Annotated in this window: 62 protein-coding genes and 1 pseudogene (2 of these 63 only partly in view); 45 read left to right on the forward strand and 18 right to left on the reverse strand. The window is 66.4% G+C overall.

Annotated elements, in window-relative coordinates:
- From rpsG to ACZYZ7_RS12580, 7 genes and pseudogenes are all read left to right on the forward strand, one after another.
- Positions 1 to 351, forward strand: the 3' portion of a protein-coding gene (rpsG, locus tag ACZYZ7_RS12550; protein WP_003881868.1) for a 30S ribosomal protein S7. It extends 120 nt beyond the left edge of the window; 351 of the gene's 471 nt are visible here — the last part of the coding sequence; its start codon lies off the left edge, out of view; it ends in the stop codon at positions 349 to 351.
- Positions 352 to 438: 87 nt separating this feature from the next.
- Positions 439 to 2,541 (forward strand): elongation factor G, encoded by a 2,103-nt coding sequence (gene fusA, locus ACZYZ7_RS12555; RefSeq protein ID WP_450071298.1) that lies wholly within the window; start codon positions 439 to 441, stop codon positions 2,539 to 2,541.
- Positions 2,542 to 2,629: 88 nt separating this feature from the next.
- Positions 2,630 to 3,820 (forward strand): elongation factor Tu, encoded by a 1,191-nt coding sequence (gene tuf / locus ACZYZ7_RS12560; RefSeq protein WP_135452838.1) that lies wholly within the window; start codon positions 2,630 to 2,632, stop codon positions 3,818 to 3,820.
- A gap of 149 nt (positions 3,821 to 3,969) precedes the next feature.
- Complete coding sequence (locus tag ACZYZ7_RS12565; RefSeq protein WP_450071297.1) at positions 3,970 to 4,815, forward strand: cutinase family protein; 846 nt, start codon at positions 3,970 to 3,972, stop codon at positions 4,813 to 4,815.
- Positions 4,816 to 4,871: 56 nt separating this feature from the next.
- A complete protein-coding gene (locus tag ACZYZ7_RS12570; protein ID WP_450071296.1) occupies positions 4,872 to 5,717 on the forward strand; it encodes an SHOCT domain-containing protein in 846 nt (281 codons plus the stop codon).
- Positions 5,718 to 5,736: 19 nt separating this feature from the next.
- Positions 5,737 to 5,954 (forward strand): annotated as a pseudogene (locus ACZYZ7_RS12575) (arginine deiminase family protein); the annotation flags it as partial.
- Positions 5,955 to 5,966: 12 nt separating this feature from the next.
- A complete protein-coding gene (locus ACZYZ7_RS12580; RefSeq protein ID WP_273732981.1) occupies positions 5,967 to 6,821 on the forward strand; it encodes a mycofactocin-coupled SDR family oxidoreductase in 855 nt (284 codons plus the stop codon).
- Between the two features lie 14 nt (positions 6,822 to 6,835).
- On the opposite strand, the gene ACZYZ7_RS12585 is transcribed toward ACZYZ7_RS12580, so the two are convergent.
- Genes ACZYZ7_RS12585 through ddaH form a run of 4 tightly spaced genes read right to left on the reverse strand, consistent with a single transcriptional unit; the run spans position 6,836 to position 11,360 of the window.
- Entirely contained in the window at positions 6,836 to 7,717 is an 882-nt protein-coding gene (locus tag ACZYZ7_RS12585; protein ID WP_463741016.1) for a universal stress protein, read from the reverse strand.
- Complete coding sequence (locus ACZYZ7_RS12590; protein WP_450071294.1) at positions 7,714 to 9,222, reverse strand: amino acid permease; 1,509 nt, start codon at positions 9,220 to 9,222, stop codon at positions 7,714 to 7,716. The genes ACZYZ7_RS12585 and ACZYZ7_RS12590 overlap by 4 nt, the downstream gene beginning before the upstream one ends.
- A gap of 27 nt (positions 9,223 to 9,249) precedes the next feature.
- The gene (rocD, locus tag ACZYZ7_RS12595; protein WP_450071293.1) at positions 9,250 to 10,500 is read right to left on the reverse strand and encodes an ornithine--oxo-acid transaminase; all 1,251 of its coding nucleotides are present in this window, start codon (positions 10,498 to 10,500) and stop codon (positions 9,250 to 9,252) included.
- A complete protein-coding gene (ddaH, locus tag ACZYZ7_RS12600) occupies positions 10,497 to 11,360 on the reverse strand; it encodes a dimethylargininase (RefSeq protein WP_463741017.1) in 864 nt (287 codons plus the stop codon). The genes rocD and ddaH overlap by 4 nt, the downstream gene beginning before the upstream one ends.
- A 113-nt stretch (positions 11,361 to 11,473) precedes the next feature.
- On the opposite strand from ddaH, the gene ACZYZ7_RS12605 reads away from it, so the two are divergent.
- Positions 11,474 to 11,920 (forward strand): Lrp/AsnC family transcriptional regulator, encoded by a 447-nt coding sequence (locus tag ACZYZ7_RS12605; RefSeq protein WP_135459869.1) that lies wholly within the window; start codon positions 11,474 to 11,476, stop codon positions 11,918 to 11,920.
- A gap of 98 nt (positions 11,921 to 12,018) precedes the next feature.
- Complete coding sequence (locus ACZYZ7_RS12610; protein ID WP_463741018.1) at positions 12,019 to 13,206, forward strand: NAD(P)/FAD-dependent oxidoreductase; 1,188 nt, start codon at positions 12,019 to 12,021, stop codon at positions 13,204 to 13,206.
- Between the two features lie 60 nt (positions 13,207 to 13,266).
- On the opposite strand, the gene ACZYZ7_RS12615 is transcribed toward ACZYZ7_RS12610, so the two are convergent.
- Together ACZYZ7_RS12615 and ACZYZ7_RS12620 are read right to left on the reverse strand one after the other, a co-directional pair.
- Positions 13,267 to 14,553 carry a VOC family protein gene (locus tag ACZYZ7_RS12615; RefSeq protein ID WP_450071290.1) on the reverse strand — a complete coding sequence of 429 codons (1,287 nt, stop codon included), beginning with the start codon at positions 14,551 to 14,553 and terminating at the stop codon, positions 13,267 to 13,269.
- On the reverse strand, positions 14,550 to 15,065 hold the full coding sequence (locus ACZYZ7_RS12620; protein WP_450071289.1) for an RNA polymerase sigma factor: 516 nt from the start codon (positions 15,063 to 15,065) through the stop codon (positions 14,550 to 14,552). Before ACZYZ7_RS12620 ends, ACZYZ7_RS12615 begins: the two co-directional genes overlap by 4 nt.
- Positions 15,066 to 15,160: 95 nt before the next feature.
- Here ACZYZ7_RS12620 and ACZYZ7_RS12625 point away from each other — a divergent pair, with 95 nt between their 5' ends.
- On the forward strand, positions 15,161 to 15,904 hold the full coding sequence (locus ACZYZ7_RS12625) for a phytanoyl-CoA dioxygenase family protein (RefSeq protein WP_135452867.1): 744 nt from the start codon (positions 15,161 to 15,163) through the stop codon (positions 15,902 to 15,904).
- Here ACZYZ7_RS12625 and mftR read toward each other — a convergent pair.
- Positions 15,890 to 16,495 carry a mycofactocin system transcriptional regulator gene (gene mftR / locus ACZYZ7_RS12630; protein WP_450071288.1) on the reverse strand — a complete coding sequence of 202 codons (606 nt, stop codon included), beginning with the start codon at positions 16,493 to 16,495 and terminating at the stop codon, positions 15,890 to 15,892. The two genes, ACZYZ7_RS12625 and mftR, sit on opposite strands and share 15 nt — an antisense overlap.
- Before the next feature lie 93 nt (positions 16,496 to 16,588).
- On the opposite strand from mftR, the gene mftA reads away from it, so the two are divergent.
- The 8 genes from mftA to ACZYZ7_RS12670 all read left to right on the forward strand — a co-directional run bounded on the left by mftA (position 16,589) and on the right by ACZYZ7_RS12670 (position 23,810).
- Positions 16,589 to 16,684, forward strand: coding sequence for a mycofactocin precursor MftA (mftA, locus tag ACZYZ7_RS12635; RefSeq protein WP_019344466.1), 96 nt, complete (start codon positions 16,589 to 16,591; stop codon positions 16,682 to 16,684).
- 23 nt (positions 16,685 to 16,707) lie between these two features.
- The gene (gene mftB / locus ACZYZ7_RS12640) at positions 16,708 to 17,001 is read left to right on the forward strand and encodes a mycofactocin biosynthesis chaperone MftB (RefSeq protein ID WP_019344465.1); all 294 of its coding nucleotides are present in this window, start codon (positions 16,708 to 16,710) and stop codon (positions 16,999 to 17,001) included.
- A complete protein-coding gene (gene mftC, locus ACZYZ7_RS12645; protein WP_135452869.1) occupies positions 16,998 to 18,188 on the forward strand; it encodes a mycofactocin radical SAM maturase in 1,191 nt (396 codons plus the stop codon). The genes mftB and mftC overlap by 4 nt, the downstream gene beginning before the upstream one ends.
- A 3-nt stretch (positions 18,189 to 18,191) precedes the next feature.
- The gene (mftD, locus tag ACZYZ7_RS12650; protein WP_135452870.1) at positions 18,192 to 19,382 is read left to right on the forward strand and encodes a pre-mycofactocin synthase MftD; all 1,191 of its coding nucleotides are present in this window, start codon (positions 18,192 to 18,194) and stop codon (positions 19,380 to 19,382) included.
- Between the two features lie 133 nt (positions 19,383 to 19,515).
- Positions 19,516 to 20,259, forward strand: a complete 744-nt coding sequence (gene mftE, locus ACZYZ7_RS12655; RefSeq protein WP_450071287.1) for a mycofactocin biosynthesis peptidyl-dipeptidase MftE — start codon at positions 19,516 to 19,518, stop codon at positions 20,257 to 20,259.
- A complete protein-coding gene (gene mftF / locus ACZYZ7_RS12660; RefSeq protein ID WP_450071286.1) occupies positions 20,256 to 21,668 on the forward strand; it encodes a mycofactocin biosynthesis glycosyltransferase MftF in 1,413 nt (470 codons plus the stop codon). Before mftE ends, mftF begins: the two co-directional genes overlap by 4 nt.
- A 33-nt stretch (positions 21,669 to 21,701) precedes the next feature.
- Positions 21,702 to 23,117: a mycofactocin dehydrogenase MftG gene (mftG, locus tag ACZYZ7_RS12665; RefSeq protein ID WP_450071285.1), complete on the forward strand. Its 1,416-nt coding sequence runs from the start codon at positions 21,702 to 21,704 to the stop codon at positions 23,115 to 23,117.
- 60 nt (positions 23,118 to 23,177) lie between these two features.
- Positions 23,178 to 23,810, forward strand: a complete 633-nt coding sequence (locus tag ACZYZ7_RS12670; protein ID WP_135452874.1) for a TetR/AcrR family transcriptional regulator — start codon at positions 23,178 to 23,180, stop codon at positions 23,808 to 23,810.
- Here ACZYZ7_RS12670 and ACZYZ7_RS12675 read toward each other — a convergent pair.
- The gene (locus ACZYZ7_RS12675; protein WP_450071284.1) at positions 23,795 to 25,045 is read right to left on the reverse strand and encodes a cytochrome P450; all 1,251 of its coding nucleotides are present in this window, start codon (positions 25,043 to 25,045) and stop codon (positions 23,795 to 23,797) included. The two genes, ACZYZ7_RS12670 and ACZYZ7_RS12675, sit on opposite strands and share 16 nt — an antisense overlap.
- A 108-nt stretch (positions 25,046 to 25,153) precedes the next feature.
- Between ACZYZ7_RS12675 and ACZYZ7_RS12680 the strand changes: the two genes are divergently transcribed.
- Both ACZYZ7_RS12680 and ACZYZ7_RS12685 read left to right on the forward strand, forming a co-directional pair.
- Complete coding sequence (locus ACZYZ7_RS12680) at positions 25,154 to 26,755, forward strand: carboxylesterase/lipase family protein (protein ID WP_450071283.1); 1,602 nt, start codon at positions 25,154 to 25,156, stop codon at positions 26,753 to 26,755.
- Positions 26,756 to 26,760: 5 nt separating this feature from the next.
- A complete protein-coding gene (locus tag ACZYZ7_RS12685) occupies positions 26,761 to 27,114 on the forward strand; it encodes a nuclear transport factor 2 family protein (RefSeq protein ID WP_135452877.1) in 354 nt (117 codons plus the stop codon).
- On the opposite strand, the gene ACZYZ7_RS12690 is transcribed toward ACZYZ7_RS12685, so the two are convergent.
- A complete protein-coding gene (locus ACZYZ7_RS12690) occupies positions 27,111 to 27,584 on the reverse strand; it encodes a hotdog fold domain-containing protein (protein WP_167857742.1) in 474 nt (157 codons plus the stop codon). The genes ACZYZ7_RS12685 and ACZYZ7_RS12690 overlap by 4 nt on opposite strands.
- Before the next feature lie 520 nt (positions 27,585 to 28,104).
- Here ACZYZ7_RS12690 and rpsJ point away from each other — a divergent pair.
- The 13 genes from rpsJ to ACZYZ7_RS12755 all read left to right on the forward strand — a co-directional run bounded on the left by rpsJ (position 28,105) and on the right by ACZYZ7_RS12755 (position 34,168).
- Positions 28,105 to 28,410 (forward strand): 30S ribosomal protein S10, encoded by a 306-nt coding sequence (rpsJ, locus tag ACZYZ7_RS12695; RefSeq protein ID WP_003925843.1) that lies wholly within the window; start codon positions 28,105 to 28,107, stop codon positions 28,408 to 28,410.
- A gap of 14 nt (positions 28,411 to 28,424) precedes the next feature.
- Positions 28,425 to 29,075: a 50S ribosomal protein L3 gene (gene rplC, locus ACZYZ7_RS12700; protein WP_044516127.1), complete on the forward strand. Its 651-nt coding sequence runs from the start codon at positions 28,425 to 28,427 to the stop codon at positions 29,073 to 29,075.
- On the forward strand, positions 29,075 to 29,722 hold the full coding sequence (gene rplD / locus ACZYZ7_RS12705; protein ID WP_135452878.1) for a 50S ribosomal protein L4: 648 nt from the start codon (positions 29,075 to 29,077) through the stop codon (positions 29,720 to 29,722). Before rplC ends, rplD begins: the two co-directional genes overlap by 1 nt.
- Positions 29,722 to 30,024, forward strand: a complete 303-nt coding sequence (gene rplW, locus ACZYZ7_RS12710; RefSeq protein WP_064885135.1) for a 50S ribosomal protein L23 — start codon at positions 29,722 to 29,724, stop codon at positions 30,022 to 30,024. Before rplD ends, rplW begins: the two co-directional genes overlap by 1 nt.
- Before the next feature lie 28 nt (positions 30,025 to 30,052).
- Positions 30,053 to 30,889, forward strand: coding sequence for a 50S ribosomal protein L2 (gene rplB, locus ACZYZ7_RS12715; protein WP_044516133.1), 837 nt, complete (start codon positions 30,053 to 30,055; stop codon positions 30,887 to 30,889).
- A 21-nt stretch (positions 30,890 to 30,910) separates the two neighbouring features.
- Entirely contained in the window at positions 30,911 to 31,192 is a 282-nt protein-coding gene (gene rpsS / locus ACZYZ7_RS12720; protein WP_003883480.1) for a 30S ribosomal protein S19, read from the forward strand.
- Positions 31,189 to 31,653, forward strand: a complete 465-nt coding sequence (rplV, locus tag ACZYZ7_RS12725) for a 50S ribosomal protein L22 (protein ID WP_135452879.1) — start codon at positions 31,189 to 31,191, stop codon at positions 31,651 to 31,653. Before rpsS ends, rplV begins: the two co-directional genes overlap by 4 nt.
- On the forward strand, positions 31,653 to 32,486 hold the full coding sequence (rpsC, locus tag ACZYZ7_RS12730) for a 30S ribosomal protein S3 (protein WP_135452880.1): 834 nt from the start codon (positions 31,653 to 31,655) through the stop codon (positions 32,484 to 32,486). The genes rplV and rpsC overlap by 1 nt, the downstream gene beginning before the upstream one ends.
- A 2-nt stretch (positions 32,487 to 32,488) precedes the next feature.
- Positions 32,489 to 32,905 carry a 50S ribosomal protein L16 gene (gene rplP / locus ACZYZ7_RS12735; protein WP_036441254.1) on the forward strand — a complete coding sequence of 139 codons (417 nt, stop codon included), beginning with the start codon at positions 32,489 to 32,491 and terminating at the stop codon, positions 32,903 to 32,905.
- Entirely contained in the window at positions 32,905 to 33,138 is a 234-nt protein-coding gene (rpmC, locus tag ACZYZ7_RS12740; protein ID WP_090424620.1) for a 50S ribosomal protein L29, read from the forward strand. Before rplP ends, rpmC begins: the two co-directional genes overlap by 1 nt.
- Positions 33,138 to 33,434 carry a 30S ribosomal protein S17 gene (gene rpsQ / locus ACZYZ7_RS12745; RefSeq protein WP_044516145.1) on the forward strand — a complete coding sequence of 99 codons (297 nt, stop codon included), beginning with the start codon at positions 33,138 to 33,140 and terminating at the stop codon, positions 33,432 to 33,434. Before rpmC ends, rpsQ begins: the two co-directional genes overlap by 1 nt.
- A gap of 101 nt (positions 33,435 to 33,535) precedes the next feature.
- The gene (locus tag ACZYZ7_RS12750; protein WP_463741019.1) at positions 33,536 to 33,637 is read left to right on the forward strand and encodes a LuxR C-terminal-related transcriptional regulator; all 102 of its coding nucleotides are present in this window, start codon (positions 33,536 to 33,538) and stop codon (positions 33,635 to 33,637) included.
- Positions 33,638 to 33,646: 9 nt separating this feature from the next.
- On the forward strand, positions 33,647 to 34,168 hold the full coding sequence (locus ACZYZ7_RS12755; RefSeq protein WP_463741020.1) for an NUDIX domain-containing protein: 522 nt from the start codon (positions 33,647 to 33,649) through the stop codon (positions 34,166 to 34,168).
- Here ACZYZ7_RS12755 and ACZYZ7_RS12760 read toward each other — a convergent pair.
- On the reverse strand, positions 34,165 to 35,670 hold the full coding sequence (locus tag ACZYZ7_RS12760) for an ArnT family glycosyltransferase (RefSeq protein ID WP_463741021.1): 1,506 nt from the start codon (positions 35,668 to 35,670) through the stop codon (positions 34,165 to 34,167). The genes ACZYZ7_RS12755 and ACZYZ7_RS12760 overlap by 4 nt on opposite strands.
- A complete protein-coding gene (locus tag ACZYZ7_RS12765) occupies positions 35,667 to 36,299 on the reverse strand; it encodes a TetR/AcrR family transcriptional regulator (protein WP_450071269.1) in 633 nt (210 codons plus the stop codon). Before ACZYZ7_RS12765 ends, ACZYZ7_RS12760 begins: the two co-directional genes overlap by 4 nt.
- A gap of 129 nt (positions 36,300 to 36,428) precedes the next feature.
- Between ACZYZ7_RS12765 and ACZYZ7_RS12770 the strand changes: the two genes are divergently transcribed.
- Positions 36,429 to 37,853 (forward strand): NAD(P)/FAD-dependent oxidoreductase, encoded by a 1,425-nt coding sequence (locus ACZYZ7_RS12770; RefSeq protein ID WP_450071268.1) that lies wholly within the window; start codon positions 36,429 to 36,431, stop codon positions 37,851 to 37,853.
- Positions 37,850 to 38,200: a cupin domain-containing protein gene (locus ACZYZ7_RS12775; protein ID WP_450071267.1), complete on the forward strand. Its 351-nt coding sequence runs from the start codon at positions 37,850 to 37,852 to the stop codon at positions 38,198 to 38,200. The genes ACZYZ7_RS12770 and ACZYZ7_RS12775 overlap by 4 nt, the downstream gene beginning before the upstream one ends.
- 247 nt (positions 38,201 to 38,447) lie before the next feature.
- On the opposite strand, the gene ACZYZ7_RS12780 is transcribed toward ACZYZ7_RS12775, so the two are convergent.
- From ACZYZ7_RS12780 to ACZYZ7_RS12800, 5 genes are read right to left on the reverse strand one after another with little or no spacing between them, the layout of a single operon-like run.
- Entirely contained in the window at positions 38,448 to 39,350 is a 903-nt protein-coding gene (locus ACZYZ7_RS12780; protein WP_463741022.1) for an ABC transporter permease, read from the reverse strand.
- On the reverse strand, positions 39,347 to 40,255 hold the full coding sequence (locus ACZYZ7_RS12785) for an ABC transporter permease (RefSeq protein WP_135452886.1): 909 nt from the start codon (positions 40,253 to 40,255) through the stop codon (positions 39,347 to 39,349). Before ACZYZ7_RS12785 ends, ACZYZ7_RS12780 begins: the two co-directional genes overlap by 4 nt.
- Entirely contained in the window at positions 40,252 to 41,397 is a 1,146-nt protein-coding gene (locus ACZYZ7_RS12790; protein ID WP_463741023.1) for a polyamine ABC transporter substrate-binding protein, read from the reverse strand. The genes ACZYZ7_RS12785 and ACZYZ7_RS12790 overlap by 4 nt, the downstream gene beginning before the upstream one ends.
- A gap of 5 nt (positions 41,398 to 41,402) precedes the next feature.
- Complete coding sequence (locus ACZYZ7_RS12795; protein ID WP_463741024.1) at positions 41,403 to 42,542, reverse strand: ABC transporter ATP-binding protein; 1,140 nt, start codon at positions 42,540 to 42,542, stop codon at positions 41,403 to 41,405.
- A gap of 30 nt (positions 42,543 to 42,572) precedes the next feature.
- Positions 42,573 to 44,234, reverse strand: coding sequence for an amidohydrolase (locus ACZYZ7_RS12800; RefSeq protein WP_463741025.1), 1,662 nt, complete (start codon positions 44,232 to 44,234; stop codon positions 42,573 to 42,575).
- Positions 44,235 to 44,457: 223 nt separating this feature from the next.
- Between ACZYZ7_RS12800 and ACZYZ7_RS12805 the strand changes: the two genes are divergently transcribed.
- Positions 44,458 to 45,102 (forward strand): TetR/AcrR family transcriptional regulator, encoded by a 645-nt coding sequence (locus tag ACZYZ7_RS12805; RefSeq protein WP_463741026.1) that lies wholly within the window; start codon positions 44,458 to 44,460, stop codon positions 45,100 to 45,102.
- Positions 45,103 to 45,112: 10 nt separating this feature from the next.
- Here ACZYZ7_RS12805 and ACZYZ7_RS12810 read toward each other — a convergent pair whose 3' ends face one another.
- Positions 45,113 to 45,814, reverse strand: coding sequence for a TetR/AcrR family transcriptional regulator (locus ACZYZ7_RS12810; RefSeq protein WP_463741027.1), 702 nt, complete (start codon positions 45,812 to 45,814; stop codon positions 45,113 to 45,115).
- A 54-nt stretch (positions 45,815 to 45,868) separates the two neighbouring features.
- On the opposite strand from ACZYZ7_RS12810, the gene ACZYZ7_RS12815 reads away from it, so the two are divergent.
- On the forward strand, positions 45,869 to 46,540 hold the full coding sequence (locus ACZYZ7_RS12815) for a DUF2306 domain-containing protein (protein ID WP_463741028.1): 672 nt from the start codon (positions 45,869 to 45,871) through the stop codon (positions 46,538 to 46,540).
- Here the strand turns inward: ACZYZ7_RS12815 and ACZYZ7_RS12820 are convergent.
- Entirely contained in the window at positions 46,523 to 47,068 is a 546-nt protein-coding gene (locus tag ACZYZ7_RS12820; protein WP_450071259.1) for a TetR/AcrR family transcriptional regulator, read from the reverse strand. The genes ACZYZ7_RS12815 and ACZYZ7_RS12820 overlap by 18 nt on opposite strands.
- Before the next feature lie 78 nt (positions 47,069 to 47,146).
- Between ACZYZ7_RS12820 and ACZYZ7_RS12825 the strand changes: the two genes are divergently transcribed.
- The 8 genes from ACZYZ7_RS12825 to ACZYZ7_RS12860 all read left to right on the forward strand — a co-directional run.
- A complete protein-coding gene (locus ACZYZ7_RS12825) occupies positions 47,147 to 48,388 on the forward strand; it encodes an MFS transporter (protein ID WP_463741029.1) in 1,242 nt (413 codons plus the stop codon).
- 55 nt (positions 48,389 to 48,443) lie between these two features.
- Positions 48,444 to 50,795, forward strand: a complete 2,352-nt coding sequence (locus ACZYZ7_RS12830) for an arylsulfatase (protein ID WP_463741030.1) — start codon at positions 48,444 to 48,446, stop codon at positions 50,793 to 50,795.
- A gap of 3 nt (positions 50,796 to 50,798) precedes the next feature.
- Positions 50,799 to 51,515, forward strand: a complete 717-nt coding sequence (locus tag ACZYZ7_RS12835; RefSeq protein ID WP_463741031.1) for a hypothetical protein — start codon at positions 50,799 to 50,801, stop codon at positions 51,513 to 51,515.
- A gap of 35 nt (positions 51,516 to 51,550) precedes the next feature.
- The gene (locus ACZYZ7_RS12840; RefSeq protein WP_463741074.1) at positions 51,551 to 52,453 is read left to right on the forward strand and encodes a formylglycine-generating enzyme family protein; all 903 of its coding nucleotides are present in this window, start codon (positions 51,551 to 51,553) and stop codon (positions 52,451 to 52,453) included.
- 196 nt (positions 52,454 to 52,649) lie between these two features.
- Positions 52,650 to 53,018, forward strand: a complete 369-nt coding sequence (gene rplN, locus ACZYZ7_RS12845; RefSeq protein WP_029106885.1) for a 50S ribosomal protein L14 — start codon at positions 52,650 to 52,652, stop codon at positions 53,016 to 53,018.
- Positions 53,019 to 53,336: a 50S ribosomal protein L24 gene (rplX, locus tag ACZYZ7_RS12850; RefSeq protein ID WP_135452895.1), complete on the forward strand. Its 318-nt coding sequence runs from the start codon at positions 53,019 to 53,021 to the stop codon at positions 53,334 to 53,336.
- On the forward strand, positions 53,336 to 53,899 hold the full coding sequence (gene rplE, locus ACZYZ7_RS12855) for a 50S ribosomal protein L5 (protein ID WP_044516174.1): 564 nt from the start codon (positions 53,336 to 53,338) through the stop codon (positions 53,897 to 53,899). The genes rplX and rplE overlap by 1 nt, the downstream gene beginning before the upstream one ends.
- Positions 53,900 to 53,903: 4 nt before the next feature.
- On the forward strand, positions 53,904 to 53,993 hold the 5' portion of the coding sequence (locus tag ACZYZ7_RS12860; RefSeq protein ID WP_135452896.1) for a type Z 30S ribosomal protein S14. It continues 96 nt past the right edge of the window; 90 of the gene's 186 nt are visible here — the first part of the coding sequence; the start codon lies at positions 53,904 to 53,906; the stop codon falls past the right edge of the window.

Genomic DNA, 53,993 nt, shown 5'->3' on the forward strand with positions numbered 1-53,993 from the left:
CGCATTGTCTACGGTGCGCTGGAGCAGGCTCGCGACAAGACCGGTACTGACCCGGTCGTCACCCTCAAGCGTGCGCTCGACAACGTCAAGCCCGCTCTCGAGGTCCGCAGCCGCCGCGTCGGCGGTGCCACCTACCAGGTGCCGGTCGAGGTTCGCCCCGATCGTTCCACCACCCTGGCCCTGCGCTGGCTGGTCAGCTTCTCCAAGGCTCGTCGCGAGAAGACCATGATCGAGCGCCTCGCCAACGAGATCCTGGACGCCAGCAACGGCCTGGGTGCCGCTGTGAAGCGTCGTGAGGACACTCACAAGATGGCCGAAGCGAACCGGGCTTTCGCGCACTACCGCTGGTGACACCCGCGCCCGGCATCCAGAGTCGGGTGCCGGCCGGCGCGCAATCGAACACCTAATCAAGCAAGCGAAAGAGTTGGGAAGACTTCCGTGGCACAGGACGTGCTGACTGACCTGAACAAGGTCCGCAACATCGGCATCATGGCGCACATCGACGCCGGTAAGACGACGACGACCGAGCGCATCCTCTATTACACCGGCGTCAATTACAAGATCGGTGAAACGCACGACGGTGCCTCCACCACCGACTGGATGGAGCAGGAGCAGGAGCGTGGTATCACCATCACCTCCGCAGCCGTCACCTGCTTCTGGAACAACAACCAGATCAACATCATCGACACCCCCGGGCACGTCGACTTCACCGTTGAGGTGGAGCGCAGCCTGCGTGTGCTCGACGGTGCCGTTGCCGTCTTCGACGGCAAGGAGGGTGTTGAGCCGCAGTCTGAGCAGGTGTGGCGTCAGGCCGACAAGTACGACGTGCCGCGGATCTGCTTCGTCAACAAGATGGACAAGCTCGGCGCGGACTTCTACTTCACCGTGCAGACCATCAAGGACCGCCTCGGCGCCAAGCCGTTGGTGATCCAGCTGCCGATCGGTGCCGAGAACGACTTCGAGGGCATCGTCGACCTGGTCGAGATGAACGCCAAGGTGTGGCGCGGCGAGACCAAGCTCGGTGAGAGCTACGAGACCGTCGAGATCCCCGCGGACCTGGCCGACAAGGCCGCCGAGTACCGCAGCGAGCTCATGGATACCGTCGCCGAGACCGACGAGGCGCTTCTGGAGAAGTACCTCGGCGGCGAAGAGCTGACGATCGATGAGATCAAGGGCGCGATCCGCAAGCTGACCGTGAACAGCGAGCTGTACCCGGTGCTGTGTGGCAGCGCGTTCAAGAACAAGGGTGTGCAGCCGATGCTGGACGCCGTGATCGACTACCTCCCCTCGCCGCTGGATGTCGAGTCCGTCAAGGGCCACGTCCCCGGCAAGGAGGACGAAGAGGTTCTGCGCAAGCCGTCGGTCGACGAGCCGTTCGCCGCGCTGGCATTCAAGATCGCCGTGCACCCCTTCTTCGGCAAGCTCACCTACGTCCGCGTGTACTCGGGCAAGGTCGAGTCCGGTGCGCAGGTCATCAACGCCACCAAGGGCAAGAAGGAGCGTCTGGGCAAGCTGTTCCAGATGCACGCCAACAAGGAGAACCCGGTCGAGTCGGCGTCCGCCGGTCACATCTACGCCGTGATCGGTCTGAAGGACACCACCACCGGCGATACCCTGTGCGATCCGAACCAGCAGGTCGTGCTGGAGTCGATGACCTTCCCCGATCCGGTGATCGAGGTGGCCATCGAGCCCAAGACCAAGAGTGACCAGGAGAAGCTGGGCACCGCGATCCAGAAGCTCGCCGAAGAGGATCCGACCTTCAAGGTGCACCTGGACCAGGAGACCGGCCAGACCGTCATCGGCGGTATGGGCGAGCTGCACCTGGACATCCTGGTGGACCGCATGCGTCGCGAGTTCAAGGTTGAGGCCAACGTCGGTAAGCCCCAGGTGGCCTACCGCGAGACCATCCGCCGCAAGGTGGAGAAGGTCGAGTTCACCCACAAGAAGCAGACGGGTGGATCCGGCCAGTTCGCGAAGGTGCTCATCGACCTCGAGCCGTTCAGCGGCGAGGACGGTGCCACCTACGAGTTCGAGAACAAGGTCACCGGTGGCCGCATCCCGCGTGAGTACATCCCTTCGGTGGATGCCGGTGCGCAGGACGCCATGCAGTACGGCGTGTTGGCCGGCTACCCGCTGGTGAACGTCAAGGTGACGCTGCTCGACGGCGCCTACCACGAGGTCGACTCCTCGGAAATGGCGTTCAAGGTGGCGGGTTCGCAGGTGCTGAAGAAGGCCGCGCAGGCGGCTCAGCCGGTCATCCTGGAGCCCATCATGGCTGTCGAGGTCATCACACCCGAGGACTACATGGGTGAAGTGATCGGCGACTTGAACTCCCGCCGTGGTCAGATCCAGGCCATGGAGGAGCGCAGCGGTGCGCGTGTCGTCAAGGCGCAGGTGCCGCTGTCGGAGATGTTCGGCTACGTCGGCGACCTTCGGTCGAAGACCCAGGGCCGGGCGAACTACTCCATGGTGTTCGACTCGTACGCCGAAGTTCCGGCGAACGTGTCGAAGGAGATCATCGCGAAGGCGACGGGTCAGTAAGCTCGTCGCGGCAACTGTCGCGGCTCACAACTGAACACATCAACATTGCTTTAAGTAAAAGCACCAACAAGTCCAGGAGGACACCACAGTGGCGAAGGCGAAGTTCGAGCGGACGAAGCCGCACGTCAACATCGGGACCATCGGTCACGTTGACCACGGCAAGACGACGCTTACTGCAGCAATCACCAAGGTTCTGCACGACAAGTACCCCGAGTTGAACGAGTCGCGCGCATTCGACCAGATCGACAATGCGCCGGAAGAGCGTCAGCGCGGCATCACGATCAACATCTCCCATGTGGAGTACCAGACCGAGAAGCGGCACTACGCCCACGTGGACGCCCCCGGTCACGCGGACTACATCAAGAACATGATCACCGGTGCCGCCCAGATGGACGGCGCGATCCTGGTGGTCGCCGCGACCGATGGCCCGATGCCGCAGACCCGCGAGCACGTGCTGCTGGCCCGCCAGGTGGGTGTGCCCTACATCCTGGTGGCCCTGAACAAGTCGGACGCCGTGGACGACGAGGAGCTCATCGAGCTCGTCGAGATGGAGGTCCGCGAACTGCTGGCCGCCCAGGACTTCGACGAGGACGCCCCGGTCATCCGGGTCTCCGCGCTGAAGGCGCTGGAGGGCGACCCGAAGTGGGTCAAGTCGGTTGAGGACCTGATGGACGCGGTCGACGAGTCGATCCCGGATCCGGTTCGCGAGACCGACAAGCCGTTCCTGATGCCCGTTGAGGACGTCTTCACCATCACCGGTCGTGGCACCGTGGTGACCGGTCGCGTCGAGCGTGGCGTGATTAACGTCAACGAAGAGGTCGAGATCGTCGGCATCCGCCCGACCACGACCAAGACCACCGTCACCGGTGTGGAAATGTTCCGCAAGCTGCTCGACCAGGGCCAGGCCGGCGACAACGTCGGTCTGCTGGTTCGTGGCATCAAGCGCGAGGACGTCGAGCGTGGCCAGGTTGTGGTCAAGCCCGGCACCACCACCCCGCACACCGAGTTCGAGGGCAGCGTCTACATCCTGTCCAAGGACGAGGGCGGCCGCCACACGCCGTTCTTCAACAACTACCGCCCGCAGTTCTACTTCCGTACCACGGACGTGACCGGCGTGGTTACCCTGCCCGAGGGCACCGAGATGGTGATGCCCGGTGACAACACCGACATCTCCGTCGTGCTGATCCAGCCGGTCGCCATGGACGAGGGTCTGCGTTTCGCCATCCGTGAGGGCGGTCGTACCGTCGGCGCGGGTCGCGTTACCAAGATCATCAAGTGATCTGACTTAGCACGCGAGAGCGGCGCTCACCTTCGGGTGAGCGCCGTTTTTGTTTTCCCGGCGTGTTCTTGCTGGGTCTGGTGTAACGCCTGTGGTAGCTGAGACGATCTTTATTGCATAGGCGAGCTACGGGGTTTGGGGGCACGAACATGAGACAACTGCGACGGATATGGGCGCTGGCTTCGGCAGCAGTACTTGCCGCCACGGCGGTCGGATTTGCGGCGGGAGCGGCGCAGGCCAGTCCTGGATGTCCGGACCTGCACTGGATCGGTGTCGCGGGCTCGGGTGAACGTGACGACCCGACGGTCGACGCCGGCATGGGCCGGGTGGTGTACAACTCCCTGCGCGATCTGTCTCAGTGGGTGCAGCAGGACGGCCGGACCATGACCGCCGAGGCGGTGGTCTACCCCGCGGCGCCGGTACCCGCCGACGGGGATCTACTGGGCTGGGGTGGATTCATGAGCAGTGTCGACACCGGGGTGGCGGCGCTGGGCAACCAGTACGCGGCGTTCACCCAGCAGTGCCCGTCCAGCAAGGTCGTTCTCGCCGGCTACTCGCAGGGTGCGATGGTCGTTCACCGCAATCTGGCCGCGTTGTCGGCCAGCCCGAATCTGGCCGGCGCGCTGTTGGTCGCCGACGGTGACCGGTTGCCTGCCGACCCCACCGTCAACCTGGGCACGGCCACGGGATTGTCCGGAGCCGGTAAGGGCGTTGCGCAGGACTGGCCGATCCTGGCTCACGCCCCGGCCGTGCTGCCCGCGTCGGTCGGCAGTCGCACGATCAGCGTGTGCGATCGTGGCGACGCGGTCTGCGACTACGACGAGGATGCCGAACAGGTGACCGCCACGGCGATCGCCGTGCACACCAGTTACGCCCGGTCGGCCGGCGGGGGATACCGGTGGACCTGGCCGCTGTACCGGATGCTGGGCCCGTCGCCGATGCAGCAGCAGGTGGTGCCGACGGGTGGCGCGGCGGGTGGAGTCGTTCACTCCTGATCTGCGCGGTCCCGGGCGTTAATCTGATGGCGCCCAACCGACGACAGGAGCCTGTGATGTCCACATTCTGGCGGTACGTGCGCATTCAGGCCTTCGTGCTGCTGTGTGGCATCGTCGGTCCGATCTTCCTGACCATCTACTTCGTCAGCGGCGGTGATCCGATGATGAAGTGGATGTTCTGGGTGGGTCTGTTGATCACCGCGATCGATGTTCTGATCGCGCTGGGGCTCACCGCAGCCGGGACGAAGTCGGCGGCGCAGAACGAGAAGCTCGAACAGGTCGGGGTGCTGGCGCTGGCCCAGGTCACCGGTATTCAGGAGACCAACACCCGCATCAACGAGCAGCCGCTGGTGAAGCTGGATCTGCAGATCTCGGGACCTGGCCTTGCGCCGTTCGCCAGTCAGGACCGCGTGCTGGCCTCGGTGTCGCGGCTGCCGATGATCACCAACCGCAAGCTGGTCGCCTTGGTTGACCCGACCACCAACGAATACCGGATCGATTGGGAGAGAAGCAGTCTGGTCAGCGGTCTGATGCCGGCGACGTTCACCATCGCCGAGGAGAACAAGACCTACGACCTGACCGGCCAGTCCGGCCCGCTGATGGAGATCTTGCAGATCCTCAAGGCGCACGGCATCGGTATCAACAGCATGGTCGACCTACGGGCGAATCCCGCGGCCCGCGAACAGGTCCAGGCGGTGGTGCGGCGAGCCGCTGCGCAGCAGGCGGCGCCGTCCCCGTCGGTGGTGACTCCGGAACCGGGTACACCGTCCGCGCCCTTCATCGCACCGCCCGCGCCGTCGACGGCCCAACGTCTTCAGGAACTGGAAACGTTGCGTGCGACGGGCGCCATCAGCGAGGACGAGTACACCTCGAAGCGAGGACAGATCATCGCCGATCTTTGATCTGGTTCTGGATCAACCCGAACCGGGGGTGGTGTTCGCCTGCGACCGCATCACCTACACCAGCTTCCTGCTGCGCACGGCTTGCGTAGAGGTGATCACGATCGTCGGTGCTGAACTGGGCCGCGGCCGAGGTGGCGGGCACGGTGTGACCTGTCCGATCATCCGCGATCCCGTTCAGTGGTAGGAGTCCAGGAACACGTTCTACTTCTGCTGTTAGCCTGTGGCCAGACTCACTGAAAGGACCCTGGGATGGCGGCAGGTAACGCAACACTGGAAGGCCGGGTGGCATTCGTCACCGGCGCTGCACGCGGCCAGGGGCGCGCGCACGCGGTGCGGTTGGCGAACGAGGGCGCCGACATCATCGCGATCGATGTGTGCCGGCCCGTCGACGACTCGATCACCTACCCGGCCGCGACATCGGAGGATCTGGCCGAGACGGTCGCGGCCGTCGAGGCCGCGGGCCGCAAGGTGCTCGCGCGCGAGGTCGACATCCGCGATCTGGCCGCCCAGCAGCAGGTGGTGGCCGACGGCGTCGAGCAGTTCGGCCGGCTCGACATCGTGGTGGCCAACGCCGGGGTGCTCAGCTGGGGACGGCTGTTCGAGATGTCGCCCGAGCAGTTCGACACGATCATCGACGTCAACCTGAACGGCACCTGGCGGACCATCCGGGCCGCGGTGCCCGCCATGATCGAGGCCGGCAACGGCGGCTCGATCATCATCGTCAGCTCCTCGGCCGGGCTCAAGGCCACGCCGGGCAACGGCCACTACTCTGCCTCGAAGCACGGGCTGGTCGCGTTGACCAACGCTCTGGCACTTGAGGTGGGGGAGTTCGGAATTCGGGTCAACTCGATCCATCCGTACTCGATCGACACTCCGATGATCGAACCGGAGGCAATGGCCGAGATCTTCTCCAAGTACCCGAGTTACCTGCACAGTTTCGCCCCGATGCCGTATCACAAGGTGACCGACGGCAAGAACGAGGGACTCGCGGCGTTCATGGCGCCCGAGGAGGTCGCGGACGTGGTGGCGTTCCTGGCCGGTGACAACTCGGCCACCCTGTCGGGCAGCCAGATCGCCGTAGACCGGGGTGTGCTCAAGTACTGACGGTTCCGGAGCGGTCAGCCCGGGAGGACGAGAACCGGAACCGGGCTGTGCCGCAGGATCTTTGATCCATGTGAGCCCAGGAAAACCCGGGCGACCGCGCCGCCCGGGGAGGTTCCGATCGCCAGGATCTCGCCCTCGAGCCAGTCGATGGCGTCGAGCGCTTCGCTCCAGTCGTTGCCGGTGACGACCTGCAGGTCCACGTCGTCGTCGATGACCTTTTGGTCCTTCAACTGGGTCAGTGCCTGCTGGGCCTGTTTCGCCCACTCCTGCAGGATCGCGTCCTCGGCGTGCAGCCCGACGGTCGGTGGGTACATGTTGCGTCCCCGGACCGCGAAGGTGACCATGCGCAGGGGCGTTTCCAGCCGTCGGCTCAGGTCGGTCACCTGCTGGACGACGGCCACCGCTTCGGGGGATCCCGGGTAGGCACATGTGATGCGCGCCAGGACAGCGGATTTCGGCCGACGGTAGCCGCGCGGGCTGATCGCCAACGGGACCGGGCAGGAGTGCAGCAGCCGATCCGCGGTCGACCCCACCACCACCTGGCCCAACTGACCCTCAGATGCCGAGCCCAGAACGAGGAGCTCGGCGTCGAGTTCGGCGATGGCCTCCAACAGGCCACCGGAGACCGACCGGTGCGCGAACTTGTGGAAGCTGACGTCGAGGCGATCGTCGAGCGCTGCCACGTGCTGGCGTGCCTGTTCGGCCGAGGATGCCGCCAACTGGGCTGCGTACTCGGCATATTCGGCGTCGACGCGGGCCGGAGACGGGTTCAGCCACGGACGTGGCACGACGGTGGCTACTGCCAGCGAGGTGTTCAGGGTCCGGGCCGCGCCGACCGCGAGGTGCAGTGCCGATGCCCCGCCCTTGCCTGCCAGGTATCCGACGACGACGGTCATCGGGTCTCCTCGGCTCCAGGTGTGGTCATCACATCGTCCTCACCCGCGGCCGCACCCGGGATGTACCCGTCGCCACCGTCGTTGAGTGCACTGTGATGCCGACTCCACAGCAGGTAGAACGTCAGCACGAGCGCAACCCAGATGCTGAACCACAGCCAGGTGATGCGCGGCAGGCCCCACAGCACGAACCCACAGGCCAGCACGGACAGGACCGGGGTCACCGGATAGCCGGGAACCTTGAAGGAACGTGGCAGGTCCGGCTCCCGCACCCGCAGGATGACCACGCCGATCGACACCACGATGAACGCCACCAGCGTGCCGATCGAGACCAGATCCCACAAATAGTCCAGCGGCACGAATCCGGCCAGGGTGCCGGTGACCGCGGCGACGATGATGGTGTTGTTCACCGGAGTCATGGTGCGCGGGTTGACCTTTGCGAACATCGGTGGCAATAGGCCGTCGCGGCCCATGGCGAACAGGATGCGGGTCTGGCCGTACATCACCACCAGGGTCACCGAGAAGATCGAGATCACCGCGCCGAAAGCGAGGATGCTGCTGGCCCAGGTCTGCCCGTGCAGGATATTGGTGAGCATGACCGACAGCCCGGCTTCGGACTGCTCGTCGGAACCGAACTCGTCGGCGGATTGGGTGCCGAGGCCGGCGAATGCGACCAGGATGTAGATGCTGGTGACGACCACCAGGGCCCCGAGAATCGCCCGCGGCATGGTCTTCTGCGGGTCCTTCACCTCGTCGCCTGCGGTCGATACGGCGTCCAGACCGATGAACGTGAAGAATATGGTGCTGGCGGCAGCGGTGATCCCGGCGAAACCCTTGTCCCAGAAGCCGGCGAAATGGTCTGTGGTGAATGCGGTGAACGCGATGGCCACGAACATCCCGAGCACGGCGAGTTTGAGGATCACCATGACGGTGTTGACCGCCGCGGACTCGCTGGCGCCGCGGATCAACAGGAGTGCGCACATGATGATCAGGACCGTTGCCGGCAGGTTGATCAGCCCGGGGTTGTCGCCCCACGGAGCCGCGGACAGTGCGTGCGGCAACCGCCAACCGAACCAGTTGTCCAGCAGTTGATTGAGGTAGCCGCTCCAGCCGATCGCGGTGGCCGACATGGATACGCCGTACTCCAGCAGCAGGCAGGCCGCGACACCCATTGCGATGAATTCACCCATCGTGGTGTACGCGTAGGAGTACGTGGAGCCCGAAACCGGCACGGCTGCCGCCATTTCGGCATAGCAGAGCGCCGACAATCCGGCGGCGATACCGGCGACCATGAACGAGACCAGCACGGCGGGGCCGGCTTTGGGGACGGCCTGCTGCAGCACGATGAAGATACCGGTGCCGACCGTGGCGCCGACGCCGAACAGCGTCAGCTGGAACGTGCCGATACTTCGTCGGAGGTGGTCGGAGGCGCCGTGGGCGACCGGAGCTCCCAGGACCGGCCTTCGTCGCAACATCTGGCCGGTCAAGCCGTTGGCTGGGGCGGACATGGTGCCTCCTTGCTGCCGATCCACCGATTATCGGCGCGCCTCGGTCAGGGTGTCAGCGAATTGGTCAACGGCCCAGTCGAGCTCGTCGGCGGTCACCACCAGGGGCGGGGCGAACCGCAAGGTCGAGCCGTGGGTGTCCTTGACCAGCACACCGCGTTCGGCCAACGCGAGGCCGAACTGCTTGCCGGTGCCCAGATCCGGGTCGATGTCCACCCCTGCCCACAGGCCCAGCCCACGCACCGCGGTCACGCCGTGCCCGATCAACCCGGTGAGCCGGTTGTGCAGGTGTTCTCCGAGTTGGGTTGAACGGCGCTGGAATTCGCCACGGCGCAGCATGCCGACGACGGTGGTGCCGATGGCTGTGGCCAGTGGGTTGCCGCCGAATGTGGAGCCGTGCTCGCCGGGGTGCAGCACGCCGAGTACGTCGCGGTCGGCCACCACCGCGGACAGCGGTACCACGCCACCGCCGAGAGCCTTGCCGAGCAGATACACGTCGGGAACCACATCCCAGTGTTCGCAGGCGAAGGTGCGTCCGGTGCGGGCCAGGCCGGACTGGATCTCGTCGGCGATCATCAGCACGTTGTTGCGGGTGCAGATCTCGCGGACCCGGGGCAGGAAGTCGGCGGGCGGGACGATGATGCCCGCCTCACCCTGGATCGGCTCGATCAACACCGCGGCGGTGTTCGCGTCGATCGCGTCGGCGAGCGCCCGATGGTCCCCGAACGGCACCGAGCGGAACCCGGGTGTGTAGGGGCCGAAGCCGCGGCGCGCGGACTCGTCATCGGAGAAGCTGATGATCGTGGTGGTGCGGCCGTGGAAGTTGTTGTGCGCCACCACGATATTGGATGTTTCTGCAGTCACCCCTTTGACGTCGGTGGCCCACTTGCGGGCCACCTTGATGCCGCTCTCGACAGCCTCGGCGCCGCTGTTCATCGGCAGCACCATGTCCTTGTCGCACAATCCGGCCAGTGCCTGCGCGAACGGACCGAGCCGGTCGGAGTGGAAGGCGCGGCTCACCAGGGTCAGCCGGTCCAGTTGGGCGTGTGCGGCGGCGATGATCTCGGGATTGCGGTGTCCGAAGTTGACCGCCGAATAGGCGGCCAGGCAATCGAGGTAGCGCCGGCCGGTCACATCGGTGATCCAGGCTCCCTCGGCGCTTTCCGCGACCACCGGCAGCGGCGAGTAGTTGTGGGCGACATAGCGATCGTCGAGCGCGATCGCCGAGGCGGTCACAGAATCCGGGGTGACCTGGTTGTCCACACCGTCCAGCATGGTCATGGATGTAGCTCCAGGGTGCAGCATTTGACGGATCCGCCGCCTTTGAGGAGTTCGGACAGGTCGACGCCGACCGGCTCGAATCCGGCCCGGCGCAATTGGCCCGCGAATCCGGAGGCGGCCGCGGGCATCACGACGTGGTGGCCGTCGGACACCACGTTGAGGCCGAGGACATACGCATCGGCCGAGCCCACTTCGATGGCATCGCTGAACAGTTCGGCAAGACGCCTTCGGGCGTCGTCGCTGAAGGCCGGGGGATAGTAGGCGATCGTCGAGTCGTCGAGCACGGCCAACGCGGTGTCGAGGTGATAGAAGCGCGGGTCGACGAGTTCCAGGCTGGTCACGTCCAGGCCGGTGATGGCCGCGATCTCGTCATGGGCGCGCCGGTCGGTGCGAAAACCATATCCGGCCAACAGGTTTGACCCGACGAGCAGCAGGTCGCCCTGGCCTTCGTTGACGTGGTCGGTGCGGACGGGGCGGTAGCCGGCCTCGGCCATCCACTCGGCGTAGGCATCCGCCTCGCCGGCCCGCTGCGGGTAGGCGAAACGAGCCACCACCGCGGTGTCCCCGACCAGGAAGCCACCGTTGGCGGCGTAGACCATGTCGGGCAGGCCGTCGCGCGGTGTCACCAGGTGAACGGTGTGGCCGAGGTCGGCGTACACCCGGCGCAGCGTGTCCCACTGGGCCAGTGCGAGCGTGGTGTCGACGGGCGTGGAGGTGTCCATCCACGGGTTGATGGCGTATTCGACGGTGAAGTACTCGGGGGCGGTCATGGCGTAGTGGCGGGTGGTCGCGGACCGTGTCGGTGCCGCCGCGCCGCTCCCGGGCGCAGCGTCGGGCATGACTTCCTCGGAAATCGTCATGAATCGACGATAAGAAGCGCCGGTGACGCAATCAATCGCTGCTTGTTGCGTTATGTATGGGGATATATTGCACAAGTCGCGTCACGGCGGTGGTTTGTTGCGTGGAGGTCGATGTGGAGCGTCTGGACGACACCGACGAGCGGATTCTGGCCGCACTCACCGAGCACGCCAGGGCGACGTTCGCCGAGATCGGGCAGCGGGTGAATCTGTCGGCGCCCGCTGTCAAGCGGAGAGTGGACCGCATGGTCGCCGACGGGGTGATCCGCGGCTTCACCACCGTGGTCGACCGCAATGTGCTCGGCTGGAGCACCGAGGCCTATGTACAGGTGTTCTGCCAAGGCACCATCTCGCCGGATCAGTTGCGCGCAGCCTGGATCGACATCCCGGAGGTGGTCAGTGCGGCAACGGTGACCGGTACCGCAGACGCCATCCTGCACGTACTGGCACGCGACATGCGCCACCTTGAGGAGGCGCTGGAACGCATCCGATCAACGGCCCGTATCGAGCGCAGCGAGAGCATCGTGGTGCTCACCAATGTCATCGACCGGGGCCGGTCGTGACGCCGCGCACACGAGGAGCAAAATCGGCGGTAGGTCATCGGCCTGCGCAAACGTAGGGTGCCCTACAACGCTTAACCCCGATCGTGTAAAAACCCCACGTGACTACTTCTACGGGTTCAGCGGCGGGCATCGTCATCGTCGGCGGCGGCTTGGCTGCGGCCCGGACGGCCGAACAGCTGCGCCGGTCGGAGTACGCCGGGCCGATCACGATCGTCAGCGACGAGGACCATCTGCCCTACGATCGGCCGCCGCTTTCCAAGGAAGTCCTGCGTGCCGAGACCGACGACGTCACGCTCAAGCCGGCCGAGTTCTACGCCGAGAACGACATCACGCTGCGGCTCGGCTCGGCCGCGCAGTCGGTGGACACCGCCGCCAAGACGTTGAAGCTCGCCGACGGCAGCGACGTGGCCTACGACGAGCTCGTGATCGCCACCGGACTGGTGCCCAGGCGCATCCGGTCCTTCGGCGATCTGGCCGGCATCCACGTGCTGCGGTCCTACGACGAGAGCATGGCCTTGCGCGAGCACGCCCGGAAGGCCCAACGTGCCGTGGTGGTCGGAGCCGGCTTCATCGGCTGCGAGGTGGCCGCGAGCCTGCGCAAGTTGGGTGTCGAGGTGGCTCTGGTGGAGCCGCAGCCGACACCGCTGGCTTCGGTGCTGGGCGAGCAGATCGGTGCGTTGGTGACCCGGCTGCACCAGGCCGAAGGCGTCGACGTGCGCTGCGGCGTCGGGGTGTCCGAGGTGCGCGGCGCGGACAAGGTCGAGCAGGTGGTACTCGGCGATGGCACCGAGCTCGACGCCGATCTGGTGGTGGTCGGCATCGGATCGCACCCGGCGGTCGAGTGGCTGGAGGGCAGCGGGATCGAACTCGACAACGGCGTGGTCTGCGACGAGGTCGGCCGGTCCAGTGCCGCGGGCGTGTGGGCCATCGGCGATGTCGCGTCGTGGCGTGATCACGTGGGTGACCAAGCGCGCGTTGAGCATTGGAGCAACGTCGCCGATCAGGCGCGGGCGATGGTGCCGGCGATCCTGGGCCAGGAGGCCTCGCCCGTCGTGTCGGTGCCCTACTTCTGGAGCGATCAGTACGACGTCAAGATCCAGTGCCTGGGCGAGCCCGAGGCTGACGATGTCGTGCACGTGGTCGAGGACGACGGCCGCAAGTTCCTGGCCTTCTACGAGCGCGACGGTGTCGTGGTCGGTGTGGTCGGCGGCGGCATGCCCGGCAAGGTGATGAAGGCCCGCGGCAAGATCGCCGCAGGCGCCCCCATCTCCGACGTCCTGGGCTGACTTTCTCCGATTTGTGGAGTTTCAGCCGCGCTGGGTGCGGCCAGAACTCCACAAACCGCTCTAGAACTGGCCGAGGTAGAAGCGGCCGCCCTGGTCGTCGGTGCACTCGGCCATCAGTCCGTAGGGCTGTCGTGACGGCTGTTGCAACACCGTGCCGCCGGCCTCGACGACGCGGCTGACCGCGGCATCGATATCGGCGACGGTCCACATCGGCACGGTCACGGCCCGTGCCGCGCCGCCGGCCATGCCGGACATCGGCTGGCTGCCCTGCATCCCCCAGCCGTCGTCGACCCGGCCGGATTCGAAGGTCCAGAAGAACAGCCGGCTGTAGAACGCCTTGAACGCCGTCGAGTCGGCTACTTCGTAGGTGATGTACGAAAGCTCGCCCGGCCCAGCACCATTGAGCTTGGGGCGGGGGATGACGGAGGTCGGCTGGAACACCGCGAAGGCGGTTCCGGCCGGGTCGGTGGCGTCCAGCACGGTGCCGAAGTCGAACTCGTGGGTCTCCCCGGGTTGGCCGCCGCCTGCCAGGATGGCCTGGCGGGCCCCGTCCAGATCGGTCACGGCGTATGCGCAGAACAGGGTGGACGGGCCGTCGGCGTTGAAGATGCCGATGTGCTGTTCGGTGTTGGTGACCTGCCGGGTGGCCGGGTCAAAGGTCCAGCCCAGCACGTGGCCGTAGAACCGGGCGGCACGCGCGATGTCGGGTGCCCAGACCGAGACGTAGCCGACGTCGCCGTGCTGGATGGGGGTGACGGCTCCGGTCGCCGCCCCGGTCAGCATCCAGCGGTGGCCGGACGGGTCGATGATCGCCGCATTGCGGGTGCCGTAGCTCTCGTAGGGCTCACGCTGTACGAGTGCCCCCAGGTTCCTGGCCCGCTCCAGGGTGGCATCGGTGTCGCGCACCTGGAGCATCAGGCTGACCGAATTGGCCTGTGGTGCAGGTGCCTTCAGGCCCAACTCTGGGTACTCGTCGGCCAGGTACAGCACCCCGCCGCCCAGCTCGAGTTCGGCGTGGCCGATGCGTCCGTCGTCCATGACCACCGGTTCGCCGATCTGTACGGCCCCGAGGGCTTCGATGTACCAGGCGATGGCAGCGCGGGCGTCGGGTACGGCCAGATAGGGGATCGCCGCCGCGGCGGGCCGCGGGGGAGCCGGGGTGACCGGGGGCTCATTCAGTTCGGCGATGGCAGTGTCGGTTCCGCTCATGTCAACTCCTTCGGCGTGGGTGGGCAGGGTGAGGGCCGATTCCAGCCGCGCGCGCAGCCGGGCGGCGAACGCCGGATCGGGGGAGACCGGGTGGTCATTGCCGTTCAGCACCGTCAGCGGATCGTGGTTGTTGATCACGACGTCCCTCCCTCCGGTGTCGGGTACTGCGACCTGAAGGCGCGGCGGGCCCGCACCAGCAGGGCCTCGGTGGCGTGCACCGTGCGGCCGATCAGCTCGGCGCATTCACCCACCGTGCAGTCGTCGAGGTAGCGCAGGACGAGGACGGTGCGGTGATGTTCGGGTAACCGGGCCAAAACCGATTCGGCGACAATGCGATCCAACTCGGCATCCCAGTCGTCCACCGGGTCCACCGGTTCGGGCAGCTCCGCCACCGGCACGGTGAACCGATCGTGCCGCCGACGGTAGTGATCGGCGAGTTTATGCCTGGCCACCCCGATCAACCAGGGCACCGAGATGGGCGGCGGCGACGGTCTGCGGGCCGCGTCCATGGCGGCCAGGAACGTCTCCGACGTCAGGTCTTCGGCGGTTCCGCGGTCACCGCAGCGTCGTACGAAGTAGCCGTACACCACTGGCAGGGCCTCGTCGTAGCACCTCAGCAGTACCCGCGGAGCGTCAGTTTCGGCGCTCACACCCTTATCGTCGCCGCCGGGGACCGAACTCCGACGGGGTTGTGCGAAGAAACTTTCGGCGGAAAATCATTGGCCGCGGCCGGGCGGAGTGCGTCATGGTGGTCGGCGTGGTGAACATCGACGTATTCCAGCGGGACGGGTTCGTCAAGATCGCGCAGGCCGTCCCGGCCGAAATCGCCGATGCGGCCAGGGATCTGCTCTGGCGGCAGATCGGGCTGTCCCCAGATGAACCGGCGTCGTGGAAGAACCCCGTGGTGTGGGCGGCCGATCTCACCGGCGCGGGCCCGTTCCGGCAGGTGGTGAGTAGCGCCCCGCTCGCCGATGCCCTGGACCGGATCTGCGGAACCGGGGGTTGGCTACCGCGCGGTGCCCTGGGCAACATCCCGGTCCGGTTTCCGGTCGATCCGCCCGCGGAGGACCGGGGGTGGCACGTCGACGCCAACACCCCGCTGCCGGGAGGCGAATGGGCGGTCAGTGGTCGCCCGAGCACGCTGTTGGTGCTGACGCTGCTGTCCGAGGTGGGGCCCGACGATGCGCCGACGCGCATCCGGGTCGGTTCACATCGCGACGTCGCCCGGGCGCTGGGGCCGGAGCCGATCGACTTCATCGAAGCCGGCGCGCTGGTGGACGAGGTGAGCCGGACCCGTCCGGTTGCCCATGCCACGGGCCGGCCCGGTGACATGTATGTCGTCCATCCGTTCACGGCACATGCCGCCGACATACATCGCGGCAGCACACCACGTTTCATGTCGCAGGCGCCCGTCATGCTCACCGGGAAACTCGGTCCGGCCGGTCCGGCGGCACTGGCCTGCGTGTGGGACGAGCTACCGCGGGGCTAGGGCCTCCAGTCCTGGCCGCGTCACCTCGAAGGCGTCGGCGATGGCATCTGCCAGGGCGACCGACTCATCGGCGAGCCAGTGCTCGTACGCCGACAGTGCGACGCCCAACATGAGCCAGCCCACGGTCTGCGGCATCAGATCGCGGGGTGCCGCGCCGATCCGCTGTGCCACGTAGGCCGCGATGACCTCACGCCAGCCGGCGTACATGGTCATCGAATATGCCTGCAGTCCAGCGGTTTCCAGGATCACTCGCATGCGCCGTCGGTGTTGGGCCATCTCCTGGTCGTCGTAGGTATTGAACGACAGCAGGGCTTCCCGCAGCGCCTCGGCCAGCGAGATCTCGGTGCTCAGGGAGTCGAGCAGCTCACGCAGATGTTGCAGGTGGGCGTCGAAGTCTCCCCAGGGGATGGCGTTCTTGGAGGCGTAGTAGCGGAACAGTGTGCGCCGCGCGATCCCGGCGGCCTTGGCCACGTCGTCGACACTCACCTCGTCGAAGCCTCGGCTGGCGAACAGGGCCAGCGCGACGTCGGTGATGTGATCCTGCGTGGTGGACGGGCGCCGACCGACGCGGGGCCCGGATGCCTGCCGCATGAAACCCGCCCTTCCATTTGTGCACTCGATGCCATATTCTTGCGACTCAGGTCACAATTGTCGAGACCCACAGTTGCAGGAAAGGTGCGATTCATGGATCAGAACCCGCAGGTTGAAACCGAAACCCAGCTCGTCACCGAGACGCTCGTCGAAGAGGTCTCGATCGACGGTATGTGCGGGGTCTACTGACGGTGTCCGCAGAGGTTGCCGATATGGCTGGGCGCACTGGCGTCGTATTCGACCCTGATGTCAGCTGGCGGTTGCACCACCAGGTGGCGGTGCGGCCGGAGCCGTTCGGTGCCCTGCTGTATCACTTCGGAACCCGCAAGCTGTCGTTTCTGAAGAACCGGACGGTCGTCGAGGTGGTCAACTCTCTGGCTGATCACCCCGACGCCCGGTCCGCGTGCCGCGCGGCCGGTATCGCAGACTCCGACCAAGGCCCCTACCTGCACGCGTTGAGTGTGCTGGTGTCCTCGAAGATGCTCATCCCCGGGAATTCACAATGACTTCTGTTGCACCTGTGCCAAGGCTCGTCGAGCAGTTCGAGCACGGACTCGACGCCCCGATCTGCCTGACCTGGGAGCTCACCTACGCCTGTAACCTGGCGTGCGTGCACTGCCTGTCCTCCTCGGGCAAGCGGGATCCGCGCGAGCTGTCCACCGAGCAGTGCAAGGACATCATCGACGAGCTGGAACGCATGCAGGTGTTCTACGTGAACATCGGCGGTGGCGAACCCACTGTGCGCCCGGACTTTTGGGAACTGGTCGACTACGCGACCGAGCACCATGTCGGGGTCAAGTTCTCCACCAACGGTGTGCGCATCACGCCCGAGGTCGCCGCGAAGCTCGCTGCCAGTGACTACGTCGACGTGCAGATCTCCCTGGACGGCGCCAACGCCGAGGTCAACGACGCCGTGCGCGGCAAGGGCTCGTTCGACATGGCCGTGCGCGCGCTGGAAAACCTTGCTGCCGCAGGCTTTTCCGATGCCAAGATCTCAGTTGTGGTGACCCGTCACAACGTCGACCAGCTTGATGAGTTCAAGGCGCTGGCCGACCGGTACGGCGCCACGCTGCGGATCACCCGGCTGCGCCCGTCGGGCCGCGGTGCCGATGTCTGGGACGAGTTGCACCCGACCCCGGACCAGCAGCGTCAGCTGTACAACTGGCTCGTCGCCCACGGTGAGCGGGTGCTGACCGGTGACTCGTTCTTCCATCTGTCGGGCCTGGGCGAGCCCGGCGCGCTGGCCGGTCTGAACCTGTGCGGTGCCGGCCGGGTGGTGTGCCTGATCGACCCGGTGGGCGATGTCTACGCCTGCCCGTTCGCCATCCACGACAAGTTCCTGGCCGGAAACATCCTGGAAGACACCGGTTTTGGGGCTGGCTTCCAGAACGTCTGGCAGAACTCCCCGTTGTTCCGCGAGCTGCGCGAGCCCCAGTCGGCCGGCGCCTGCAGCGGTTGCGGGCACTACGACGCCTGCCGTGGTGGCTGCATGGCAGCCAAGTTCTTCACCGGTCTGCCGATGGACGGACCGGATCCCGAGTGCGTCGAAGGCTGGGGCGAGCCCGCCCTGGCGCAGGAGCGCATCAAACCCAAGCCCAGCGGTGACCACTCCCGCGGTACCAAGCAGGGGCCGGTGGCACTCAAGTTGCTGACCAAGCCCCCCGCCCGAATCTGTAACGAAAGTCCGGTGTAATCCATGGCCCGTGATACCTGGTTCGAAACCGTCGCCATCGCCCAGCAGCGGGCCAAGAAGCGGCTGCCCAAGTCTGCCTACTCGTCGCTGATCTCTGCCAGCGAGAAGGGCGTGACGGTCACCGACAACGTCGAGTCGTTCGCCGAACTCGGCTTCGCGCCGCACGTGGTGGGTGCCACCGAGAAGCGCGAGATGGCGACAACCGTTATGGGTCAAGACATTTCGATGCCGGTCATCATCTCGCCGACCGGTGTGCAGGCGGTTGATCCCGACGGTGAGGTGGCGGTGGCCCGCGCGGCTGCGGCACGCGGAACCGCCATGGGGCTGTCGTCGTTCGCCAGCAAGCCGATGGAGGAAGTCACCGCCGTCAACGACAAGATCTTCTTCCAGATCTACTGGCTCGGGTCCCGCGACGAGATTGCCGAGCGTGTGCAGCGCGCCAAGGACGCGGGTGCCGTCGGGCTCATCGCCACGACCGACTGGAGCTTCAGCCACGGCCGGGACTGGGGTAGCCCGAAGATCCCGGAGCGGATGGACCTGCGCACGATGCTGCGGATGTCCCCGGAGGTGCTCACCAAGCCGCGCTGGCTGTGGAGCTTCGGCAAGCATCTGCGTCCGCCTGACCTGCGTGTGCCCAACCAGGGCCGGCGTGGCGAGCCGGGGCCGACGTTCTTCGAGGCTTACGGGCAGTGGATGGGCACCCCGCCCCCGACTTGGGAGGACATCGCCTGGCTGCGTGAGCAGTGGGGCGGTCCTTTCCTACTCAAGGGCATGGTGCGCGTCGATGACGCCAAACGTGCCGTGGATGCGGGTGTTTCGGCGATCACGGTCTCCAACCACGGCGGCAACAACCTGGACGGGACCCCCGCGGCGATCCGCTGCCTGCCGGCCATCGCCGACGCGGTCGGGGATCAGGTCGAGGTTTTGCTGGACGGCGGGATCCGCCGCGGCAGCGACGTCGTCAAGGCCGTGGCGCTGGGCGCCCGGGCCGTCATGATCGGACGTGCCTACCTGTGGGGCCTGGCCGCCAACGGCCAGGCGGGTGTCGAGAACGTGTTGGACATCCTCAGCGGTGGCATCGACTCCGCGCTGCGCGGGCTGGGCAAGTCTTCGATCCACGACCTGACGCCGGATGACATCCTGGTTCCGGAGGGCTTCACCCGGGCGCTCGGCGTTCCGCGCGCCGACGCCTGACGGTTGCTCCCGGCGCCCCGCGGTGTGGCGTGACAGGGGTGGCAGGAGAGACGTACGTGATGCTCACGGCCCGTGTCGGGAAAGCTAAGGCAAATCAATTGCTGCCCGTGCTCCAACAATTGGCGCACAGTAGGTGAATTCGGCCTACGATCGGCACGTGGCTTTCCCCAGCGGGCTCGGGAACTCAACGTCGAGACAGCTACGCAGCGTGTCGCCAATGTTGATCATCCCGGTGGGCTCTACCGAGCAACATGGTCCGCACCTGCCCCTGGACACCGACACGCGTATCGCTGCGGCCGTCGCCCACGGGGTTCTCGAGCAACTCGACGGCGGCCCGGACGGTGACTGGATGGTCGCGCCGCCCGTCCACTACGGCGCCAGTGGCGAGCACGAGGGGTTCCCCGGCACGGTGTCGATCGGCACCGCCGCTTTGCGGTCGTTGCTGGTGGAGTACGGACGCTCCGCGTCGAGCTGGGCGTCGAAACTCGTCTTCGTCAATGGTCACGGGGGGAATGTCGAGGCGCTGGCCGGAGCGGTCGCCCTGTTGCGCCAGGAGGGCCGCGACGTTGGCTGGGTTCCATGCATCGCCGCGGGTGCCGACGCACACGCGGGGCATACCGAAACATCTGTATTGCTACATATTTCGCCCGGCGATGTCTGGACCGACGACCTGACTGCGGGGAACACCGCCCCATTGGCCGAGCTGATGCCTGCGATGCGCAGTGGCGGGATCGCAGCGGTCAGCGAAGTCGGAGTGCTCGGTGACCCGACAACCGCCACGGCCGCCGAGGGGGAGCGTATCTTTGCTGAAATGGTCAACGGCTCCGCCCGCCGGATGAAGCGATGGCAGCCGGACCGGAACGGATTGCTGACATGACCGGACCGAGGCTGCCCGACGGTTTTGCCGTCCAGGTGGATCGCCGTGTCAAGGTGCTCGGGGCCGGCGCGGCGCTGCTCGGCGGGTCACCGACCCGGTTGCTGCGGTTGGCGCCGACGGCGCAGACCATGCTCAACGGTGGCCGCCTGGAAGTGCATGATGCGCAGAGCGCACAACTGGCACGGACTTTGCTCGACGCCACGGTCGCCCATCCTCGTCCGCCCAGCGGGCCGTCGCACCGCGACGTGACGGTCGTTATCCCGGTGCGCGACAACGTATCCGGTCTGCACCGATTGATCGCAGCGCTGCGGGGCCTGCGGGTGATCGTGGTCGACGACGGATCGGCGGTTCCCGTCGCGCAATCGGAGTTCGCCGGGATGCACTGCGATGTGCAGGTGCTCCGGCACCTCCGCAGCAACGGTCCGGCGGCCGCGCGCAACACCGGCATGGCCGCGTCCGAGACCGATTTCGTGGCGTTCCTGGATTCCGATGTGGTGCCGCGGCGCGGGTGGCTGGAGGCATTGCTCGGACACTTCTGCGACCCGGCGGTGGCGCTGGTTGCGCCCCGCATCGTCGGACTGCACACGGCCGACAATGTGGTGGCGCGGTACGAGGCCGTTCGTTCGTCGTTGGATCTCGGAGTGCGTGAGGCACCGGTGGTGCCCTACGGCCCGGTGTCGTACGTGCCGAGTGCGGCCATCATCTGCCGGCGGTCGGCGCTGGCCGCGGTGGGTGGGTTCGACGAGACCATGCAGTCCGGTGAGGATGTCGATCTCTGCTGGCGGCTGGTCGAGTCCGGGGCCCGGCTACGGTACGAGCCGATCGCGCTGGTGGCGCACGACCACCGGACCGATTTACGAGAGTGGTTCAACCGCAAGGCTTTCTACGGCACTTCGGCGGCGCCGTTGAGTGTCCGGCACCCGGGCAAGACCGCCCCTGTGGTGATCTCCGGGTGGACGTTGATGGTGTGGCTGTTCCTGGCCATGGGGTCGTACGTCGGATACCTGGGCTCCGTGGTGATCGCGATCTTCACCGGCCGGCGCATCGCACGCTCCCTCAGTACCGTCGACACCGAGCCCACCGAGGTTGCCGCGGTGACCGCGCGCGGGTTGTGGTCGGCGGCTCTGCAGCTGTGTTCGGCGATCTGCCGGCACTACTGGCCGGTGGCCCTGATCGCCGCCCTGTTTTTCCGGCGAGCCAGACACGCGGTGCTGGTGGCCGCGGTACTCGACGGCGTGGTCGACTGGGCGAGCCGGCGCGGCAACGCCGACGACGACACCAAACCGGTGGGCCTGCTGGCCCATATTCTGCTGAAGCGTCTGGACGACCTGGCCTATGGGATCGGCTTGTGGACCGGGGTGGTGCGGGAACGCCAGCTGGGCGCGCTCAAGCCGCAGCTGCGGAGCTAAAGCCAGTTGCAACTGCCATCTTGTCCTCCTCGCGTGCGGGACGTCCTGATCGTCGGCGCCGGAAGCGCCGGATCAATTCTGGCTGAACGGCTTTCCAGCGATCCCGGCTGCAACGTCACCGTCGTCGAGGCTGGTCCGGGGCCCAGTGACCCGCGGGTGGAGGCGCAGATCACCGACGGTCTGCGGCTGCCGATCGGGACGGCCAGCTCGGTGGTGCGCCACTACGCGTCGGTGCTGACGGAGAACCCGCCGAGGCACACCGAGATCATCCGCGGGTCGGTCGTGGGTGGTTCCGGGGCGGTCAACGGCGGCTACTTCTGCCGGGGGTTGCCCACAGACTTCGACACCTGGGCGGTACCGGGCTGGGGTTGGCGGGATGTGCTACCCCATTTCCGCGCCATCGAGTCGGATCTGGATTTCGACACCGCACTCCATGGTGGCAGCGGCCCGATCACGGTTCGGCGGGTGCGCGAATTCGACGGTTGCACAGCGTCATTCGTCGACGCCGCCACCAGATCCGGGTTCGGTTGGATCGAGGACCTGAACGGCTCGGATGCCGGCGCGGCGCTGCCCGCCGGGGTCGGGGCGGTTCCGTTGAACATCAACGGCGGGACCAGGGTTGGGCCGGGCGGTGCGTACCTGAAACCGGCGCTGGAGCGACCCAACCTCGAGATGCACACCGACACCCGGGTTCATCAGGTGTTGTTCCGCGCGAACCGGGCCGTCGGGGTCCGGTGCGATGACGGTGCGGTTCTCCGCGCTGACCGAATCGTGCTGTGTTCTGGTGCAATTGGGTCAGCGCACCTGTTGCTGCTGTCCGGTGTCGGGCCACCGTCCGATCTCGAGGCCCTCGATGTCGAGGTGGTGGCCGGCCTGCCGGTGGGCATGCGCACCGTCGACCATCCGGAATGGGTACTCCCGGTCTCCTGGGTGGCCACGCATGATCTGCCCCCGTTGGAGGCCGTGCTCACCACGGCCGACGGTATCGAGGTTCGCCCGTACACGGCCGGTTTCGCCGCCATGGTGCACGGGCCCGGACATGATCCCGCCGAACTCCCGCACCTGGGTGTGGCCCTGATGCGACCACACTCGCGCGGTCGGGTCCGGTTGGCGTCGGCCGATCCGACGGTGGCGCCGGTCATCCAGCACCGCTACGACACGGTGGCAGAGGATGTCGACGCACTCCGCCGGGGTGCCGATCTGGCCCGTGAATTGATAAGTCACACAGCGAAAGTCGGTGATGCGTCGTGGTCGACATCGCAGCATCTGGCCGGGACCGCGCCCATGGGAACCGGGCCCGACGCGGTACTCGATCCGACCTGCCGGGTGCTGGGAGTCGAGGGCCTATGGGTCGTGGACGGGTCGATCATGCCGGCCATCACCAGTCGCGGCCCGCACGCGACCATTGCCATGATCGGTCATCGGGCCGCGGAGTTCCTCGCGATCTGAGTTGGGACCGTTAGCCTCGTGGCGGAACGGTAGGCGTGTTTGGTGGAGGTGGGACGGCGAATGACTGCCGAAAACGGTGACCCGCGCCCGGCCCGGTCCCGGGCCCGGCTGCTGGAGGCGGCGACCGCGCTGTTGCGATCAGGCGGGCCCAGCGCGGTCACCGTCGACGCGGTCACCAGGGCGGCGAACGTGGCCAGGGCGACGTTGTATCGGCACTTTCCGAGCGGAAATGACCTGCTGGCAGCGGCATTTCGAGCACTCATCCCGGCCGCGCCGATGCCGCCGGAGGATGGCTCGCTGCGTGACCGTCTGATCGGGCTGGTCCAGGCGCAGGCTGACTCGATCGCCGAGGCGCCGATCAGTATCACCGCCATGTCATGGCTGGCGCTGGGCGGCGACATCGAGCAACCGCCCCCGCGGACGGGCGACAGCGCCGAGGTGCGGACCCTGCGCGATCGGGTGGCCGAGCACTACGCGGCGCCGTTCGAGGCGATCTTCGACAGCCCCGAAGCCATGGCCGAACTCGGCGAGGTGGATCGCACGCAGGCTGCCGCACTGCTGCTCGGCCCGATCGTGTTGGGCAAGCTCACCACGTTTTCGGACTTCGACCACACCACGTGCGTGCGGGCCGCGGTGGACGGCTTTCTGGCCACCCACCGCCGGTCCACGGCGTCGCCTCAACGCAACGAGTAGCGAACCGGCAGGTGCTTGAGTCCGCCGACGAACGTGGTCGCGGAAAGCTGTGGCGTTCCGGCCAATTCGATGGAGTCGAGCCGTCTCAACAGCTCGGTGAACAAGCTGTTCATCTCCATCCGGGCCAGAGCCGCGCCGAGACAGAAGTGCACGCCGTATCCGAATGCCAAGTGCTTGTTCGGATCCCGCCCGACGTCGAAGCGGTGCGGGGCGTCGAACACTTCCTCGTCACGGTTGCCGGAAACATAGGCCAGGTACACGGAGTCGCCCTTGGCGATCGGCACGCCGCGCACGGTGGTGTCGGCCGTGGCGGTACGCATGAACTCCTTGACCGGGGTGGACCACCGGATCATCTCCTCGACCGCCGTGCCCATCAGCTCGGGCTGTGCCTTCAGTCTGGCCAGCTGGTCCGGATTCTCGATGAGCGCATGCAATCCGCCGGAGATGGCGTCCTTGGTGGTGTCGTGGCCTGCGCTGGCGACGATGACGTAGTAAGACGCGGTATCGACATCGGACAGCGGCTCCTCGTCGATCGTGCCGTTGGCGATGGCCGAGGCCAGATCCTCGGTCGGGTTGGCGCGACGCGACGCGGTCAGCGACGAGAAGTAGGCGAAGAAATCCAGCAGAACCGCCAGGCCGTCCTCCAGGGACTTGCCGCGCTGGTACTCCTCGTCGTCGCCGCCGAACATCTCCTGGGTCAGCATGTGCATGCGAGCGAAGTCGTCCTCGGGCAGCCCGAGCAGCGACATGATCACGTAGAGCGGGAAGTCGACGGCGATCGCGGTGACGAAATCGCATTCGGGTCCGATGTCGCGCATCTTGTCGACATAGCGTTTGGCGAGCTCGTCGACGCGGACCTTGAGGTCACGCATTGCCTTGGGGCGGAACCAATCTGCACCGATCGCCCGAACCTTGCGGTGGTGCGGATCGTCCATGTGGATCAGCGTGCGCAGGCCCATGCCGGCCTCGAGCTGTTGCTTGGCGAGGTCGTCGGCCGCCGCGGTGGCCAGCAATGGCCGTGGCTCGCTGATGAACAGGTCGTTGTCCCGCTCGACGGCCATGATGTCGGCGTGTCTGGTGATCGCCCAGAAGGGACGGTAGGGCGCGTTGTCCACCCAGGCCACCGGATTGTTCGCGCGCAGATGGGTCAGCGCGGTGTGCAGGCGCGCGTCGTCGGCATAAGCCGTCGGGTCGGCGAGCACCTTCGCGGCGTCGTCCATCGTCGGCGCGCTCATACAGACTCCTCACGTGACCGGTACTTGACGGGTGTCAACTGCCACCATATGTGGTCGCCGCCACGTAAGGGAGAGGATTTTTCCGATCGGGCCCGTACGCTCACTGCCATGCGGTCAGGGCGGTGCGCCGTCGCGTTGCTGGCAATGCTGGCGATGCTGGTTGCAGGCTGTGTGCGCGGTGGCGGGCAGGCGGTGACGCCCGGCCATCCACAGGGCCACGCTCAGGGGTCGGACCCGGCGCTGGTCCAGACCGCGGCCGGAACCTTGCGCGGCGCAGTGGTATCCGACCATCGGTTGTTCGCCGGGATTCCGTACGCCGCCGCGCCGGTGGGTGCGATGCGGTTCGCCGCGCCGGCTCCCGCGCCGGGATGGCCGGGGGAGCGCGACGCCACCCGCCCCGGCCCGCGGTGCATCCAGGACCCCGATTCAGATCCCGAACGCGGCGCCAACACGGCCGAGGACTGCCTGAGCCTGAACGTCTGGACACCGCCGGTCTCGGATGAGTTGCGCCCCGTCATGGTGTGGATCCACGGCGGCGCGTTCGCCGGCGGCAGCAGTGGCATCTACGACGCGGGACGGCTGGCCGCGCGCGGCGACATCGTCGTGGTCACGGTCAACTACCGGCTCGGCACCCTGGGCTTCCTCGCGCACCCGGCCCTGGGGGCCGGTGGGGACGTCGGAAACTACGGTCTGGCCGACCAGCAGGCGGCGCTGCGGTGGGTGCGGGACAACATCGCCGACTTCGGCGGCGATCCGGAAAAGGTCACTGTCGCCGGTGAATCCGCGGGCGGCATGTCAGTGTGTGATCATCTGGTGTCGCCGGGCTCGGCGGGGTTGTTCCGCGCCGCGATACTGATGAGCGCCCCGTGTCAGGCACAGACCGATCTCCCCGCAGCGACCCGCCGGTCGCTCGATTACGCGGCCGCCGCCGGATGTCCTGACCCCGCGACCGCTGGTACCTGCCTGCGGGCACTTCCCGTGGATGGTCTGCGAAAACCGGTGTGGTACTTCAATATCGGCAGTGACGAGCTGACCGGTCCGGTCACCGGATCGGCATTGATCCCCCAAGCCCCGTTGGCGGCGTTCGGATCAGGTGGGGCCGAAGCGGTGCCGGTGTTGATCGGCACCACCCGTGATGAGTTCACGCTCTTCGTGGCGTTGCGCTATCTGCGGGAGGGGCAGCGCTACACCACCGAGGATTACCCGCGGCTACTGTCCGAGACCTTCGGCGCCGATGCCGCGGCCGTCGGGGTGCATTACCCGATTGATCGCTATGGCGGTGTGGCGCAGGCATATTCGGCGGCCGTTACCGACGGTGCGTTTGCCTGTGTGTCGGACCGGATGGCCGGTGAGCTGTCCCGTACCGGTCCGGTCTACGCCTACGAGTTCAACGACCGCTCCGCGCCGGCGCCGGAGGTCATGCGGACGCTGCCCTTCCCGGTCGGGGCCAGTCACTCACTGGAGCTTCGCTATCTGTTCGACGTCGGCGGGGCGCCCCCGTTGAACCCGGCGCAGCAACAGCTCTCGGACCAGATGATCGACTACTGGAGCGCCTTCGTGCGCACCGGTGATCCCGCGGTCGACGGCCAGCCGGGCTGGCCGGAGTTCGACGGCTCACGAATGTCGTTGCAGGCCGATGGCAGTCGCGTCGACAATGGCTATGCGCACGTTCATCAATGCCCGTTCTGGGCGGGGCTGAGGGAGAAGTGAACTCGATGGCGACACCGGATCCGCAGGCCTTCGCCGAAGAGTGGGTGAGTGCGTGGAACGCGCACGACGTCGAGGCGGTGCTGGCCCATTTCCACGACGACGTGGTGTTCAGTTCACCGGTCGCCGCGCGCGTGCTGCCCGAGACCGGTGGCGTGGTGCGGGGCAAGGACGCATTACGTCATTACTGGACGACGGCGCTGGCCGGCATGCCGGATCTGCAGTTCGAGGTGCTCGGCACCTATCGCGGCGAGTCGGCGCTGGTGATCCACTACCGCAATCAGCGGGGCGGGCTGGTCAATGAGGTGCTGCTGTTCGACGGCGCCCTGGTGCGCGAAGGGCACGGCACCTACCTGGACTAGGCCGGAGTGACCCAGGTGGTGATGTCGGCGTGCACCACTTCCACGCCGTTGCGGTCGGTGATGCTGACGGGCACCACGACGTCGGTGCCCTCGGTGATCGCGCCGAAATCCGGCGGTGCGAGCTCTGCGGTGGCACGCAACGAGGTGGTCGCCTTCGCGAGGTACTGCACGTTCATCGCCTTGGGGATCCAGCGGTGCGTCGTCGGCACGGTGGCCTCCATCAACATGCCCATCGCCATCTCGGCGGCATTGCATGACGCGATGGCGTGCACGGTGTGCAGGTGGTTGTAGACGTAGAACCATTTGGGCACCGTCACCTCGGCCAGCCCCGGTTCCATGCGCACCACGTGCGGCAGGATCGACGCGAAGTAGGGCACCCGGGCCATGGCCGCGGCGGAGAACGCCCAGCTGCCGCCGGGTAGCGCTGACAACTTCTTCCATGCTCTGTAGGTCGGGCTGGGCTGCGTCATGTGCCAAACCTTACTCAAGAGTAAGTTCGGTGCGGAGGGTTGGGCTCGCGCCGCCCGTAACGTGGTGGCCGCCGCGGGCGACTTTTTCCGCCATGGCGTTACGTACGCGATCACGGTCGCCGGAGCGCAGGAATACTGCCTGGAAATCCGGAAGCCGGACGCCGTTTTTCCCCGTTGCGTCGACCGGCCCCGACCTGCTCGATCGCGGATTTGGAGCACGCCCGGATCTAAGGCATACTGTTCGGGTTGCCTTGCGCCGGGTATTCCTGGCCGGGCATCCGACCCGCGCCCCCACGGGCGCATCCGGTCCCAACACTAGATCGCGACTGATTTCCAGGGCGAGAAAGTGTGCGAGAAGGCGACACGCCCGACCGCGGGGGCCGGTGGACCACAGACAGGTAAACAGCGGCGGCAATACTCGGCGCACCCGCGCCGGGGACCAGGCCCGACGGGTTTCGGTGGGTTTCCCATCGAGGCTTCGATACGGCCGGCCGATGTACGAAGTAGAGGTAGGAGAAGCGTGGCGGGACAGAAGATCCGCATCAGGCTCAAGGCCTACGACCATGAGGCCATTGATGCCTCGGCGCGCAAGATCGTCGAGACGGTCACCCGTACCGGTGCCAGCGTGGTGGGCCCCGTGCCGTTGCCGACCGAGAAGAACATTTACTGCGTCATCCGGTCGCCGCATAAGTACAAGGACTCGCGGGAGCATTTCGAAATGCGCACCCACAAGCGACTGATCGACATCCTCGACCCGACGCCGAAGACGGTTGACGCGCTCATGCGCATCGACCTGCCGGCCAGTGTCGACGTCAACATCCAGTAGGAGACCCGAGAAAAATGGCTAGAAAAGGCATTTTGGGCACCAAGCTGGGCATGACGCAGGTGTTCGACGAGAACAACAAAGTCGTCCCGGTGACGGTCGTCAAGGCCGGCCCCAACGTGGTGACCCTTATCCGTACCCCCGAGCGCGACGGCTACAGCGCCGTGCAGCTCGCCTATGGCGAGATCAGCCCGCGCAAGGTCAACAAGCCCGTCACCGGCCAGTACGCCGCCGCGGGTGTCAACCCGCGCCGCCACCTGGCTGAGCTTCGGGTCGACGAGGCTGCCGCCGCCGAGTACGAGGTGGGCCAGGAGCTGACCGCCGAGATCTTCGCCGACGGTGCTTACGTCGACGTGACCGGCACCAGCAAGGGCAAGGGCTTCGCCGGCACCATGAAGCGTCACGGCTTCGCCGGCCAGGGCGCCTCGCACGGCGCCCAGGCAGTGCACCGCCGCCCCGGCTCCATCGGTGGCTGCGCCACCCCGGGCCGCGTGTTCAAGGGCACCCGGATGTCGGGCCGCATGGGCCACGATCGGGTGACCACGCAGAACCTCAAGGTTCACAAGGTCGATGCCGAGAACGGCGTGCTGTTGATCAAGGGCGCCATCCCCGGACGCAACGGTGGTCTGGTGGTTGTCCGCAGCGCAATCAAGCGAGGCGAGAAGTAATGACTCTCAAAATTGATGTGAAGACGCCGGCAGGCAAGAAGGACGGCTCCATCGAGCTGCCCGCCGCGCTGTTCGACGTCGAGCCCAACATCGCTCTGATGCACCAGGTGGTCAACGCTCAGTTGGCGGCCAAGCGTCAGGGCACGCATGCGACGAAGACCCGCGCCATGGTCTCCGGTGGCGGCAAGAAGCCGTACCGGCAGAAGGGCACCGGTCGGGCGCGTCAGGGCTCGACCCGTGCACCGCAGTTCACCGGTGGTGGCGTCGTCCACGGCCCGCAGCCGCGCGACTACAGCCAGCGGACCCCGAAGAAGATGATCGCCGCCGCCCTGCGCGGTGCGCTCTCGGACCGGGCCCGCAACGAGCGGATCCACGCGATCACCGAGCTGGTCGAGGGTCAGACCCCCTCTACCAAGAGCGCCAAGGCGTTCCTGGGCTCGCTGACCGAGAACAAGAAGGTTCTCATCATCATCGGCCGCACCGATGAGGTCGGGCTCAAGAGCGTCCGCAACCTGCCTGGTGTGCATGTGATCTCGCCGGATCAGCTCAACACCTACGACGTGCTCAATGCCGACGACCTGGTGTTCAGCGTCGAGGCGCTGAACGCGTACATCTCGGCGAATACCAAAGAGGAGGTGTCGGCCTGATGGCTACCGTGACCGACCCCCGCGACATCATCCTGGCCCCGGTCATCTCGGAGAAGTCGTACGGGCTGATCGAGGACAACGTGTACACGTTCGTCGTGCACCCGGATTCGAACAAGACGCAGATCAAGATCGCTATCGAGAAGATCTTCGACGTCAAGGTGAGTTCGGTGAACACCGCCAACCGGCAGGGCAAGCGCAAGCGCACCCGTTCGGGCTTCGGTAAGCGCAAGGACACCAAGCGTGCCATCGTCACCCTGGCCGCCGGCAGCAAGCCGATCGAACTGTTCGGAGCCCCGGCGTAACGCCGGGAACTAAGAGGATTTAACTGATATGGGAATTCGCAAGTACAAGCCGACGACCCCGGGTCGTCGCGGTTCGAGCGTCTCCGATTTCGCCGAGATCACTCGCTCGACTCCGGAGAAGTCGCTCATCCGTCCGCTGCATGGCACCGGTGGGCGTAACGCGCACGGCCGCATCACCACCCGTCACAAGGGTGGCGGCCACAAGCGCGCATACCGCCTCATCGACTTCCGTCGCCACGACAAGGACGGCGTCAACGCCAAGGTCGCTCACATCGAGTACGACCCGAACCGCACCGCGAACATCGCGCTGCTGCACTACCTGGACGGCGAGAAGCGCTACATCATCGCGCCGCAGGGTCTGAAGCAGGGCGACGTCATCGAGCAGGGGCCTAACGCCGACATCAAACCCGGCAACAACCTGCCGCTGCGCAACATCCCCGCCGGCACCGTGATCCACGCTGTGGAGCTGCGGCCCGGTGGCGGTGCCAAGCTGGCCCGTTCGGCCGGCGTGAGCATCCAGCTGCTGGGTAAGGAAGGCACCTACGCCTCGCTGCGTATGCCGTCCGGTGAGATCCGTCGCGTCGACGTGCGCTGCCGCGCCACCGTCGGCGAGGTGGGCAATGCCGAGCAGGCCAACATCAACTGGGGTAAGGCCGGCCGTATGCGGTGGAAGGGCAAGCGCCCGACCGTCCGTGGTGTCGTGATGAACCCGGTTGACCACCCGCATGGTGGTGGTGAAGGCAAGACCTCCGGTGGCCGCCACCCGGTCAGCCCGTGGGGTAAGCCTGAGGGCCGCACCCGCAAGCCCAACAAGCCGAGCGACAAGCTCATCGTCCGTCGCCGGCGCACCGGCAAGAAGCGCTAGGCCGCGGAAGGAGTAGCAGCGATGCCTCGTAGTCTTAAAAAGGGTCCGTTCGTCGACGACCATCTTCTCAAGAAGGTCGACGTTCAGAACGAGAAGAACACAAAACAGGTCATCAAGACCTGGTCGCGTCGGTCGACCATCCTCCCCGACTTCATCGGGCACACGTTTGCGGTGCATGACGGCCGCAAGCATGTCCCGGTGTTCGTCACCGAGGCGATGGTCGGGCACAAGCTCGGCGAATTCGCCCCGACGCGAACCTTCAAGGGTCACATCAAGGACGACCGGAAGAGCAAGCGGCGATGAGTACCACAGTCATTGAATACCCGTCAGCGCAGGCGAAGGCGCGCTTCGTGCGCGTCTCCGCCAGCAAGGCCCGCCGGGTCATCGATCTGGTCCGCGGCAAGAGTGTCGAGGAAGCCCTCGACATCCTGCGGTGGGCGCCGCAGGGTGCCAGCGAGACGGTCGCCAAGGTGATCGCGAGCGCTGCCGCCAACGCGCAGAACAACGAGGGCCTGGACCCGACGACGCTGGTGGTTGCGACCATCCACGCCGATGAGGGTCCGACCGCCAAGCGCATCCGTCCGCGTGCCCAGGGGCGTGCGTTCCGGATCCGCAAGCGCACCAGCCACATCACGGTGATCGTTGAGAGCCGTCCGCCCAAGCAAAAGGGTGCGGCCGCCGCATCCGCGCGCAGCCGTCGTGCGCAGGGCAGCAAGGCTGCTGCTGCGAAGGGCACGGCCGAGACGAAGGGAGGCTCGGAGTAGTGGGCCAGAAGATCAACCCCCACGGCTTCCGGCTCGGTATCACCACCGAGTGGAAGTCCCGTTGGTACGCCGACAAGCAGTACAAGGACTACGTCAAGGAAGACGTTGCCATCCGCAAGCTGCTGGCCACCGGCCTGGAGCGGGCCGGCATCGCCGACGTGGAGATCGAACGCACCCGGGACCGGGTCCGCGTTGACATCCACACCGCGCGTCCCGGCATCGTCATCGGTCGCCGCGGCACCGAGGCCGACCGCATCCGCGCCGACCTGGAGAAGCTGACCGGCAAGCAGGTTCAGCTGAACATCCTCGAGGTGAAGAACCCTGAGTCGACGGCGCAGCTCGTCGCCCAGGGTGTCGCCGAGCAGCTGAGCAACCGCGTGGCGTTCCGCCGCGCGATGCGCAAGGCGATCCAGTCGGCCATGCGTCAGCCCAACGTCAAGGGCATCCGGGTGCAGTGCTCGGGCCGCCTCGGCGGTGCTGAGATGAGCCGCTCGGAGTTCTACCGCGAGGGTCGGGTCCCGCTGCACACGCTGCGTGCGGACATCGACTACGGCCTCTACGAGGCCAAGACCACCTTCGGCCGCATCGGTGTGAAGGTCTGGATTTACAAGGGCGACATCGTCGGTGGTAAGCGTGAGCTCACCGCCGCCGCGCCGGCCAGTGACCGGCCGCGTCGTGAGCGTCCGTCGGGCACCCGGCCGCGTCGTAGCGGTGCGTCGGGCACCACGGCGACGAGCACCGAGGCCGGCCGCGCCGCGACCGGAGACGATGCACCGGCCGCAACCGAGGCCGCGGCAGCTTCGGCGCCCGCAGCTGAGAGCACGGAGAACTAATCATGCTGATTCCCCGCAAGGTAAAGCACCGTAAGCAGCACCACCCACGGCAGCGTGGCATCGCCAGCGGCGGCACGTCGGTGAGCTTCGGTGACTACGGCATCCAGGCCCTCGGTCACGCCTACATCACCAACCGGCAGATCGAGTCCGCTCGTATCGCCATCAACCGGCACATCAAGCGTGGCGGCAAGGTGTGGATCAACATCTTCCCGGACCGCCCGCTGACCAAGAAGCCCGCCGAGACCCGCATGGGTTCCGGTAAGGGTTCGCCGGAGTGGTGGATCGCCAACGTCAAGCCCGGACGCATTTTGTTCGAGATCAGCTACCCGGATGAGAAGATCGCCAAGGAAGCTCTGACTCGCGCAATCCACAAGTTGCCGATCAAGGCACGCATCGTGAGTCGAGAGGAGCAGTTCTGATGGCAGTGGGAACTACGCCTGGTGAACTGCGCGAACTGTCCGACACCGAGTTGAAGGACAAGCTGCGCGAGTCGAAGGAAGAGCTGTTCAACCTGCGCTTCCAGATGGCGACCGGTCAGCTGGCGAACAACCGTCGGCTGCGCATTGTGCGCCAGGAGATCGCACGGGTCTACACCGTGCTGCGTGAACGTGAGTTGGGTCTGGCTTCCGGACCCGTTGGTGAGGATTCGTAATGGCAGATACCAAGGGCCCCAAGCACACGCCGGCCACCGAGACGCCGCGCGGCCGTCGCAAGACCGCCATCGGCTACGTGGTCAGCGACAAGATGCAGAAGACCATCGTGGTCGAGCTGGAAGATCGTAAGAGCCACCCGCTCTACGGCAAGATCATCCGGACCACCAAGAAGGTCAAGGCGCACGACGAGAACGGCGACGCCGGTATCGGCGACCGCGTCTCGCTGATGGAGACCCGGCCCCTGTCGGCCTCCAAGCGGTGGCGCCTGGTCGAGGTTCTCGAAAAGGCGAAGTAGCGAAGGCTCCTTCTCCGCGCGAGCAGACTGAAAAGTGCCCCAAACCTTCGGGTTTGGGGCACTTTTGCGTATCGGGCTAGCCGGTTGGCCGCGCCGACAAGATGTTCATCTCGGTGAACACGCTCAAGACTCACCAGCGGTCGATCTATCGCGCGCTCGGCGCGGTCAACCGCCGTGCGGCTATCAGGAAGGCCGGCCGGTAACGTGACGGCGTGACCGATGAACTCGTCGCGGAGTACGACGCCGACGGCAATGTAGTTGGCGCGGCGCCACGTTCACGTGTCTACGCCGAGGGCCTGTGGCACGCCAGCGCCGGAGTGCTGGTGCGTTCTCTGGACGGGACGCGCATCTACGTTCACCGGCGCACCATGACCAAGGCGGTGTTCGCCGGCATGCACGACTGTCTGGCCGGCGGCGTCGTCGACCCGGGGGAGACGCCCGCGCAGGCCGCAACCCGGGAACTGGCCGAGGAACTCGGCGTCAGCGGCCCACCTCTGACGGCGCTGGCTTCCGTGGCTTGGGATGGGCGGTGGGCCGGAAAACCCATGCGCTGTCACTTGTTTGCCTACGAGGTGCGCTGGGACGGCCCGATCCGCCACCAGCCCGAGGAGATCGCCGACGGCTGGTGGTGGACCGAAGAGCAGCTCGCAACGCATCTGGCCGACCCGGACTGGCCGTTCGTACCCGATACGCGGGTGCTGATCCCGCACCTGCTGCGCGGGCCTGGGATTTAGAGTCGCCGCAGCGACGGCCAGGCCTGCGACCAGGCTTCGCGCGGTCCGGTGCATTTCCAGATCGTCACATCGCGGGTGATCCCGGGATAGCCCAGACGCGCATCGACCGTGTCCAGCGGCTGTACGTCGGTGCACAGGCCGCGGACCGTGTCGTGCTTCTGGTCGACGTACAACACCGTGGTCGCCGAGTCCGGCGGAGTGCCGAAGTACCACCAGCCGCGGCTCGGGCTGAACACTGCCGGAAGGTCGTCCTTTCCGTATATGTCCAGTGCGCTTGCCTGCCAAGATGATTCGGCGATGACCACAGCGTTGATGCGCTCCTGCGGGGTGAGGGTCCGGTAGGCCGCCACCGTAGCTTGGGCAAGTTCGGGCCAGCCGAACTTGCCGTAGAACAACACCGCCAGCGCATCGTCGGCCGACGCGGGTGCGATATCGCGTTCTGACTCCCAGGGCAGGGCCCAGCCTGCCAAGGCCGTGGACAGGGCGATGACCATCGCGACGGCGGCTCGCATCCAGCGAACCAGCGGTCTGCGAGTCAGCCACACCGCGCCCGCCGCCATGACCAACCCGTACAACCCGGCGACGTAGTACGGCCGGCCACCGAGGGCGATGAACACCGCGAACACCATCACTGTCGCGACGCCGAGGAAACGGTATTCACGGAGCCGGTCGGTACACAACAACGCCCACGTGCCGCACAGCAGCAATACACCGCCCCATATCCCGGCGATGAACAATGCCAACGGCAGGAATGTCAACCGGCCGCCGACGAAACTATTCTCGGCGGCGATCACCGCACCCATCTCGAGTTGCGGCCAACCGTTTCGTGCTTGCCAGACCAGCATTGGTACGACGGTCGCCAGGACGCCCGCAGCACTGATCCACAATGCCTTGCGGGTCAGAAGGTCTCGTGGTCCGGCGAGCAGTGCGCCGATACCGACGCAGATCCAAAGGAACGGGATGAGCCATTTGATCTGGAGGTCGATCGCGGTGGCAACCGCCGCCCACACCAGCAGGGTGTCGTGGCGGGTTCGCACCCAGCGCACCAGCAGCCAGGTGATCAGCACCCACAGTGGGATGTCGATGGCGTTGGTGGACAGCTGGCCGCCCTGCACCAAGAGAAAAGGCGAGGTCGCGTAACCGGCAGCGGTCAGCAGCTGTGCGCCGCGCTCGCCGCCCAACTCGCGGGCGATCAGTGCGCTGAGAACGATCGCTGCCGCGGTGGCGATCACCGCGGGGAGTCGCAGGGCGAACAGCGAACCGGGCGCCAGAGTGTTCATGAGGTGGGCGATCAGCGGCAGCAGTGGACCTTGATCGGCGTAGCCTGCCGCTAGCCGCCGTCCTGCTGACACGAAGTACAGCTCGTCGCCGAAATACCCGTAGCGACCGAGGAAGACCAGCAGGGCGATCGACCCGGCGGCGGCGATGGCGGCGACCCCGGCAGTCGCGAACGGTGCTCTCTGCGAGTCGAGTTGATCCGGGGTCAGTGCGGTGGCCGTCATCGCGCACCGGACGTGGTCGTGGCCAGGTCGAAAAGTCGGGTCAGCGCGGAAATGTATGCGCGTACATCGAAGTCGGGCTCGCGTACGGCCCGGCCGGCGATGCCATCGATGCTGTCGCGGATGAGCTTGGCCGTGATGGTCGGGTCGAACTCGCCGAATTCGCCAAGGAGTTGGCCCTCCTCGAGGAGCGCGACCAACGGGGCGATGATCTCGCCCTCCCCGGTGGTGCTGACGAATTTCAGCGCCCCGTCGTCACCGCGCAGATTCAGCACGACTTCGGACATTGCGGCCACAAATGCCTTGTTCGCATCGATGAAGGCGAGGTTGGATTCGATATAGGCGCGCAGGCGATTCCGTGAGCCCTGCGCTGCCTCGATGAGCGGCGACATGTACTCCGCGCCGGACACGAACAGCTGGATGACGACCTGTGTCATGAGATCGTCCTTGCCTGCGAAGTGGTAGGAGATGACACCTTTGGAAATGCCCGCGCGCTTCGCGATCCTGGCCAGCGATGTGACGGCGTAACCGCTTTCGGCGAGCACCTCGACGGCGGCGGCGATGATCTGCCGCCGCCTGGCCTCCTCGATGAACGACCCGCGTTGGCCGTCCGAACTATTTTCTGGCCGCATGGTCAGAAAATAGCACGACCGGCCAGTGCGCAGGCCTGGCGCGGGTATGCGGGCGCTTACGTCAACACCCTTGAGGTAGTGCGGGAAATACTTCTTACTGGTGGTACACCACCGTCTAGGAAGATACCCGTGCAAACCGTTTTCGAACGAAACGCTCCCGCCGCCAGCCTCGTCGACCGTTCGCTGGCCAACGCCACCCTTCAGCCCTTCTGGCTCGATGACGTACCTGCTCAGCCCGGCTACCCGGGGCTGACCAAGGTGTCCTCCCGGTACGACCTGGTGGTGGTCGGCGGCGGCTACACCGGCCTGTGGTCGGCGCTGCTGGCAAAGCAACGGGATCCCGGTATCCGGGTTGCCCTGATCGAGGGCCAGACGATCGGCTGGGCGGCCTCGGGCCGCAACGGCGGCTTCGTCGAAGCGTCGCTCACCCACGGTGAGCAGAACGGCCGCAACCGCTGGCCCGATGAGATGGATGTCCTCGACCGGCTCGGGTTGGAGAACCTCGACGGCATCGAGAACACCGTCGACTCACTGGGCCTTGATTGTGACTTCGAACGGACCGGTTCGCTCGCGGTCGCGCTCGAGCCGTACCAGGCCGCCGAACTGGCCTCCGCCGCCGTGCAGCCGGGCCAGGTCTACCTCGACCAGCAGGCGATCCGCGCCGAGGTCAACTCCCCGACGTACCTGGCCGGAGTGTGGTCGAAGGACACCACCGCGATGGTTCACCCCGCCAAGCTGGCGAGCGAACTCGCCCGTGCCGCAACTGAACTTGGTGTGGAAATCTACGAGAACAGCAAGGTGCTCGGTCTCGGGCGCGGCCGGCTCCGCGGGCCGCTCTCGGTCCGTACCGAGCGGGTGTCGGTGCAGGCCGACCGAGTGATCTTGGCGACCAACGGCTTTCCGTCGCTGTTGAAGCGGTACCGCTACCACACGGTGCCGGTCTACGACTACGCCTTGATGACCGAACCGCTGACCGATGCCCAGCTGGCCGAAATCGGCTGGACCAACCGGCAGGGCATCAGCGACATGTCGAACCAGTTCCACTACTACCGGTTGTCGAAAGACAACCGCATCCTGTGGGGCGGGTACGACGCTGTCTACCACTTCGGCGGGCAGATCCGGCCTGAGTACGAGGACCGCGATGCCACCTACCGCCGGATCGCCGGCCACTTCTTCACGACGTTCCCACAACTCGAGGATGTCAACTTCACCCATCGCTGGGCCGGCGTGATCGACACCTCGACGCGATTCTGCGCGTTTTTCGGCTCCGCGTACGGAGACCGGGTCGGATACGCCGCCGGGTTCACCGGGCTCGGCGTCGCGGCCACGCGGTTCGCCGCCGAGGTCATGCTCGACCGTTTCGCCGGTAAACCGACGGCGCGCACCGAAGTCGACATGGTCAAGTCGATGCCGCTGCCATTCCCGCCGGAACCGTTGGCATCGGCCGGGATTCAGGCCACCCGCTGGGCGCTGGACCGGGCCGACCACCGTGAGGGGCGCCGCAACGTCCTCCTCAAGGCGCTCGATGCCGTCGGGCTGGGGTTCGATTCATGAGCGAGAACGCAGCGCTGCCCGGCAATGCCGTCGACGCCGCCGCGTTGGCGCTCGACCACACACCGCTCGCCGACGAGCTGGTGGTGGACGGGGCGCCGACGACGGCGCATCGCGACCTGACCGAGTTGTCGGACGTGACCATCGGGGTCTGGGAACACACACCCGGGGTGTCCCGCGATGTGGAGGCCGACGAGGTGTTCGTCGTTCTCAGCGGTGACGGGACCGTCGCGTTCGACGACGGTTCCCCGGCGATCGATCTGCGTCCAGGCAGCCTCGTTCGCCTGTACGAGGGGCAACACACCACGTGGACGGTGCGCGAGACGCTACGGAAGGTGTACATCGCCTAGGTCCGGAACGGAGGTCGGCCGAGCGAAGCCGGTCGCGGGCCTTTCACGCTCTGACGAATGTCTGTGTCAGCGTGCTGTGTTGAGCTCTACACCGAGGATTGCGGCCACATACTGACCGCAATCCTCGGCACAAGTACCTCGAAGCCCAGACATCTCCATCTTTGCAAGGGGCCGGTGTGACCGGCTGAAAGCGCCGTCCGGGGATGCGCGTTCGCCACAGTGCCGCACGATCGGCCTTCCGACCGCGTCAGCCCCCGGCCAGGGTCTGGGCGATCTCTTGCGAGCCGGCGCCGCTGCGGCGGAGCACAAACGCCACGGCGCCGAGCGCGATCAGCGTGAGCACCAGCATCAAGGTCGACACCGCAGCCACCTCAGGCCGAAGACCCACCTTCAGTGACGAGAAGATATACACCGGCCACGGTGTTGAGCCGGGAAGCTGGACGAAGCTCGACACGATGGTGTTGTCCAGGCTCAGTGTGAACGACATCAGGGCGCCGGCCAGGATCGCGGGGAAGGCCAGTGGCAGCGTGATCTGACGGAATGCGTTCCACTTGCCGGCGTACAGGTCTGCCGCGGCCTCCTCAAGTCGTAGATCGGTGCCTTGCATCCGCGCCCGGATGATGAATGTCACCACGGCTACCGACATGACTGTGTGGGAGATGACCAGGCGGATCAAGCCGTTGTTCATCGGCAGGAAGCCGGCGTCGGTGCCCAGGGTCACGAACCAGGGCAGCAACGAAATGCCGGTCACCACTTCGGGTGTGACCAGGGTGACCGCGAGGATGGCGGTCAGTGCCGTCGCCCAGCGATTGCCGTTGCGGGACCGGGCCAGCGCCAATCCGCCCAGCGTGCCGAGGATCGTGGACAGCACCGCGGCCCCGACCGCGGCCTGCAGCGAGGTGAGCACCGAGTTCTTGATCATGATGTTGTCGAATGCGCTCGTGTAGGCGCTGAACCCGAATCCCTGCCACGCAGCGAGAATTCGGCCGGTATTGAACGAATACGCGACGATCACGATGATCGGCAGAAACAGGAACGCGTATACCACGATGCCCCAGACCCGCAGGCCAAGAGCGATCAGATCCCGGGATCGGCGCCCGCGCGGCGCCGCCGCGACCTCGGGTGCGGGACGCTCGAGTGTTTCGGTCATGCTTGTGCCCCTTCAGGAATGGTGACGCGGCGCGACCGCTTGATGAGGGTCTTGACGGTGAGGGCGACGAGGCCGACGGCAGCCACGGTGACGAGGATGAAGGTCATCAGGACGATCGACATGGCCGATCCCAGCGCCCAGTTCTGGGCGACGTTGAACTGCGCTGCGACCAACTGGCCGACCATGTTTCCCTGCGCGCCACCGAGTACCGACGCCGTTATGTAGTCGCCCATCAGCGGGATGAACACCAGCAGGCAGCCGGCCGCGATGCCGGGCAGCGCGGTCGGGACCGTCACGTCGAGGAACGTTCGCAGACGGCCCGCGCCGAGGTCGTGACTGGCCTCGCGCATGCTTGCCTCCGACCGCTCCAGCGCGACGTACAGCGGCATGATCATCAGGGGGAGATAGTTGTAGACCACCCCGATCTGCACCGCGGTCTGGGTGTAGAGCACCGACAGCGGGCCGTCCATCAAGCCCAGCTTGTTCAGTGCACCGGAGACGAAACCCTCTGGGGAGAGCATGATCTGCCAGCCCAGGGTGCGAACCAGGAAGTTCGTCCAGAATGGGATCAGCACCAAGGCCAGCAGCATTGCGCGCCAGCGCGGAGCGACCTTGACTGCCAGCCAGTACGCGAACGGCAGGCCGACCGCCAGGCAGATCAGGGTTCCGAGGCCGGCGATGCGCAGGGTGTTCAAGAACGTGCTCAGGAATGTCGCGTCGGTGGCTTCGACGTAGCGGTCGAACGACAGCCGGTCGTTGGACCGTGCGGTGTAGATGTCGGGCTTGTACCCGAAGCTGTACCAGCCGATCAGTGTGGTCGGAATCAGGAAGAAGAAGACCAGATACGCCCACAGTGGGAAGGACAGCGTGGCAGTCGATCTCGTTCCAGCGGAGAGCTTTCTCATGCCGCGGCTCCGGCCTGCATGCGGTTCAGGATCTTCACGAGCCGGGGCGTGGCCTCGGTGACTTCGCCGGGGGTCAACCGGTCGAGTGTCGCCTTCGGGGGATAGATCAGATCCGTCATCTCAACCTCGTTCTGCTCAGCCAGGTCCCGCTGGCCGGTCAATCCGGTCGGGTAGCCGATGTACTCCATCTCCTTCATGCCGATCTCGGGTTCGAGCATGTAGTTGATGAATGCGTGGGCGGCGTCGGGGTGCTTGGCGCCCTTGGCTATGGCCCACGTGTCCATCCACAGGTTGGCGGTGGGGGTCGGGAACACGAAACGCCAGCGGTCCGGATCGTTGTCTTCGAGCAGGGCCAGGCGCACGTCACCGTTGAACGCGTGCATCAGGGCGAATTGCCGCTGCGCCAGTTGCGCTGACACCTGGGACACGAATGCCGAGATTGTCGGCGCGATCTTGTCGACCATGTATTGCTCACATGCGTCCAGATCGCGTCCGTCGGTGGTGTTCGGGTTGATGCCGTTGGCCGCGAAATAGATTGCGCACACCTCCCACGGATCCTCCAGCACCGTGGTCTTGCCCCGCGCTTCGTTCTGTGCAGCGTCGAGAAAGTCGCGCCACGACGTCAGCTCGCGGTCGATCACTCGCGTGTCGTAGACGAATCCCGTTGTGCCCCAGTTCTTGCACACCGCGTACTCGTTGTTCCGGTCCCAGGGCTGGTGCCGATAGATGGGTTCGACGTTGGCGAGGTTGGGCAGGTACGAATGGTCCAGCTTCTCCAGTAGGCCGGCGTGCGCCATCATGGGGACGTAACTGCCGGTCGGAACGACGATGTCATAACCGCTGGTGCCCCGGGCCGCGCCGAGCTTGGCGACGAGTTCCTCATTGGAGCCGAAGTTGTCGACCTGGACGGTGATACCGCGCCGGCCGAATTCCGCCAGGTTGCCCGGGTCGTCGTAGTCGCCCCACGAGTAGATGTTGAGTTTGTCCTCCATCTGTCCGTCCGCAGCCGGGGACGGCACGCCGCCCTTCGAACAGCCGGACATCGCCAGACCGGCTCCTGCCACGGCGAATCCGGCGAGCAGGCTGCGCCTGGTGATTCGCCGGGCATCGCTGGGGGAGGCGAGGATTCGTAGTCTGTCCACCTGATTCACCCGGCCGTCGCGATGTTCGACGGATCCGCCGCGAAGACGTGCACCGGGTCGCCGTCCCAGCTGCACCGGACCGATGAGTGCAGCTCCAGGTGTTGGGCATTGCCCGCAGGCATCCGGGACAGCAGCTCCAACCCGGAGTCGGTCTTCACCACGTATTGGACCGTCTCTCCGAGGAAGGAGACGTTGGCCAGAATGCCGTCGACCGCGTTGATCGGGGTTTCGCCCACGGCGGGGCTCACCGAGACGGACTCGGCCCGCACCACCGCGATCACCGGCTTGCCGGTGGCATGACCGTCCATCGTGGCGCGGTCGGGCCGGATCGTGAAGTCGGGTCCGGTGAGCGTATCCGGGCCGGAGACCATGCAATTGAGGAAGTTCTGCTTCCCGATGAACCCGGCGACGAACGAGTTCGCGGGTGATTTGTAGATCTCGGCCGGGGTGCCGATCTGCTGGATGGCGCCGTCGCGCATGACCACCACCCGGTCACTCATCGACAGCGCTTCCTCCTGGTCATGCGTGACGAACACGAAGGTGATGCCCAGCTGTAGTTGAATCAGCTTGAGTTCCACCTGCATTTCTTCGCGCAGCTTGCGATCGAGGGCCGACATCGGTTCGTCGAGCAGCAGCACCTTGGGCCGGTTCACCAGCGCCCGCGCCAGCGCCACCCGCTGCTGCTGTCCGCCGGAGAGGTTCTTCGGATTGCGATCGGCAAAGCTCTCCATCCTGGCCAGCCGCAGCGCGTCGCCGACCCGGCGGCCGATCTCGGCTTTCGGGGTACGTTGCTGACGCAGCCCGTAGGCGACGTTCTCCGCGACGGTCATGTGCGGGAACAATGCGTAGGACTGGAACACGGTGTTGACCGGTCGCTTGTTCGCCGGCAGTCCGACGATCGACGAGCCGTCGAGCAGGATGTCCCCGTCGTCCGGCTCCTCGAACCCCGCGATCATCCGCAGCAGCGTCGTCTTGCCGCAGCCGGACGGTCCCAGCAGCGACAGGAACTCTCCTGCCCGGATGTCGAGGTCGACGCCACCGACCGCCGTTGCGCCCCCGAACTGCTTGGTGATCTTGCGCAATTGTATTGCGGTTTCGGGCTTTTGTGCTCGCGCCGGTGCCTCGGCGAGGCTGGCTTCGGTCATGCCGGTTCCTTCGATCGTTGGGGCGGGTGGTCAGCGGGTGGTCGGTGCCGGGAAGGTGTCGCTGTAGACGAGTTCGCCGTCGACGTACGTTCGCGCCACACGGGTCTGTGCGATCTCCTCGGCCGGTAGTGCGAACGGATCCCGGTCGAGCACAACGAGATCGGCGAGATAGCCAGGTCGGATCACCCCGGTGTCGTCGAGGTGGTTCACGTAGGCCGACCCTGCTGTGTATGCCGCGATCGCAGCAGTGAGGTCGATGCGCTGCTCAGGGAGGAAGACCCGGCGCTCCGACGTGCCGGGCGCCAGGCGGTTGACCGCGACGTGGATACCCTCCATCGGATCGGCGCTGCTGACCGGCCAGTCGCTGCCGGCGGCGAGTACCGCGCCGGCTCGCAGCAGGTCCCCGAACGGGTACTGCTGGCGGGCTCGCTGCTCGCCCAGGAAGGGAATGGTGAGCTCGTCCATCTGCGGTTCGTAGCAGGCCCACAGCGGTTGCATGTTCGCCGTCGCACCCAGGGTGCGGAACCGCGGAATGTCGTCCGGATCGACCACCTGCAGGTGTGCCAGGTGGGGTCGGGTGTCGCGAAAACCGTTGGCACGCCGGGCCGCCTCGACCGCATCGAGAGCCTCGCGGACCGCGCGGTCGCCGAGCGCATGGAAATGCACCTGGAATCCGAGTGCGTCGAGCTCTACAACGTACTGTTGCAAGGCTTTCGGGTCCACGAAGCTGACACCGGCGTTGCTCGTGCAGCAACCGCACCGGTCCAGATAAGGCTCCAGCAGGGCGGCCGTCTGGTTCTCGGCGATCCCGTCGATCATGACCTTGACCGTGTTGGCGGACAGGCGTCCGTGCCGCAATGCCTCTCGGCGTTCGACCATCTCCGGGATCTGTTCGGCGCCCCGGTCGCGTTCCCACCACTGTGCCGCCGCGACCCGGACGGTCAGGGTCCGCTCGTCGACGGCACGGCGGTACGCCTTCTCGGCATCCGGCACGGCGGCGTACTTGCCCAGCATCGCGTCCTGCCACGCGGTGATGCCCAGCGAGTGCAGATGGCTCTGTGCGTTCAGCAGAGCCCGGTACAGCTGGTCCTCCGTTGGGCGCGGCACGAATGCCGCGACCAGGTCCATCGCGGCTTCCTGCAGCATGCCGGTCGCAACTCCGTCGGCGTCGCGTTCGATACGTCCGCCGGGCGGATCGGGGGTGTCGTCGGTGATCCCGGCGATCCGCAGGGCCAGGGAGTTCACCCACGCTCCGTGATGATCGCGGTTGGGCAGGTACGCCGGGCGGTCGGCAACCACGGAATCGAGCATCCGGGCGGTGGGGATGCCGCCGTCGAAGGCGTCCAGGGACCAACCGCCGCCGGTGATCCAGTCCCGGTCCGGCTGCGCTGCGGCGTACGCGCCGATGGCCGCCAGGGTCGAGGCGGCGTCGTCGCAGTCGAGCAGGTCGCATGTCATGCGCTCGACGCCTGCTGCCACCGGGTGGACGTGGGCATCCTGGAAGCCGGGGATGAGCAGCCTGCCTGCCAGATCGACGACCTCGGTGTCGGGTCCGATCAGCTCCCGGGCGCCGTTTCCGACTGCGGTGATCCGATTTCCGGTGACCGCGACGGCGCCCACCCGAGATCGCGCGGCATCCATCGTCAAGACCGGGCCTCCGGTGAATACGATGGTCGCCGGCGCAGCAGGCATCAGCTGTCTCCTCGTGTCGATCTGATTCGGTGGGCGTTGGCCGATCGGTCGGCGCACCGGTTGTGACCTGGGCCCAGATCACAATTCGTTGTGCGCCATGACACAGGAGCGCCGCAAAATGGGTCAAGGGTGTTGACGTAAGCACCGGAAGGCAAGGCGGATGGGTCGAACCTTGAAGTCGCAATCTCCGCGGCAGCGACGGAGACAGACGAAGCATGGCGTGGTGCTGTCCGAGCAGCTGATCGTCGAGGCTGCGCTGCGAGTGCTGCAACATCACGGTGCGGTCGGCCTGACCGTCAGGCGCCTCGGTACGGCGCTCGGGGCCGACCCGACCGCGCTGTACCGCTACTTCCCCGGTATTGAGGACGTGGTGCTGGCCATCACCGACGAACTCCTGCGACGTGTCGTCGAGGGCTGGGAGCCGACCGGTCGCTGGCGAGAGGACATGCGGGATCTCGGTCTGCGCATCCACCGCGTCTACCTTGAGCACCCGCAGGCCGGGGTCCTGGCGGCTAGCCGGGTGACCGGGAGCGACCACGAAATCCAGGTCATCGAAACGGTTTTGGGGATCCTGCGGTCGGCCGGATTTCCGGACCGGGAAGCCGTCGAGGTGTATCACGCCTTCGTCGATCAGATGCTGGGGTTCGCGGCACTCGATGCCGCCTTCGAAGCCCTGCCCACCGAGCATCAGCAGCGCGACGAAGACACGTGGCGCGACACCTATGCGCGGTTACCCGCCGAGACGCATCCGAACATCGCCGCCACCAGTCGGTTGCTCGACGAGTCGATGCGGCAGAGCGCGTGCGAGTCGGCTTTGGACCTTCTACTCGACGGTATTGCCGCGCGCCTGGAGTCCTACCGGTGGTAGACGCCCACGCTCACCCCGCCTTGGCGGCGATGCCGTCGAGCAGTTGGTCCAGGCCGGAACGGAATTCGGTCATCGGGTCATCGTCGGGTTGGTCGAACACCCCGCTGTCGATCGCGGCTGCCAGTGCGGGGAACCGGGCCGAGGTCACCAGGCGGCGCAGGAGCCCGGGGTACTCGCGGTCATCCACATCGCGGGCTTCGACGGCCAACGCCGCCGAGCCCCGCGTGAAAATCAGCACTGCGATGACCGCGGTGAGCTTCTCGCGCTCGGTCAGTCCCGTGCCCGACAGGGTGGCCAAGCCGGCGTCCAGCCAGGCCAGCTGGCCGGGATCGGCGGGCAGGCCGGTCGACGCCGTCTGCAGGATCCATGGATGGCGGTGGTAGACGCCCCAGAGCTCATGGGCCCAATTCGTCAGTGCGCCACGCCAATCCGAGCCCTCGGGCGTCGTCGGCGGCGGGCCGGGTCCGGTGGCGAGCATGAACGTCACCAGCTCGTCTTTGTTGGCCACGTGCCGGTAGAGGGACATGGTGCCGCACCCGAGTCGCTCGGCCAGCCGTGCCATCGACAGGGCGGCGAGCCCGTCGGAGTCGGCCAGTTCGACGGCTGCCGTGACGATCGCGTCCCGGGTAAGGCCCCGCGACCGGCGCGGCGCCGGGTCCGGTTGCCAGAGCAGGCGTAACGCGCGGGGGAGCGGGGTATCGGGGCCGGTCATCGAGGATCAGCGTAATCAGTGACAGTTGAATGCGTATGGCATACCCTTTTGCGTATGTCATACGCATTTAGGCGCTCCAGCCGGCCGGCTACGGCGCTCGCGGTGATCGTCGTGGTGTTTCTGGCGTACTCGATACCGCCGTATCTGACCGGCGGCACCCGGGTGCAGTCCACCTTCGGGCTGCACTATCCGCTGCTGGTCGGGCACGTTCTCTTCGCGAGCACTGCGATGGTGTGCGCGGTGGCGCAGATCTGGCCGGGCCTGCGGCATCGTCACCCGGTTCTGCACCGGCGTATCGGACGCGTCTATGTGGCGATGGCGATCCCGGCGGCCGTCTGCGCCGTGGTGATCGGGGCGGCGACGCCGTTCGGCCCGATAGTGCGGGCCAGTGACGTCGCTCTCGGGGTGCTGTGGCTCTGGTTCACCGTCGACGGCTTCGTTGCGGGGCGGCAGCGCCGGTTCGGCGCACATCGACGCCAGATGCTGCGCAGTGCGACGCTGACGATGTCGATCATCACCAACAGGATCTGGGCGCCGGTGCTGTACCTGGGTTTCGAGCCGTTGCGCGACAGCGTCTTCGGCGGGAGCGAGGAGAAGTATCTCTGGGTGGTCGCGGGTATGGGCGCCTGGCTGGGCTGGACGCTTCCGCTCCTGCTGCTGCAGTGGTGGATGGGTCGACAGGCGGCGCGCACCCGGGCCCAGCCGCCGTCACTGAGCGGGGTCTGAGGTGGCAGTGATCCGATCGATCACTGCCAGCAAGCCGTCGTCCTGGCCGGCCTCCACGACGTGGCCGCCGAGTGCGCGGTGCAGCGCGCTGTAGTACAGCCCGTCGCCCATGAGCTTCACCGCGCGGGCCACGTCGAGATCGCCGAGTGCGTCGTGCAGGACGTTCAGCCAATCCGCCGAGACGGTCTCGATGACCGTCCGCGCGTGACTGTCACCCGCCTGCTGCAACCGGGACACCGCCACCAGGGTCCGATCGAGCGGCGTGCCCGCGTAGTGCGAGGACCGGATGTAGTAGCGGGCAGGCCCCTCTGCGGCTGTCAGCATCGCTTGCACGTCCTCGGCCGCCAGCGTCAGAAGTCGGTCGCACAATGCGGCGGCGAGACGGTCCTTGGACGGAAAGTGGTAGAGCAGACCGCCTTTCGACACGCCCGCTTTGGCGGCCACCGCGTCGAGGGTGGCGTAGCGCTCGCCTTCGACGGCTAGTACGTCCTCGTAGGCGTCGAGGATGCGGTCCCGCGACGAAGCCATTCCGAGAGCTTACGACAACGCGGTGGAACTATACCGTCTGGACGGTATAGTAAGTCCGGGTCACGTCGGTCGAGTCACATGGAGAAGAGGGTCATGCGGGTGTATCGCGACGTGCTCCGGACCCCGGGCGTGCTGAACGTGACTGCTTCCCAGTTGTTCGCCCGCCTGCCGTTGGGCATGCTCAACCTGGCGATCCTCCTTCACGTCCAGTCCAAGACCGGGTCTTACGCGCTGGCCGGTGCTGCTGTGGCATGCGTCTGCATCGGGGAAGCGCTGGCGATGCCCGTGACCGCGCGCCTCGCCGGGCGAGCCATGACGATGATCCTGATCATTGCGGCCCTGACGAACGGCGCAGCCATGCTGGCGCTGGCGTTCGCCGGTGCCTCTGAGCCGCTGCTGCTGATGCTCGGGGTGCTCGTCGGCGCATCCGTGCCGCCGCTGATGCCGGTGGTTCGGGCGCTCTACCCACAGCTGGTGCCCAGCGACGGGGTCCGCGCGTTGTTCGCGTTCGATACCACTGCGCAGGAACTGATCTGGGTTGTCGGCCCGGTGGCCACGACCTTCCTGGCCTCGACGCTGTCGACCGCCATCCCGTTGGTGGTGTCCGCGAGCGTCACCGTTGCCGGCACCGGATGGTTTCTGCTGAGCGCCAGGCACCTTCGGCCCCAGAGGGGCAGTGGCGCGTCTGCATTCGGCCGGGTGGTCGCCAACCGTGCGGTCATCCTCGCGATGGTCGCGAGCCTCGCGCTCGTCGCGTCGTTCATGGCACTGGAAGTCGGCGTCGTCGCCGCCCTCGGACGCACCGGTGTCACCGCCGGTCTGGCGATCGCGGTGGCAAGTGTGGGGTCCCTGGTCGGCGGCTTGGCGTTCGGACACCGGCGATTCGGGCTCGCCGGCCTCGTGGCGGCGCTGGGAATCGTGTCCGCCGGGACGGGCGTGTTCGGCCTCGTCGACAATCTGCTCCTGCAGTTCTGCGCATTGTTCGTATCCGGATTGGGTTTCGCCCCGGCGATGTCCGCGCTGTATCTCATGGTGTCGCGCGAGATCGAAGAACATTCGGCGGCAGAGGCGTTCGGTTGGCTCAACAGTGCGGCACTCGTGGGCGGGGCCGCGGGTACGGCCCTCGCCGGCGTGGCCGCCGACGCGCACGGTGCATCCGGTGCCGTCGTGGTGTCGGCGGTGCTGGCCACCCTGGCCGTGGGCTCCCCGGTCGTGGCTCGGATGGCCGGTCCGCTAAGGGGTCTCAGCGATCAACCGGATGCGGGACATTACCCGCCGGCAACGTCAATTTCCCCGGTAAACGCCGGCGAGCAGGTGTAATCTCCTCCGCGATCAGTCTTACCGGTGCTGAATCGCCTACCGGAGTGAGGTCGCCATGGCAACCGAGTTCAACGGCAAGATCGAACTGGACATCAGGGATTCCGAACCGGACTGGGGGCCGTACGCGGCACCCACCGCCGTCGAGAATGCCCCCAACGTCCTGTACCTGGTGTGGGACGACACCGGTATCGCCACCTGGGACTGTTTCGGTGGCTTGGTGGACATGCCTGCGATGAGCCGCATCGCCGAACGCGGAGTTCGGCTGTCACAGTTCCACACCACGGCGCTGTGCTCGCCCACCCGCGCCTCACTGCTCACCGGACGTAACGCCACCACGGTCGGGATGGCCACCATCGAGGAGTTCACCGACGGATTCCCCAACTGCAACGGCCGGATTCCGTACGAGACCGCCCTGCTCCCGGAGGTCCTCGCCGAGAACGGTTACAACACATACTGCGTCGGCAAGTGGCATCTGACTCCGTTGGAAGAGTCCAATCTTGCTGCCACCAAACGGCATTGGCCGTGCTCGCGCGGGTTCGAACGGTTCTACGGCTTCATGGGCGGCGAGACCGATCAGTGGTATCCGGACCTGGTGTACGACAACCATCCGGTCGAACCACCGGCGACGCCCGAGGAGGGCTATCACCTGTCGCAGGACCTGGCCGACAAGACCATCGAGTTCATCCGCGACGCCAAGATGATCGCCCCCGACAAACCCTGGTTCACCTACCTGTGCCCAGGAGCCGGCCATGCCCCGCACCATGTGTTCAAAGAGTGGGCAGACCGGTATGCCGGGCGGTTCGACATGGGCTACGAGGCCTACCGCAACGTCGTGCTGGAGAATCAGAAACGGCTGGGTATCGTGCCGCCCGACACGGAGCTGTCACCGGTCAACCCCTACGCGGATGTCAAGGGGCCCAACGGTGAATCGTGGCCCCCGCAGGACACCGTCCGGCCGTGGGAATCGTTGTCGGCCGATGAGAAGCGGCTGTTCGCCCGGATGGCCGAAGTGTTCGCCGGGTTCCTGTCCTACACCGATGCCCAGATCGGCCGGGTGCTGGACTTCCTGGAGGAGACAGGACAGCTCGACAACACGATCATCGTGGTGATCTCCGACAACGGGGCCAGCGGCGAGGGTGGGCCGAACGGGTCGGTCAACGAAACGAAGTTCTTCAACGGCTATATCGACACCGCCGAGGAAGGGCTCAGGTTCATCGACCGGTTGGGCTCGCCGGAGACCTACAACCACTACCCGATCGGGTGGGCGATGGCGTTCAACACGCCCTACAAGCTGTTCAAGCGCTACGCCTCGCATGAGGGTGGAATCGCCGACACCGCAATCATCTCCTGGCCCAACGGCATCGGTGCCCACGGTGCGGTGCGCGACAACTACATCAACGTCTGCGACATCACCCCGACGATCTACGACCTGCTTGACATCACCCCGCCCGCGAGCGTGCGCGGGGTTCCGCAGAAGCCGCTGGACGGTATGAGCTTCAAGGTGGCCCTGGACAATCCGGACGCGCCGACGGGCAAGGAGACCCAGTTCTACACCATGCTCGGCACCCGCGGAATCTGGCACAGAGGCTGGTTCGCCAACACCGTCCATGCGGCCACCCCGTCGGGCTGGTCCCACTTCGATGCCGACCGCTGGGAGCTCTTCCACATCGAAGCCGACCGGAGTCAATGCCACGATCTGGCCGCTGAACATCCGGATAAACTCGCCGAACTCAAGGAGCTGTGGTTCAGCGAAGCTGACAAGTACAACGGGCTGCCGCTGGCCGACCTGAACATCCTCGAGACGATGACCCGGTGGCGGCCCTACCTGGTCGGCGAGCGGTCGCGCTACACCTACTACCCGAACACCGCGGAAGTCGGCCTGGGCGCGGCCGCCGAACTGCGCGGGCAGTCGTTCACCGTGCTCGCCGATGTCACCGTGGACGGCGCCGACGCGCAAGGCGTCTTGTTCAAGCAGGGCGGCGCACACGGCGGTCACGTGCTGTTCCTCGCCGACGGGCGGTTGCACTACGTCTACAACTTCCTCGGTGAGCACGAGCAGTCACTGGTCTCGCCGGATCCGATCCCATTGGGACGGCACATCTTCGGTGTGCAGTACCAGCGCACCGGCACCGTCGAGGGCAGTCATACCCCACTCGGGGACACCACCCTGTACGTCGACGATGCCGCGGTGGCCACGCTGGACGGAATGCAAACGCACCCCGGCATGTTCGCGCTGGCCGGGGGCGGTATCTGCATCGGCCGCAACACGGGATCTGCGGTGTCGCAGCAATACCGGGCTCCGTTCGCCTTCACCGGCGGCACCATCGGGCAGGTCACCGTGGACTTGTCGGGCGAGCCGTATCAGGACCTCGAGCGGGAACTCGCCGTCGCGTTCGCCAAGGACTGACCGATGAAACCGGCTGTGATCCAGTTGGGTATCGGCGCGCTGGCCGTCGCGGCGATGTCCGGCTGCGGGGCCGGCGAGGGTCCGCATGCCTCATCGACGAGCGTCGGTGCGACGGCAACAACCACGATGACACCCGAGACCTCGAAGGCCACGACCACGCCGCCCCCACACGAGACGTCGCCAGAGTTCGACATGCCGGTCTACGGCGTCGAGCCGACCACCACGCGGGTATTGGCTGCCGGTGAGGTCACCTGCCCGCCCCCGGCCGGGCCCACCGTCACGGTCCACAGTTCGGCGCCGGGCTCACCGACACTCATCGTCGGGATTCCCCAGGGGCTCGCCGAGGTGACACCCCACGCGGAGGCGGTGAAGCTGACCGGGCCCGCCGGGATGACCGCCGAGATCACGCTCAGCCCGACGACCCGGAACGCGAGGGATGACTTCGAGCAGTACAGCGACGATCGCGTCGCGAAGTACCCGATCAACAGTGTCAGCGTGCTGCCCGGTGACCTGTGCGGGTACAGCGGGCAGAAGCTGATGGGCACCCTGGCGAAGCGGCCCGGAAAGGGCATCGAATACGCCGACCGGATCGTTCACGTGTGGACCAATCAGGGGGCTTTCCTGGCCGTCGTGCGCCTCGAAGCCCCGAGTGAAACGCCGGGATTCGACGAAGCCAGGACGGCGATGCTGGCCGACTTCGGAATCACGATGCCGGGCTGAATCGGCCGATGCCGGGCCCGACTAGCCTCGGTGCCGTGGTCACCGAACTCGTCGCGCTTCCCGGCGGGACCTTCCAGATGGGTTCGACGGCGTTCTACCCCGAGGAGGCCCCGGTCCACTCCGTGACCGTCGCCGCATTCGCCATCGAGAAGCATCCCGTGACCACCGCCCAGTTCGGCGAGTTCGTCGCGGCCACCGGGTACGTCACGATCGCCGAACGGCCGATGGACCCGGCGCTGTATCCCGGGGTGGACGAGGCCGATCTGGTGCCCGGGGCCCTGGTGTTCAGGCCCACCGATGGCCCCGTCGACCTGCGGGACTGGCGGCAGTGGTGGGACTGGGCGCCCGGCGCCGACTGGCGCCACCCGTTCGGGCCCGATCGCGACGCTGCCGCCCCCGAGCACCCCGTCGTGCAGGTGGCCTATCCCGACGCCGCGGCCTACGCGGCCTGGGCCGGGCGCCGGCTCCCCACCGAGGCGGAATGGGAGTACGCGGCGCGTGGGGGAGTCGAGGGGATCTACGCGTGGGGCGACGACGTGACCCCGGGCGGAGCGCTCATGGCCAATACGTGGCAGGGCCGGTTCCCGTATCGCAACGACGGCGCGCTCGGCTGGCACGGCACCTCGCCGGTCGGCAGCTTCCCGGCGAACGCGTTCGGCCTTCTCGACATGATCGGCAACGTGTGGGAGTGGACCACCACGCGGTTCACCGGGCAGCACCGGTTGGCGGCCGACGCCCCGGCGTGCTGCTCACCTGCGGGATCCGCCCGGCCGGCGACGCCGGAGTGGGTGGCGGATCCGACCGTTAACCAGGTGCTCAAGGGTGGTTCGCACCTATGTGCACCGGAGTACTGTCACCGGTACCGTCCAGCAGCGCGGTCACCGCAGTCGCAGGACAGCTCGACGACGCACATCGGGTTTCGCTGCGTGGTGAGCTGAGGCCAGGACCCACGCTCGACGGGTAAAGTGCCGCGATTTGGCGCATTCGCCGTGCTCACCTACTATGTAGGGGTTGCCTTGGGCAGACCTCGGTTGACTGCTGTTTTGAGTCAGCTCTGCGTGCCCTTCGGAAACAAAGACCGCGCACGTCCAGGTCGGTATCTGGCGTGCATACAAATCCAGGTCAGGAGATCGAGTGATTCAGCAGGAATCGCGGTTGAAGGTCGCCGACAACACGGGCGCCAAGGAAATCTTGTGCATCCGCGTGCTCGGTGGCTCATCGCGACGCTATGCCGGTATCGGCGACATCATCGTCGCGACCGTCAAGGACGCCATCCCGGGCGGCAACGTCAAGCGTGGCGATGTCGTCAAGGCCGTCGTGGTGCGCACCGTCAAGGAGCGCCGCCGCGCCGACGGCAGCTACATCAAGTTCGACGAGAACGCCGCCGTCATCATCAAGGCCGACAACGACCCCCGCGGCACCCGCATCTTCGGGCCGGTCGGTCGCGAACTGCGCGAGAAGAAGTTCATGAAGATCGTCTCGCTGGCTCCGGAGGTTTTGTAAATGAAGGTCCACAAGGGCGACACCGTGCTGGTGGTCTCGGGTAAGGACAAGGGCGCGAAGGGCAAGGTCATCGAGGCCTACCCGACCCGCGACAAGATCCTGGTCGAGGGCGTCAACCGGATCAAGAAGCACACCGCGCAGTCACAGAACGAGCGCGGCGCATCGTCGGGCGGCATCGTCACCCAGGAAGCCGCGATCCACGTGTCCAACGTGATGGTCGTCGATTCCGACGGCAAGCCGACTCGTGTGGGTTACCGCGTCGATGAAGAGACCGGCAAGAAGGTCCGCATCGCCAAGACCAATGGCAAGGACATCTGATGACCGCACCTGAGAAGGTTCAGCCTCGGCTCAAGCAGCGCTACCGCGAAGAGATCCGTGAGTCGCTGAACAAGCAGTTCGAGTTCGACAACGTCATGCAGATCCCGGGCGTCGTCAAGGTTGTCGTCAACATGGGCGTCGGCGACGCCGCCCGCGACGCCAAGCTGATCAACGGCGCGGTTGCCGATCTGGCCCTGATCACCGGCCAGAAGCCGGAGATCCGCAAGGCCCGCAAGTCCATTGCACAGTTCAAGCTGCGTGAGGGCATGCCCATCGGCGCGCGCGTCACGCTGCGCGGCGACCGGATGTGGGAGTTCCTGGACCGGCTGATCTCCATCGCCCTGCCCCGTATCCGCGACTTCCGCGGCCTGAACGGCAAGCAGTTCGACGGTACCGGTAACTACACCTTCGGCCTCAACGAGCAGTCGATGTTCCACGAGATCGACGTCGATTCCATCGACCGTCCCCGCGGCATGGACATCACCGTGGTCACCTCGGCGACCAACGACGACGAAGGCCGTGCGCTGCTGAAGGCGCTGGGCTTCCCCTTCAAGGAGAACTGAGCACATGGCAAAGAAGGCGTTGATCTACAAGGCCAACAAGAAGCCCAAGTTCGCGGTTCGCGCGTACACGCGGTGCAACAAGTGCGGTCGCCCG

The sequence above is a fragment of the Mycobacterium sp. IDUB_17 genome, assembly GCF_055419465.1.

Excerpts from the sequence above, each read along its gene's own strand:
- ACZYZ7_RS12835 (WP_463741031.1), top strand. The coding sequence starts at position 50,799 with ATGAAACCGGCTGTGATCCAGTTGGGTATCGGCGCGCTGGCCGTCGCG.
- rplD (WP_135452878.1), top strand. The coding sequence starts at position 29,075 with ATGACTCTCAAAATTGATGTGAAGACGCCGGCAGGCAAGAAGGACGGC.
- ACZYZ7_RS12785 (WP_135452886.1), bottom strand. The coding sequence starts at position 40,255 with ATGAGAAAGCTCTCCGCTGGAACGAGATCGACTGCCACGCTGTCCTTC.
- rplE (WP_044516174.1), top strand. The coding sequence starts at position 53,336 with ATGACCGCACCTGAGAAGGTTCAGCCTCGGCTCAAGCAGCGCTACCGC.
- ddaH (WP_463741017.1), bottom strand. The coding sequence starts at position 11,360 with ATGACGATTTCCGAGGAAGTCATGCCCGACGCTGCGCCCGGGAGCGGC.
- mftC (WP_135452869.1), top strand. The coding sequence starts at position 16,998 with ATGACTTCTGTTGCACCTGTGCCAAGGCTCGTCGAGCAGTTCGAGCAC.
- ACZYZ7_RS12810 (WP_463741027.1), bottom strand. The coding sequence starts at position 45,814 with ATGACCGGCCCCGATACCCCGCTCCCCCGCGCGTTACGCCTGCTCTGG.
- ACZYZ7_RS12690 (WP_167857742.1), bottom strand. The coding sequence starts at position 27,584 with ATGACGCAGCCCAGCCCGACCTACAGAGCATGGAAGAAGTTGTCAGCG.
- ACZYZ7_RS12670 (WP_135452874.1), top strand. The coding sequence starts at position 23,178 with ATGACTGCCGAAAACGGTGACCCGCGCCCGGCCCGGTCCCGGGCCCGG.
- rpsQ (WP_044516145.1), top strand. The coding sequence starts at position 33,138 with ATGGCAGATACCAAGGGCCCCAAGCACACGCCGGCCACCGAGACGCCG.
- mftD (WP_135452870.1), top strand. The coding sequence starts at position 18,192 with ATGGCCCGTGATACCTGGTTCGAAACCGTCGCCATCGCCCAGCAGCGG.
- ACZYZ7_RS12775 (WP_450071267.1), top strand. The coding sequence starts at position 37,850 with ATGAGCGAGAACGCAGCGCTGCCCGGCAATGCCGTCGACGCCGCCGCG.
- ACZYZ7_RS12820 (WP_450071259.1), bottom strand. The coding sequence starts at position 47,068 with ATGGCTTCGTCGCGGGACCGCATCCTCGACGCCTACGAGGACGTACTA.
- ACZYZ7_RS12590 (WP_450071294.1), bottom strand. The coding sequence starts at position 9,222 with ATGTCCGCCCCAGCCAACGGCTTGACCGGCCAGATGTTGCGACGAAGG.
- ACZYZ7_RS12680 (WP_450071283.1), top strand. The coding sequence starts at position 25,154 with ATGCGGTCAGGGCGGTGCGCCGTCGCGTTGCTGGCAATGCTGGCGATG.
- ACZYZ7_RS12565 (WP_450071297.1), top strand. The coding sequence starts at position 3,970 with ATGAGACAACTGCGACGGATATGGGCGCTGGCTTCGGCAGCAGTACTT.
- ACZYZ7_RS12625 (WP_135452867.1), top strand. The coding sequence starts at position 15,161 with ATGGTGGTCGGCGTGGTGAACATCGACGTATTCCAGCGGGACGGGTTC.
- ACZYZ7_RS12760 (WP_463741021.1), bottom strand. The coding sequence starts at position 35,670 with ATGACGGCCACCGCACTGACCCCGGATCAACTCGACTCGCAGAGAGCA.
- rplP (WP_036441254.1), top strand. The coding sequence starts at position 32,489 with ATGCTGATTCCCCGCAAGGTAAAGCACCGTAAGCAGCACCACCCACGG.
- ACZYZ7_RS12765 (WP_450071269.1), bottom strand. The coding sequence starts at position 36,299 with ATGCGGCCAGAAAATAGTTCGGACGGCCAACGCGGGTCGTTCATCGAG.
- ACZYZ7_RS12830 (WP_463741030.1), top strand. The coding sequence starts at position 48,444 with ATGGCAACCGAGTTCAACGGCAAGATCGAACTGGACATCAGGGATTCC.
- ACZYZ7_RS12750 (WP_463741019.1), top strand. The coding sequence starts at position 33,536 with ATGTTCATCTCGGTGAACACGCTCAAGACTCACCAGCGGTCGATCTAT.
- ACZYZ7_RS12570 (WP_450071296.1), top strand. The coding sequence starts at position 4,872 with ATGTCCACATTCTGGCGGTACGTGCGCATTCAGGCCTTCGTGCTGCTG.
- rpmC (WP_090424620.1), top strand. The coding sequence starts at position 32,905 with ATGGCAGTGGGAACTACGCCTGGTGAACTGCGCGAACTGTCCGACACC.
- mftA (WP_019344466.1), top strand. The coding sequence starts at position 16,589 with ATGGATCAGAACCCGCAGGTTGAAACCGAAACCCAGCTCGTCACCGAG.
- ACZYZ7_RS12815 (WP_463741028.1), top strand. The coding sequence starts at position 45,869 with ATGTCATACGCATTTAGGCGCTCCAGCCGGCCGGCTACGGCGCTCGCG.
- mftF (WP_450071286.1), top strand. The coding sequence starts at position 20,256 with ATGACCGGACCGAGGCTGCCCGACGGTTTTGCCGTCCAGGTGGATCGC.
- ACZYZ7_RS12780 (WP_463741022.1), bottom strand. The coding sequence starts at position 39,350 with ATGACCGAAACACTCGAGCGTCCCGCACCCGAGGTCGCGGCGGCGCCG.
- rplB (WP_044516133.1), top strand. The coding sequence starts at position 30,053 with ATGGGAATTCGCAAGTACAAGCCGACGACCCCGGGTCGTCGCGGTTCG.
- mftB (WP_019344465.1), top strand. The coding sequence starts at position 16,708 with ATGGCTGGGCGCACTGGCGTCGTATTCGACCCTGATGTCAGCTGGCGG.
- ACZYZ7_RS12800 (WP_463741025.1), bottom strand. The coding sequence starts at position 44,234 with ATGCCTGCTGCGCCGGCGACCATCGTATTCACCGGAGGCCCGGTCTTG.
- ACZYZ7_RS12585 (WP_463741016.1), bottom strand. The coding sequence starts at position 7,717 with ATGACCGTCGTCGTCGGATACCTGGCAGGCAAGGGCGGGGCATCGGCA.
- rplW (WP_064885135.1), top strand. The coding sequence starts at position 29,722 with ATGGCTACCGTGACCGACCCCCGCGACATCATCCTGGCCCCGGTCATC.
- ACZYZ7_RS12675 (WP_450071284.1), bottom strand. The coding sequence starts at position 25,045 with ATGAGCGCGCCGACGATGGACGACGCCGCGAAGGTGCTCGCCGACCCG.
- rplV (WP_135452879.1), top strand. The coding sequence starts at position 31,189 with ATGAGTACCACAGTCATTGAATACCCGTCAGCGCAGGCGAAGGCGCGC.
- ACZYZ7_RS12580 (WP_273732981.1), top strand. The coding sequence starts at position 5,967 with ATGGCGGCAGGTAACGCAACACTGGAAGGCCGGGTGGCATTCGTCACC.
- rpsS (WP_003883480.1), top strand. The coding sequence starts at position 30,911 with ATGCCTCGTAGTCTTAAAAAGGGTCCGTTCGTCGACGACCATCTTCTC.
- rplX (WP_135452895.1), top strand. The coding sequence starts at position 53,019 with ATGAAGGTCCACAAGGGCGACACCGTGCTGGTGGTCTCGGGTAAGGAC.
- ACZYZ7_RS12685 (WP_135452877.1), top strand. The coding sequence starts at position 26,761 with ATGGCGACACCGGATCCGCAGGCCTTCGCCGAAGAGTGGGTGAGTGCG.
- mftR (WP_450071288.1), bottom strand. The coding sequence starts at position 16,495 with ATGCGGCAGGCATCCGGGCCCCGCGTCGGTCGGCGCCCGTCCACCACG.
- ACZYZ7_RS12825 (WP_463741029.1), top strand. The coding sequence starts at position 47,147 with ATGGAGAAGAGGGTCATGCGGGTGTATCGCGACGTGCTCCGGACCCCG.
- rplC (WP_044516127.1), top strand. The coding sequence starts at position 28,425 with ATGGCTAGAAAAGGCATTTTGGGCACCAAGCTGGGCATGACGCAGGTG.
- ACZYZ7_RS12795 (WP_463741024.1), bottom strand. The coding sequence starts at position 42,542 with ATGACCGAAGCCAGCCTCGCCGAGGCACCGGCGCGAGCACAAAAGCCC.
- rocD (WP_450071293.1), bottom strand. The coding sequence starts at position 10,500 with ATGACCATGCTGGACGGTGTGGACAACCAGGTCACCCCGGATTCTGTG.